The sequence below is a fragment of the Pedobacter sp. UYP30 genome (assembly GCF_040547165.1).
Lineage (GTDB): Bacteria > Bacteroidota > Bacteroidia > Sphingobacteriales > Sphingobacteriaceae > Pedobacter.
The window spans coordinates 1-57,671 of record NZ_JBEPPD010000004.1 but is presented as its reverse complement, the minus strand read 5'-3'; the positions used below and the strand labels follow the sequence as shown (position 1 = coordinate 57,671).

Here is a 57,671-nt window from a genome sequence, read left to right as displayed (position 1 = left end):
TTTGTGGCGAATTCTGCAAGCCCGTTGGCGAGCGCAGATGTTGCCAAAGTTTTAAGCAGCATACCCGGTAACTCAGGCGGCAGCGTTATTAACCTTACTGGGTCTGGGTACACAGTTAGGGTAACAGCCGATAGTGTGGTAGCTCATTTGCCCTACTATGGCCGTTCTTATCAAGCGCCTGTAAACCCATCAGAAGGTGGAATAAATTTCAACTCCAAAAAATTTACCTATAGCAAAACCCAAGGAAGAAAAGGCAGCTACGACATTAAAATAGACACAAAAGATAACAAGGGAGAAAACTACCGTTTAGTGTTAAGCATTTCTCAAAGCGGTTATGCCACTTTGGTTGCAAATAGCATTTACAAGCAGCCCATCACTTACCAAGGTTTTCTACAGGAGCCGAAAGAAAAGTAAGTTGAAGGTTGAGGGTTAAAAGTTGAGAGTTAAAGGTCATAATTCGAAATATGGAAATATAACCCACAGCTTGCAACATACAATAGCATGAAAGTTAAAATTTTAGTCGTCACATCCAGACATCTAACCTAAAACTGGCAACACATAACAAGTCTCCCAGCTAGCAAAGAATTTTTATTAAAAGTTAGTATTGACAATTCAACTTTCTTTCGTTAACTTTGTTATGCAAGCATAATAAAACAAATGAAATATCAGCAAACCCTCGATTACCACATAAAATTTGCGTGGCAAAACATTTTTAATCGATATAACCAGCTTGCTGCCAATTTTGGGATTACCCAAGCCATAGGCTACATGCTCATAAACATCGACGAGGAAGAGGGTACGGCCGTTTCAAATTTGGCGTCTTTATTAGGCATTAAAGCAACTAGTTTATCTCGCATGTTAAAAAACATGGAAGAAAGCGGCCTAATTTATCGCGAGGTTTCTAATGCTGATAAAAGATCTGTCAGTGTAAAGCTAACTCCTTTAGGAAAGGAGAAGAAACAATTGGCAAAAGGCGTGGTACGCAGATTTAATGAATACCTCGATGAGCACTTTACAAAAAAAGAGAAGCAACAATTTATCAGTTTGCTTATAAAATTAAACGAACTCACCGTTGAATACAAAGAAATTGAAAATTTAAAAAGGGCCTGATAGCATAGCCCATCTCGTAAAATCCCCATCCATGGAAAGACATATTAAGAAAGTTGCTGTTTTAGGTTCTGGGATTATGGGCTCCAGAATTGCCTGTCATTTTGCAAATATTGGCGTAGCGGTGTTGTTATTAGACATTGCGCCAAAAGAACTTAGCAGCGACGAGCAAGCAAAAGGTTTAACCCTAGAAAGTTCTGTTGTAAAAAATCGCATCGTCAATTTGGCTTTGCAAGCGGCTGCTAAAAGCAACCCCTCTCCTCTTTACTCTAAAAAAGCGCTAAATAACATTACAACCGGCAATTTTCAGGATGATATGCCACAAATTGCAAATTGCGATTGGGTAATAGAAGTGGTTGTAGAAAATCTAGAGATTAAGAAAAAAGTTTTTGATCAAGTGGAACAGTTTAGGACACCCGGCACACTCATCACTTCTAACACGTCTGGCATTCCAATCCATTTAATGGCCGAGGGAAGATCTGAAGATTTTAAGAAACACTTTTGTGGCAGCCATTTCTTTAATCCGCCGCGCTACCTTAAATTATTGGAAATTATCCCAACGAAAGACACTTCTACAGAAGTTGTGGCCTTTTTGATGCAGTATGGCGATAAATTTTTGGGTAAAACCACCGTATTGTGTAAAGACACGCCCGCATTTATTGCCAACCGAGTTGGCGTTTACTCTATTATGGCGTTGTTGCATTTGGTAGAAAAATTAGATTTAACGGTAGAAGAAATAGATAAATTTACTGGCCCGGCCATGGGGCGACCAAAATCTGCAACCTTTAGAACTTCCGATGTGGTGGGTTTAGATACCATGATTAAAGTTGCAAAAGGATTGTATGATAATTTTCCAGACGATAAAGCGCATAATCTTTTTGAGCTGCCAAGTTTTGTTAAAAAATTAGAAGAAAATAAATGGCTCGGCGACAAAACAAAACAAGGTTTTTATAAAAAAACAAAATCGGCCGAAGGCAAAACAGAAATACTTGCCCTAGATTTAAAAACCTGGGAATATAAGCCACTGCAAAAAATCAAATCGGCTACTTTAGAAATGACAAAGACGATTGAAAATCTGCGCGAGCGGATGAAGGTTTTTGTAAAGGGTAAAGATAAAGCTGGCGAATTATTTAGGTATTCATCCTTTGGTCTGTTTGAATATGTATCAGATAGAATTCCAGAAATTTCTGATGAGCTATACAGAATAGACGATGCCATGCGGGCGGGTTTTGGCTGGGAATTAGGCCCATTTGAAATGTGGGATGCCGTTGGCGTTAAAGAAGCCATAGACGGAATGAAAGAATATGGCAATAAACCAGCGCCTTGGGTACAGGAAATGCTAGATGCCGGCCACACTTCTTTTTATAAAGTAGAAAGTGGAGTAAAAAAATACTATGACATTCCATCTAAAAGTTATAAAGAAGTTCCGGGCACAGAAGCGTTTATTATTTTAAATAACCTAAGAGAAAGCAAAACGCTTTGGAAGAACTCTGGTGTTTCTATCATAGACCTTGGTGATGGAATTTTGAATGTAGAGTTTCATACCAAAATGAATACCATTGGTGGCGACGTAATTACCGGAATAAATAAAGCCATAGATATGGCTGAGAAAGATTATCGCGGAGTGGTTATTGGCAACGATGGCGCAAATTTTTCGGCGGGAGCAAATGTGGGGATGATTTTTATGATGGCTGTCGAGCAAGAATGGGATGAGTTGAATATGGCAGTTCGAGCGTTTCAAAATACCTCTATGCGAATCAGATATTCGTCGATTCCGGTTGTAGTTGCGCCATTCAATTTAACCCTAGGCGGCGGCTGCGAATTTAGTCTTCACGCAGATCATGTTCAGCTCTCTGCAGAAACTTACATGGGTTTGGTAGAATTTGGCGTGGGTGTTATCCCGGGCGGCGGTGGAACAAAAGAATTCGCTTTGCGTGCCTCTGACGAATATAGAGATGACCAAATTGTTCAAAATACGTTTAAAGACCGTTTTCTTACCATTGGAACAGCAAAGGTTTCTACTTCGGGTTATGAAGCTTACGAGTTGGGTTATTTGCAAAAAGGTAAGTTTAGCATTTCAATGAATAGAAATCGCCTTTTGGCAGATGCAAAAGCGAAAGCTATAGAATTGGCCGATGTGGGCTATACAAAACCAGTGCAACGGAAAGACATTAAAGTTTTAGGCAAGCAAGGCCTCGGAATCGTTTATGCAGGAGCAAACAGCATGTATTCGGGCCATTATATTTCTGAACACGATAAGAAAATTTCAGAAAAATTAGGTTATGTAATGTGCGGCGGCGATTTATCATCACCAACAGAAGTAACAGAACAATACCTATTAGATTTAGAAAGAGAAGCATTTTTATCGCTTTGTGGAGAAAGGAAAACTTTAGAGAGAATACAAAGTATTGTTACTAAGGGGAAACCGTTGAGGAACTGAGTAGATGAGTATTTAGATGTTAGTAATTAGTATTTAGAAATGCATAAGTTTAAAGAATTGAAAATTTGGCAGAAATCCATTGAGCTTGTTACCGAGATTTATAAAGTCACGTCAACTTTTCCGGATAAAGAAAAATTTGGATTGGTTAGTCAAATAAATCGAGCATCGGTTTCTATACCCTCTAACATTGCAGAAGGTGCCGGACGAAATTCGACGAAAGAATTTTTATATTTTCTTTCTATTGCTCACGCATCGTCTTACGAAACAGAAACGCAATTAATTATATCCAAAAACTTAAATTACTTAAAAATAAATGAGTTAGATGTATTGACAGAGAAATTAAATGAATGGCAAAAAATGAGCTACGCGTTCCAATCAAAACTTAAATCCTCTTTCCAATAGTGCTCTCGCTTTCTAAATACTATCCTCTAATTACTTAATACTATTTGCAGACCCGCTGTCTAAATACTAACATCTAACTACTAAATACTAATACATGGAAGCATACATAATAGCCGCGTACAGAACCGCAGTTGGCAAAGCCCCTCGAGGCGTTTTTCGTTTTACACGTGCCGATGATTTGGCTGCAGAAGTAATCGAAGCACTGGTAAAATCTGTACCCAATTTAGATAAAGAACAGATAGACGATGTGATTGTGGGTAACGCTACCCCCGAGGCAGAACAAGGTTTAAATATTGGTCGGATGATTTCGCTTATGGGATTAAATACCGACAAAGTGCCTGGCGTTACCATAAACAGGTATTGTTCTTCTGGCTTGGAAACCATCGCAACCGCTGTTGCCAAAATAAAAGCAGGTATGGCCGATTGTATTATTGCAGGCGGTGTGGAAGTGATGAGTGGCATGCCTTTCGGCGGATGGAAACTAGTGCCGAACCCAGAGGTTGCTAAAAACAACCCCGATTGGTATATCGGTATGGGGATTACTGCCGAAAATGTGGCACGAGACTATAAGGTTAGTAGAGAAGACCAAGACGCTTTTGCGTTTAACTCGCACCAAAAAGCACTTCATGCGATTGAAAATGGGCATTTAAAAGATGGCGTTTTACCTATTACGGTTGATGAAACTTATTTGGATGCCAACATGAAAAAAAAGACACGCTCTTATGTAGTTGATACGGACGAAGGACCCAGAGGCGATACAACTTTAGAAAAATTAGCAAAATTACGTCCCGTTTTTGATGTCATGGGAACGGTAACCGCAGGAAATTCTTCGCAAACATCAGACGGTGCGGCATTTGTGTTGGTGGTGTCTGAAAAGAAAATGAAAGAGCTAAAGGCAGAACCTATTGCCAGATTGGTAAGTTATAGCGTTGCTGGCGTTTCGCCAAGAATTATGGGCATTGGCCCAATAGAAGCCATTCCGAAAGCATTAAAACAAGCTGGCTTAAAACAAGACGACATGGATTTGATTGAGCTGAATGAAGCTTTCGCGTCTCAATCTTTAGCCGTAATAAGAACATTAAATTTAAATCAAGAAATAATAAACGTAAATGGTGGCGCCATTGCATTAGGGCATCCTTTGGGCTGCACCGGCGCAAAGTTAACCGTACAAATTTTAAACGAATTGAAGGGTCAGAAGAAAAAATATGGCATGGTAACTATGTGCGTGGGTACTGGGCAAGGGGCGGCGGGGATTTTTGAGTTGTTGTAAGAGAGTATCGAGATGTGAGTATCAAGTATCATGATGTGAGTTCAAGTATCATGATGTGAGTATCAAGTGTCAAGGTTTGAGTATCAAGAATAGCGAGTGTTTTAGTGATTTTTTTTAAAAAAAATCCAGCCCGAAAATATTTTTATTCATAATTTAAAACTGAACGCATGCACAATTTTAAGGAGTTAAAAGTTTGGCAAAAATCAATTGATTTAGCAGTAGAAGTCTATAAAGCAACGGCATTGTTGCCCGCTGATGAAAGATTTGGTTTGATATCTCAAATGAAAAGATGCTCAGTTTCTATTTCTTCAAATATAGCTGAGGGCTCAGGAAGAGGAAGTGGCCCTCAATTTAAACACTTTTTAAACATAAGTCAAGGCTCTGCTTTTGAATTAGAGACTCAACTCATCATTTCAAATCGATTAAGTTTGTTGAATGACGAATTTGCATCAAGACTTATTGATAGAGTTACAGAAATACAGAAGATGATATATTCTTTAGGGCAAAAAATTAATGTAGAGAGTGGCAAGATGTGAGAACAAGTATCAAGATATGAGAAGCAAGATATGAGTATAGAGTATCAAGATGTGAGAAGCGAGATTGTGTGGCGACATCTAAGTTCTAAACCCGGTCTTGATACTCGCTACTTGATACTCTTTCACTAAATACTATATAAAATAAACAACCGGCGATATTGCAGTTTTGAGTCCAGCCTTGATACTTGATACTCGCTACTAAATACTCCAAAAAAAATGAAAAACCAAATAAAAGGCGGCGAATTTCTAATTAAAGAAACCAAATACCAGGATGTATTTATTCCTGAAGAGTTCGACGAAGAACAAAAAATGATTGCCCAAACGGTAAACGACTTTCTGGTAGCAGAAGTAAACAACAAGTTGGACGAAATTGACTCTCAAAAAGACCCGGAGTTAATGCCAAGCTTGCTTACAAAAGCTGGAGAATTGGGTATTTTGGGTGTTTCTGTACCCGAGGAATATGGCGGTTTCGGTAAAAATTTTAACACCTCTATGTTGGTTACCGAAGTGGCGGGCAAAGGCCATTCTTTTGCCGTAGCGCTTTCTGCACATACTGGCATCGGCACGCTCCCTATTTTATATTATGGCACAGCCGAACAAAAACAGAAATACGTTCCAAAGCTTGCTTCGGGCGAGTGGAAAGCAGCTTACTGTTTAACCGAGCCAAACTCTGGCTCTGATGCGAATGCGGCAAAAACAAAGGCTATACGGAGTGAAGACGGAAAACATTACTTAATAAACGGCCAGAAAATGTGGATCACAAACGCGGGCTTCGCTGATGTTTTTATTGTATTTGCAAAAATAGACGACGATAAAAACCTAAGTGCTTTTATCGTTGAGAAAGAATTTGGAGGCATTACGATGAATGCCGAAGAACATAAAATGGGAATAAAAGGGAGTTCTACTCGGCAGGTATTTTTTAACGATTGCCCTGTGCCTGTAGAAAACCTGCTTAGCGAGAGACAAAACGGATTTAAAATAGCAGTAAACATTTTGAATATCGGTCGGATAAAATTATCGGCAGCAGCTATCGGTGCGTCTAAAGCTACGCTCGATAAAGCCATTAATTACGCAAACGAACGCATTCAATTCGAAAGACCCATCTCTAAATATGGTGCGATAAGATTTAAGTTGGCTCAAATGGCAGCCAAAATTTATGCGGTAGATTCTGCAAATTATCGCGCCGGCCAAAGTATAGATGATACGTATGACGAGTTGCTAGCAGGCGGAATGGATTCGGCGAAAGCCAGGCTAAAATCTGTGGAAGCTTTTGCTGTGGAGTGCGCCATTTTAAAAGTTTGGGGATCTGAAGCCTTAGATTATGTGGTTGATGAAGGCGTGCAAATCTACGGAGGAATGGGCTTCTCTGCAGATGCACCTATGGACCGAGCTTATCGTGATGCACGGATAAATAGAATTTTTGAGGGAACCAATGAGATAAATAGATTGCTTACCGTAGACATGATGCTAAAGCGCGCCATGAAAGGGGAACTGGATTTAATGACTCCGGCCACAGCCGTTGCAGCAGAATTGATGAGTATTCCCGATTTCGGCGAAGAAGATACCGCTCTATTTGCAGCAGAGAAAAAGATAATTGCCAATTTAAAAAAGGCAACGCTAATGGTTGCTGGGGCAGCGGTACAAAAATTAATGATGACGTTAAGCAAAGAACAAGAAATTTTAATGAACATTGCAGACATGGCAGGTTATGTATATGTAGCCGAATCGGCTTTGCTAAGAACAGAAAAACTAAGTGCCACACGCGGGGAAGAAGCCACAAAAAATCAGTTGAATTTATTAAAAATATATTTAGTTGAGGCTGTAGACGCCGTTGCAAAAGCAGGAAAAGAAGCGCTTTGGGCATTTGCCGATGGAGACGAACTGCGTATGATGTTGATTGGACTGAAACGATTTACCAAAATGGAACCTTTTAATGTTAAGGCAACTCGTCAAGAAGTAGCAATTAAAATGATAGAGGACGGTAAATATCCGTTTTAAAGTTTGATTGCTTACCTATTGTTTTATTGCTCTAATTATTAAATCTACGTTACATCTATTTTGTTAAAATTGGTTAAAAATTGTAGGGTCAGCAATAAAAACGTAATTTTGCCAATTATGGTCAAGTCGAAATATCTTATTTTTCTTTTTTTGCTGGCAGGTTCATTGGCTGCTTGTAGAAAATCTGCTACTAGCGACAATTACGACCCAAACCCGCAGTTTCGGATAGATACTTCGGCAATAAGAGCATTAATCATTGCTGATAGCATACCAGCAATAAAAGATCCCTCTGGGATTTTTTATCAGGTAATAGCTGACGGTTCTGGTAAAGCGCCTACACTTAATAATGTTGTAAGTGTAGAATATGAAGGGCGTTTGTTAGACGGAACCGTGTTCGATAAAACAGACGGAACGCCAGTAGACTTACCTTTGAATAACCTAATTGGAGGTTGGCAGATTGGATTGCCAAAAATCCAGAAGGGCGGCAAAATTAGATTGCTTATTCCCTCCTACTACGGATACGGAACCGTGCCTAAGCAAGGTATACCACCAAACTCAACCTTAGATTTTACCATAACCCTTAGAGACGTAAAGTAAATACATGAACAAATCTTTAAAAATTAACCTGTTGGCGTTATTAGCGTTAACTTTGAGCTTTAGCGCTTGCAAAAAAGAATATGAAAGTATTCAAAGCGTTGACGATCGTGCCATACAAACGTATTTGGCTGGAAATAACCAAAATTTTACCAAAGATTCTACAGGTTACTATTATAACATAATCGACCAAGGAACAGGTGCAGACCTCCAAAACTCAGATTCTGTCTTTTATTCATACACGTTCAAACTCTTAAATGGCACTGTTTTAAACCAAACGTCCGATCTGGCAATACCAGGTACGTATTTGGGTTACACTGATCGGTTTGCCATTGGCAACCGCCCTTTCGTCTTTACCCCAATTAGAGAAGTATTATCAAAACTAAAACGAGGTGGAAAAGCCACCTTAATTATACCTTCCAACTTAGCCTTTGGTAACAATGGATTTAGCGCTATTAATGTAGGCTCTAACGAAAATATCTTGGTAGATTTAGGATTATATCCCCAATCTAAAAGAAATGAAATTGATGAATTAGAGATTAATACGTTTGAAACCAATAACAGTTTAGCGTTAACCAAAGACCCGTCACGGGCGCGCTACACTATCCTATCTCCGGGTACGGGAACTGCTGCCATAAGTCTAAACTCTACCATCGTTGTAAATTATACCGCCAGAAGCTTAGATGGAACAGTTGTAGATGATAGTACAGATGGCACTTTTACCGCAGTATTAAGCACCTTATTTAAGGGCTGGCAACTCATCTTGCCTGGCAAAGTTACTGCCGGCGGTAAACTTCGGTTGGTGCTTCCATCTGATTTGGCAGGAGGACAATCGCCCTTAGATTTCGACATAGAAATAGTTAGCGTTAAGTAAAATTTATGCTGAAGAGCGCGTTAGGTGTTTAATGCGCTCTTATATTCCTTCAACGCTCTTTCTCTTGCAAATTTATGTTCTATGATGGGTGGAGGATAATTTTCTGTCTCAACTTCTGGCACCCATTTCTTTATGTATTTCAAATTTGGATCAAACTTTTTTGTTTGTAGCGCTGGATTAAATACCCTAAAATATGGCGCAGCATCATTCCCAGAACCTGCTGCCCATTGCCAGCCGCCAACATTGCTTGCCATTTCGTAATCTAGTAGTTTTTCTGCAAAATACTGCTCGCCCCAACGCCAATCTGTTAACAAGTGTTTGGTTAAAAAACTTGCCACAACCATGCGCACCCTGTTGTGCATAAAACCAGTTTCATTAAGTTGCCTCATCCCAGCATCTACTATCGGATAACCCGTTTTACCCTCACACCAAGCTTTAAAGTGCTTTTCGTCATTTATCCATTTTATGTTATCGTATCGCTTTTTAAAAGAGTGGAAAGCTGAATATGGAAAATGCCATAAAATCATCATATAGAATTCGCGCCAAGCAAGTTCTGATAACCATACGCTTGCCTTTGCATCAATGGCATCGTTTACCAGTTGCCGAATGCTTACCGTGCCAAACCTTAAATGCAAACTTATATGGGTGGTGGCATCATCGGCAGGAAAATCTCGCTTCTTGCCATAATCAGCAAGTTTGCTTTTGTAATTGAGCTTTGGAAACGCTAGCTTACTCTTTTCAAAACCCATGTCTTTTAAACCTGGCATTTCTAAAGGCTTAGTTTCTAAAAAATTTTTGAAATACTTTTTTGTGGGATAGGGCTTTTTGTAAAAATCATTCAACTTCGCCTGCCATTGCTTATAATAAGGCGTAAAAACGGTATAAGGGGTCTGGTCCGATTTTAGAATTTCGTCCTTTTCAAAAACCACCTGATCTTTAAACGATTTGAATTGAACGCCTTCAGTAGATAAATATTCCGCCAAGCCGTCATCACGCTCTTTGGCGTAAGGTTCATAATCTCCATTGGCAAAAACAGTATTTACCTGGTATTCTTTCAAAATCGAAGGCCAAACTTGCTCTGGTTTGCCATATTTTACAAGCAAATCAGACTTGTTTTTTTGGAGCGCGCTCTTTATATCCTCTATGGTTTGATAGATAAAAGTAACCCTAGGATCATCTTTCTCTAGCTTGTCTAAGATATTTTTATCAAATATAAAAAGCAGTAGCGTTTTCTTGCCAGTTTTTAGCGCGCGGTAAAGTGCTGCATTATCTTCTAATCGCAAATCTCTTCGCAGCCAACAAATGTTTATAGGGCCTTTCCCTTCTGTCTTCTTATCAGTCATATTTTATTTCCGCGTGTAGTGTTATTCATTGTATAGATTTTTTAAAGCATCAGCCAGTCTGGCAAATTTAAAATTGAACCCTGCATCTAAAATTTTCTGTGCAGAAGTATTGCTGCTCATTAGTATGGCCTCTGCCCTTTCGCCCATCAACAATTCGATGGCCTTTTTTGGAACCTTTATTGGCCAAAATGGCCTATGCAGCTGTTTTGCAATTTGCCGGGTCATTTCTTTATTGGTAACCGGAAAAGGGGCACATGCATTATAACTCCCAGTTATAGTCGGGTTGGTTAAACTTTCTACATACATGGCAACCAGATCGTCAATGTGTATCCATGGTGTCCATTGCTTGCCGGTGCCCAAAGCAGCACCGACAAACATTTTTATCGGTTTATCAAAAGAAGGCAAAGCCCCCCCCTTTGTACTCAAAACAATTCCGGTTCTAAGTTTTACAACCCTAAAGCCTAACTTCTCCCCTTCCTCAACCGCTTGTTCCCAAAGTTTACAACAGTCTGCCAAAAAACCATAACCAGGCGCGCGTTCTTCTGTTAAAATTTCATCTTCACAATCTCCATAAAAGCCAACAGCCGAGGCTGATATAAAATTTTTAACCATACTATCTTTTTGATTTCGAATAGAATTATATAGCAATTTTGTAGAGTCTACCCGACTATTTATAATTGCTTGCTTACGTGCTGTTGTCCATTTTTCTTCTACCACAGGGGCTCCGGCCAAATGAATTATTGTATGTACGTTTTCGAAGCATGTCTCGTCAATCTGCTGCTTTTCTACATCCCACAAAAACACATCCGCACTTTTAATTTTGGTTGGTTTTCTCGCCAAAACAGCAACTTGGTAATTCGTAGCCAATAGTGCATCGATTAACTTTCTTCCAATAAGTCCTGTTCCACCAGTAATTAAAACTTTGTTTTCCATATATCTTGCCCATAATATTCCATTATCATTACAACAATGAGCCGCTGTTTGTTTTGTTGGGATGATAGACGATGACAAAAAAACGATTGAATTGCTACATGTACAAAAAAATATTTGTTCAATCTGGCTTTTTTTTCGAGTTATTTTTAGGGCATTGGTGGGTCAACTGCCTTTGACGTTCTTACATAAGTTTCTCACTATCAGGTAATGGCTAAGCCGGGCGGCTATGGCAAGACAAATTTAGTTTTGGACGATAAATAACTAATTTCTGACAGCTGACTTCTGATTTTCCTCTGTATTTTTTCTTCTAAATGTATTGTTACTACTTTGTAAAGAATCCGTCTTGCTTTTGCCAACCATCAAAAAATAAGATAGATTTGCAATTAACCAATGGTGCACGCTCTTCCCTTTTCCATCATTAAATGACAAAAAAAATTTTAGTTTGGTTTAGAAACGATCTTCGCTTGCACGATAATGAAGTGCTTGTTGAGGCTATTTCAAAATCAGATTTAATATTACCCGTTTATATTTTCGATCCTAGGTCTTTTGGCGAAACGGATTTTGGCACACAAAAAACTGGCAACATTAGGGCCGAATTCCTTTTGGAGAGTGTGCTCGCACTTCGAAATGCACTTAAGCAAATTGGCGGAAACCTACTTATTAAAGAGGGCAAACCTGAGGAAATCATTCCAAACTTAGTTGCTGAATATGAAATAACCGAAGTTTACCATCACCGCGAAGTTGCAAAAGAAGAAACTGCAGTTTCGGGTTTGTTGGAGAACGAACTTTGGAAGCAGAAAATCAATCTAAAACATTTTATTGGTCATACTTTATATAATAAGGCGGACTTACCTTTTCCGATTAAGGACATACCAGATACCTTTAACCAATTTAGAAAAAGAGTAGAAAGAGATTCTATTATAAAACCTTGTTTTATCGCTCCCGACAGAATAAATGTAGCAGATGTTATAGATTGGGGCAAACCTCCAAGTTTAAAAGAGTTTAACCTTAAAAAACAGCAACACGATAAAAGGGCGCAATTTAAGTTTATAGGAGGTGAATATGCAGGACTTAATTTACTTCAGAAAACTGTTTCTAATATAAAACATGCGGCTGAATGTAAAACGTTGGTTATGGAATCTATGCTTTCTGCTTGGCTTGCAATGGGTTGCCTATCACCACGTAAGGTTTACTGGGAAATAAAAAACTCAGAAAACATACCTAATGCAAAGGCCATGTTCAACCACATTTTATTGGGGCTGCTATGGCGAGATTACTTTCGCTTTATGTTTAAAAAACATGGCTATAAATTTTACGAGCAAGATGGTTTTGGAAATCAACCACCTGTAGATACCAAAAACGAAGAAGTAAATTTTGACCATTGGAAAAACGGACAGACTGGGTTTGCAGTGGTAGATGCGGTAATGACCGAGCTAAACTCCACAGGTTATATCTCAAACTTGGCAAGACAAACAGCGGCACATTTTCTTATTGATAATTTAGAAGTCTCTTGGGTATATGGAGCTGCGTATTTCGAAGAAAAACTTATCGACTACAACCCTTCTAGTAATTGGGGCAACTGGGCAAACATGGCGGGGGTAGGTGCCGACCAAAAAAGCAAGACAAACTTTAATTTTGATAAAAACATAAAAAGTTTAGACCCAAAGGGAAATTATGCACTTACCTGGGCTTCTTAACCCAAAAAATTTCGATTAATTCTTTTTTATTTCTAAAAAAAGCTATTCTTGCATCGTTTTTGCTTACTAATTAGTAAATCAACTATTCAATTACCCACATTATTTAAATAGAGTTTTTTGCCGATATTAAACGGCAAAACCCTAATTTTGTATAGCTTATAGAAAAACGTTAAAAATGGATAGCTTATCTTATCTCAACGGTGCAAACGCCGAATACATAGATTCAATATATCAATCTTACCTTCAAAACCCAGATTCAGTTGAATTTGGTTGGCAAAAATTCTTCGAAGGGTTCGACTTTGGAAGAGCTTCTGGAAGCCCTAAAATTACAGAACAAGTTCCTGGCAAGTTTTTAAAAGAAGTTAGTGTTTTAAATTTAATTGAAGGCTACCGTAGTCGTGGCCATCTCTTTACCCATACCAACCCGGTTAGGGAGCGAAGAAAACACTTGCCAACGTTAGAATTAAGCAATTTTGGTTTGTGTGATGATGATTTAGAAACTGTTTTTGATGCAGGTGTGGAAATTGGCATTGGCACAGCAAAGTTAAAAGACATACTTCATGTACTAAAACAAACCTATGCCAATAATATTGGTGCAGAATATAAGTTTTTACGTACGCCAGAAGTGTTAAATTGGATACAAGACAAAATGGAAAGCAGCCGAAATAAAGGAAGCTTTTCTATAGCAGAAAAAAAACACATCCTTAGTAAACTTAACGAAGCGGTAAGTTTCGAGAATTTCTTAGGTACCAAATTCTTGGGTCAAAAACGGTTTTCTTTAGAAGGCGCCGAGTCTTTAATACCAGCGTTAGATGCGGTTATAGAACGTGGAGCAGAGTTAGGAATAGAAGAATTTGTAATTGGCATGGCACACCGCGGACGATTAAATGTGCTAGCCAACATTATGCAAAAAACTTATAAAGACATTTTCGCAGAGTTTGAAGGCAAAAGCTACAATCCAGAAACGCCTTATGGTGGCGATGTAAAATACCACCTTGGTTATTCTACAGATGTTACTACCGATGGCGGCAAGAACGTTCACCTAAGCTTATGCCCAAACCCATCACATTTAGAAACCGTAAATGGGGTAGTTGAGGGACTTTGTAGATCTAAAATAGATTTTAAATACGCTGGCGACAACAGTAGAATAGCGCCAATTCTTATCCATGGCGATGCTTCTATTGCGGGCCAAGGCATTGTGTATGAAGTGATTCAAATGGCAGGGTTAGAAGGTTATAAAACCGGAGGCACGATTCATTTGGTAATCAACAATCAAATAGGTTTTACCACAAATTATAAAGACGGTAGAACAAGTACCTACTGCACAGACATTGCAAAGGTAACTTTATCGCCAGTTTTTCATGTTAACGGAGATGATGTAGAGGCGTTGATTTATGCCATTAGGTTGGCGATGGAATATCGTCAAAAATATAAAAATGATGTATTTATAGATATTTTATGTTACCGACGTTTTGGACATAACGAGGCAGATGAACCAAAGTTTACTCAGCCGCTACTCTATAAATTAATAGAAGAACATCCAAATCCAAGAGATATTTATATAGATCAACTCACCAAAGAAGGCGTTTTAGAAGTTGGCTTTGCAAAAGAAATGGAGAAAGATTTTCGCAGCGTATTGCAAAAGCGGCTCGATGAAGCAAAAGATTTTGTAAGCAGCAACGGCGAGGTTAAGTTTGGTGGAGCTTGGGCAGATTTAAGAATGGCGACACCAAAAGATTTCGAGAAATCTCCAATTACAGCCGTAAAAGAATCTACTTTATTAGAGATAGGAAAAAGAATTACTTCATTACCAGAGAATAAAAAATTCTTTAAAAAAATAGAAAAGCTTTTTGCCGAGCGTAGCAAAATGGTAAACGATACGCATGTATTCGATTGGGCCATGGGCGAACAATTGGCTTATGGAACATTATTGTCTGAAGGAAAAAGGGTAAGATTAAGTGGTCAAGATGTAGAACGTGGCACTTTTTCACACCGCCATGCGGTATTGACCTTAGAAAACAGCGAGGCAGAATATGTGCCGCTTGCAAACATTTCTGACCAACAGGCTCAGTTTGACATTTATAACTCTCATCTTTCTGAGTATGGTGTGCTTGGTTTCGAATACGGCTATGCAATGGCAAACCCCAATGCTTTAACCATTTGGGAAGCACAGTTCGGAGACTTTTTTAACGGCGCACAAATTGTAGTAGACCAATATGTAGCAAGTTCAGAAACGAAATGGCAGAGAGAGAATGGTTTGGTAATGTTGTTGCCGCACGGCTACGAGGGTCAAGGCCCCGAGCATTCATCTGCACGCGTAGAGCGTTTTCTAGAACTTTGCGCAGATTACAACATGCAGGTAACCAATTGCAGTACACCTGCAAACTTTTTCCATGCATTGCGCCGTCAGTTTAAGCGCGATTTTAGAAAACCACTTATTGTCTTTACCCCAAAAAGCTTGTTAAGAAACGCAAAATGCGTTTCGCCACTTGCCGACTTTACAACCGGTGGCTTTATGGAAGTGATTGATGATGCAAATGCAACAGTATCTCAGGTGAAACGGATATTGTTTTGTACCGGAAAAATTTATTACGAGTTGTTAGAGAAAAAGAATAACGATAATTTAAAACACGTGGCAATTGTTCGCGTAGAACAACTTTATCCAACTCCCGTTACTCAAATGGAAGCCATTAAGAAAAAATATAAAAATGCCAAAGAGATTTTCTGGGTTCAAGAAGAGCCAGAAAATATGGGCGCTTGGCCATACTTTTTCCGCCATTTATATAAAACAGGATTAAATGGCATCGACGTAATATCTAGGAAAGAAAGCAGCAGTACCGCTACAGGTTTTGCAAAGCAACATGCCGCTCAACAAGCCTATATTATAGCAACAGCCTTAGCTGTTGCAGATACCAAAGACGTAAAAGAAATTGTTAAGAAGTCTACAAAAACCTTGCTTCCGGTAGATTAAACAATCAATTGGCAGTAAGGAATAGAAAAAAAATAAAAGTATACAGCATACAAAAACATTATGGGTTTAGAAATAAAAGTTCCGCCGGTTGGCGAATCGATAACAGAAGTTGTTTTATCACAATGGCTTAAAAAAGACGGTGATGCAGTAGAAATGGATGAAGTTATTGCCGAACTTGAATCGGATAAAGCTACTTTTGAGCTACCCGCCGAAGCTGCAGGAATTTTAAAAATAATTGCTGCCGAAGGCGATACGCTTCCTATTGGTGCAATAGTTTGTAGCATTGAAGAAGGAGCAGCTGGAACTAAAAAACCAGAAAGTGCTGCACCTACGGGCGATAAAAAAGCAGCAGATGCGGTAGAGGAAAAATCTAAAATCCTAAGTCCAGAATCGGAAAATTCGGAGAAAGATTCTTATGCAAAGGGTACGCCTTCTCCGGCAGCCGCTAAAATTCTTGCAGAAAAAGGAATTGCAACTGCAGATGTGCAAGGAACCGGCGTTGATGGAAGAATTACCAAAGAAGATGCGCTAAAAACAGATAGTGGCAAAACAGTTGATGCAGAAGTTAGAAAAACAGAGGTTATTTTACGCCCACCAGCTCCTGTTGAAGGCAAACCGGGAAATAGAAATGAGCGCCGCGAAAAAATGTCGCCATTGCGCAAAACTGTTGCAAAACGTTTGGTTGCCGTTAAAAGCGAAACCGCCATGTTAACCACTTTTAATGAGGTAAACATGAAACCCATTATGGATTTGCGCGCAAAATACAAAGAACAGTTTAAAGAAAAGTACAAAGTTGGTTTGGGCTTTATGAGCTTTTTTACCAAGGCGGTAACCGAAGCGCTAAAAGATTTTCCATCGGTAAATGCACGTATAGATGGCGATCAAATTGTCTATAACGATTTCGCCGACATTTCTATAGCGGTTTCTGCACCAAAAGGTTTGGTAGTTCCCGTAATTAGAAATGCAGAAAGTAAATCTCTTGCCGAGATCGAAAAATCTGTTTTGGAGCTTGCATTGAAAGCTCGCGATAACAAATTAACAATCGAAGAAATGACAGGTGGTACTTTTACCATTACCAACGGAGGCGTATTTGGCTCTATGATGTCAACTCCAATTATTAACTCGCCACAATCGGCCATTTTAGGCATGCACAATATTGTAGAACGCCCAATTGCCGAAAAAGGAGAAGTTGTGATTAGACCGATGATGTATTTAGCGCTGTCTTACGACCATAGAATTATCGACGGAAGAGAATCTGTAAGCTTCTTGGTGCGCTTAAAACAATTGTTAGAAGATCCGGCGCGGTTACTTTTGGGCATATAGAGGAGAGCAAGGATTAAGGAGCAAGGAACAAAGCTGAAAGACCAAAGACCAAAGCTCCCTTCAATCGCACTGTCACATTGAGGTTTAATATATTTCATATAAATCAATATAAATGACGTTTTTGTTTAAGCTCGCTATAGCCAGCATGGTGGGATTGGCCTAGCAGCAGTTTGGAGGAAAAAACGCCCGAAGCTGCTTGCAGAAACCGGACACTTTGCAGCTACGAAGAGGATTCGCAGCCTTGCGTGGGAACAAGCCTGGGAAAGGCCTCGAATCATCGATATTAAACAGCTTGGCGAATTTTTACCCAAAGGGGTGCCAGCCTTGACTTTTTGCTACTTTTTTGTCAAGAAAAAAGTAGGACTCCCATCCGGACAGGGCAGCGCAAGGCAGAGTGTTGGTCAATTTGCTAAGGCTGAATGGAGGAGTAATAGAAATAAGATAATAGTATAATTATCTGATTATTAATCGTCTACATAAAAACGTCAATGGTAGCCTGTCGAAATGTGCAACAAATCCCTCGACAAACTCAGCACTGGAAATGTGCAGGGTTTGATAAAAAATCCGTCGTTGCGAGGTAAAGCCTATTCCGACTTTTGGGAATGCAATCCTCCAACGGAATAGATAAAAATTGAGACCGCTTTTTTAGGCGGTCTTTTTTTTTGAAACGAATGTCAGCAATTCTTGGGTTCTGCAGCCCCGCTTTCTGTTGCAAGTCCTCACTCGTTTCTCGTTCCGGGCTTTACACGGCAATCGGGTTTAGGCACTCTAGATTGTCAGCCTTGGGAGAAGTTTGTTGCGTGAAAAAAATACGACAGAATAGTATCTGGAATTGTTAAAGTCCGTAGTTTTACTCTCCTACTATTTTCAAGGAGGGGGTGCGAAAGCCATAGTGTGGGGCGGCGTGGTTCTATCGCGAGTCCAAACTAACATCACCAAAATATAGCCCAAATCTAAGGGCGCAAATTTCCATAGCGAGTGAGATGTTTCCAGCGTCAACACGAAATAGTGTTATACCGCGCTAACGACTGAAACGACATCCTTTTGTTGCTCCCTTAGCGCAATAAAAGATAAAGTGTAAGGCGTGTTAAAGCGCCCAAATTATTTAAAAAGAAATCTCGCTCAACAATCTATAAGACTTCAGCCTATCTTCAAAACTTTCGGTAATGGTTACCGCCATAATCTCATCTACCCCATAACTTGTGGCAAGTTCTTGTAGCTTTACTTTCAAATCGGCCGGGCTTCCATAAATCATTCTTGCTTTATTGGCGTTAATTCTTTCTAGCTCCACCGCTTCATATTTAACATCTTTAATATCGCTATAGGTAAAAGAACCTATTCCCCGCCCCTTCTCTAATTGTAAAAACCGATGTCCCATTAATTTCTCCTCTTGCTTAAGTTTTTCTTCACTTTCTGAGCAAAAAATAAAAAGCGCCACATTTACAGCGGGCTTTTCTAAGTCTAAAGATGGCTTAAATTGGTCTCTGTAGTATTTCGCTGCCTCTGCTCCGCCCTGCGGATTTATAAAGTGCGCAAAAGAAAAACCCATGCCAAAATGCGCTGCAAACGAGGCGCTCTGCCCGCTGCTACTTAACAACCATTGTTGCGGAACCGTGTTTGCTATTGGAATTGCCTTTACTTTTGCTTTCAACGGATCATCATTAGGAATATCGTGCAAGTAATTTTGTAAATCAGAAAGCTGAATGACGAAATCTCGCTCATTAAACGTGTTGCTTGGATTTAACATCGACGCCGTAATTCTATCTGTGCCAGGCGCTCTACCCATTCCCAAATCTATCCTACCGGGATGCAGGCATTCTAACAGCCGAAAACTTTCTGCAACCTTTAGTGCGTTATGATTGGGCAACATAATGCCGCCAGAGCCTATTCTCATTTTCGAGGTGTGGTTTGCCAAATGCGCTATTAAAACCTCGGGCGTAGAACCTGCTAAAGCGGTAGTGTTGTGATGCTCTGAGACCCAAAAGCGATGATAACCCAACCTTTCTGTTTCGATTGCCAACTGAGTGGTTTCTGCAAGTGCTTGCCTAGCATCTACCCCATACCTAACCGGCGATTGATCTAACACGCTTAATTTTATTGAAGAATTCATATACAAAGCAACACATTAAAGCCCAAAGCTGTTTGATTTTTGATCTTTACAAAGCAACAAGTTTGACAGCCATTGGTAAAAAAGTATCTTTGCATTTAGATGTGTGTAAAAGCGACCTCGAAATATTTACCTAAAATAGAAATGAAAAACGATTGATGGATGGCTTGGTAGTAAAATCTACAGGAAGTTGGTACAATGTGCTAGCAGCAAATGGAACAACCTACGAATGCCGAATTTTGGGCAAATTTAGGATGAAAGGCCTTAAAACCACAAATCCGATAGCCGTTGGCGATAAAGTTTTATTTGAGCTAGAGCAAAGTAGCGATGTTGGTTTTATTACCGATATTTTACCGCGCAGAAATTATATTATTCGCAAATCCATCAACCTGAGCAAACAAGCGCAAATTTTGGCCGCCAATTTAGATATGGCTATTCTGCTCGTTACTTTAGCGTCGCCAAGAACCTCATTTGGTTTTATAGATCGGTTTTTGGTTTCGGCAGAAGCTTATGGGGTGCCTGCCGTGTTGGTGTTTAATAAACTAGACCTGTTTAGCGCACATGGGCTTGAGATTTTAGAAGAATTTAAAAACATCTATCAACATATAGGCTATCAGTGTTTGGAAGTTTCTGCGTTAAAAGGCACTAATGTGCAATTGGTAAAAGATCTGATTGCTAATAAAACAACGCTAATTTCTGGCCATTCTGGTGTTGGCAAATCTAGTTTGATAAACGCCTTATTGCCAAATAATACCCTTAGAACTGGCGAAGTTTCTGCTGCTAGCGATAAAGGGCAACATACCACAACTTTTGCAGAAATGTTTCCGTTACCGCAGGGCGGATTTATTGTAGATACCCCAGGCATTAGAGAGCTTGGCGTAATAGACATTGATCCAGCAGAATTGGGGCACTTTTTTAGAGAAATTTTCAAAACCTCGCATCATTGCAGGTTTAACAATTGCAAACACATTAACGAGCCAGGTTGCGCCGTACTAGTTGCCGTAGAGGATGGCACTATTGCCGCTTCGAGATATGAGAGTTACCTTAGTATTTATCACGGCAACGAAACCCGCCGTTAAGTTAAAAAACACAAAAATAAATAACCATGTTTAAATTAGGAGATTTTGTTCGGTTTGTGGACGAAAAACGCGAAGGATATGTAACCAAAGTGATAGACCCCCAAACCTTGGGTGTAACCGATACCGATGGATTTGAAATTCCGGTTTTGGCGAGCAACCTTACTTATGTACATGGCAAAAGTGCGCCAGAGAAGAGTACAAAAATTGAAGAAGATGTTGTCGACTACTCAGAAAGAACCTTTACGGGTATTTTGCTGGCTATGGTTTCAGATAAAAATGCCCAAGATGTTATTCATTTTAATCTGGTAAATGATACCGCAGATATTTTATTGGCTAGTGTAATCACCTCTCACAAAAATAGATATACACCAATTTATCATGGCATAATTGTTCCTTTTCAATCGGCATCGATACACTCGGCATCGTTGATAGATTTAAATTCGTGGCCCGAATTTGAGTTTCAGGTTTTGGTTCAGAGTAAAGCTGATGTTAAACCAACTTTGCCCCTTGTGTTTAAAAAAAGCTTTAGGGCTAAAGATTTTAGTGGCGAAAAGAAAAGCCTGGCGATCATCAACCAAAAAGGCTGGCAAATTAATTTAACCGAACCTTTTGCTAGCATAGATCCAGAAAAGCTAAAAGAAAGCTTTTTTAAAGGCAAAGACGAGAAGAAAATAGTTTCGGCGCCGTTGCAAGAAGTAGACTTGCACATAGAAAAACTTAGAAACGACTATCAATTCTTGAAACCAGAGGAGATTCTCCAAATTCAAATGGCAGAATTTGAGCGGAATTTAGAAGCTGCAATTGTTCATAAATTCGAAAAAATTATTTTCATCCACGGCAGTGGCAACGGAACTTTAAGGAATAAAATACACAGAATAGTTTCTGGCAATGCACAAGTAAAAACCTTTATGGATGGCCAAAAGGAGAAGTTTGGATATGGCGCAACTGAGGTGTTTTTGAAGTAACGACTAGAGATCAATACTAAAATTAGAGATTGCGGGATTTTTCTCCCACAGTTAGAAAAGCAGGGCACAAATATTCTCAAAAAGCGGCCGTTTTTTAAGAATGAAAATTTTTGATTAAGAATCCGAAATCACATTTTTTTAGACTACAGATGCCACAAGTCTTTTAAATCTACGAGAAATGTTTAAGCTTAAGATTTTTAGATTACTCAAAATGTGCCTGAACGTAATTTACCTATCAATGCCTTATTCATTCAGTCGACATAATTATAGCTTATTCAAAAAGAATTTTACGCCCTCTCTCCTAATAGTGATATTTAGTTTCTATTTATGTAAGATTAGCGATTTATTATATTGGTAATTCATCCGCCCAATGTGCAGAACAGAAATTTCTTGAGGACATTCTACTTCGCATGCTTCAGTATTGGAACAATGACCAAACCCCTCAGCATCCATCTGATCAACCATGGTTATAACTCGGTCTAAACCTTCGAGTTTGCCCTGAGGCAGCAACTCTAAATGAGCTATTTTTGCCGAGGTAAACAAAGCGGCGCTAGAATTTTTACATGTAGCCACACATGCTCCACAACCAATGCAGGCCGCTGCATCAAAAGCAGCCTCTGTTACATTGTGGGCAATGGGAATACTGTTTGACTCTGGAGCCTGCCCTGTTGAGGCCGAAATATAACCACCTGCTTGGATGATATGATCAAAAGCAGAACGATCTATTTTCAAATCTCTTAAAATAGGAAAAGCAGCTGCACGGAAAGGTTCTATAAAAACCGTTTCTCCATCTTTAAAACTTCTCATGTGCAATTGGCATGTAGTTGTTCCAGATAATGGACCATGAGCCCTTCCATTAATCATCATGCCACAGGCGCCGCAAATACCTTCTCTACAATCGTGGTCAAATTCTATTACTCTTTCTCCTTTTACTATTAACCTTTCGTTTAACAAGTCTAACATTTCCAGAAAAGACATGTGTTCAGAAATCCCATCAACTTCATAATCAACCATGCTTCCTTTGCTTTCTCTGCCTTCCTGACGCCAAACTTTTAGATATAATTTCATAATATGATTGTAAATATTTTATTTGTAACTCCTTACGGTAAGTTCTACAGCTTTAAAAACTAAAGGCTCTTTGTACAATTCTTCTTTTTCATCTTTACCTTTCCACTCCCAAGCCGATACATAACAAAAATCCTCGTCATTTCGTAACGCTTCTCCTTCAGGTGTTTGATACTCCTCTCTAAAATGTGCGCCACATGATTCTTCCCGCTGCAAGGCATCATAACACATGAGAACACCTAATTGTAAAAAATCATCTATTCGTCCGGCCTTTTCTAATTCAGAATTAACATGGTTATCGCCAGTAATTTTCAATTCATGATCAAAAGATACTTTAAGCTCTTTTAATTCTATTATCGCTTCCTCTAAACTTTCTTTAGTTCTAGAAAGTCCACATTTATCATAAAGAAGTTTACCTAATGTTTTGTGAAAATGATCGGCAGAAAGATGCCCGTCAATACTCAAATATCGAGTAATTTGTGCCCGAACGCCGTTTTCCGCTTCTACAAAGGCGGGATGATCAGTGGTTACTTTTTCAGTCTTTGCGTCACCCGAAAGATAATTTGGAATAGTGTATGGTGCGATAAAATAACCATCTACACAGGATTGAAGTAAAGAATTTGCACCGAGCCTGTTAGCACCATGATCAGAAAAATTTGCTTCGCCTAAAGCAAACAGTCCTGGTATTGTTGTCATCAAATCATAATCAACCCATAAACCGCCCATTGTAAAATGCGCTGCTGGAGAAATTAACATCGGCTCTTTATAAGCATTTACACCATTAATTTTATCGTACATGCGAAACAAATTCCCATATTTTTCTTCAATTTTATCCTTTCCCTGTTCTTTAATTGCTTTAGAAAAATCTAGGCAGACCGCATTTTTCATAGGGCCAACCCCACATCCTGCGTCAATTCTTTCTTTGGCCGCTCTAGAGGCAATATCTCTAGGAGAAAGATTGCCAAAAGCTGGGTAGCGTCTTTCTAAATAATAATCTCTTTCATCTTCAGGGATATCATTTGGTTTCCGCTCGTCATGTGCTTTCTTTGGAACCCAAATTCTGCCATCATTACGGAGCGATTCTGACATTAAAGTAAGTTTCGATTGAGTTTCTCCAATTTGTGGTAAGCAGGTTGGATGAAATTGAATCCAGCTTACGCCAGACATAAAAGCACCTTTTTTGTGCGCCCTCCAAATGGCGGAAGTATTACATCCCATGGCAAGTGTAGATAAGTAATAAACTTTGCCATAACCGCCAGTGGCCAATACTACTGCATTGGCCGCATAACGTTCAATTTCTCCGGTTTCAAGATTCCGAGCAATTATCCCTTTTGCTTTTCCATCAACCAATACTAAATCAAGCATTTCATGGCGGGTATAAGTTTTTACTTTACCAGCAGAGACCTGCCTCATCAATGCCTGGTAAGCACCAATCATAAGCTGTTGTCCAGTTTGCCCCCTTGCGTAAAATGTACGAGATACTTGAACTCCGCCAAAAGAACGATTATTAAGATACCCACCATATTCTCTAGCAAAAGGCACACCTTGTGCAACTGCCTGATCTATGAGTGCCAAAGAACATTCTGCTAAACGATAAACATTGGCTTCACGAGAACGGAAATCTCCTCCTTTTATGGTATCATAAAACATTCGGTAAACGCTATCCCCATCATTTTTATAATTCTTTGCAGCATTTACACCACCTTGGGCCGCAACCGAATGCGCTCTTCTGGCAGAATCTTGAAAACAGAAAGATTTAACATTATAACCTTGTTCTGCTAGTGATGCTGCGCACGAAGACCCTGCTAGACCGGTTCCCACTACTATAATATCAAGTTTTTTTCTATTAGCGGGATTGATAAGCTTTGCGTGATTTTTGTAATTTTCCCATTTATCGGCGATGTCACCATCGGGAATTTTTGAATCCATCATTAGGAATTAAGGTTAAAATAAATGTAAAACGGGATGAGCATAAAGCCTAAGCTGAGCGCCACAGAATAAATCCATCCAAAAACTCGAAGCGCCTTTGCATACTTTGGGTGGTATAATCCCACAGTTCTTGTTGCACTGAAAAAGCCGTGCAATAGGTGAAATCCGAGCGCTAAGAATGAGATCTCATAGATTATCACATACCATCCCTGCTGAAAAGAGCTCACCACGATTTGATAGAGATCTTTATTTCCTTTTAGATCCAGTGGCAAGCTGCCAAACTTAAATAGGTACCAATAATCCTTTAAGTGAATAATTAAGAATAACAATATGATAGTTCCTAATATACCCATGTTTCTACTGTTCCAAGTACTTACTTCGCCACGTTTATCATAATTGTATTTAGTTCCATTTGCTTTCCTGTTTTTCCTGGTGATGAGTAATGCATAAATGGCATGGCCAATTAAAGAAAGATAGAGCACATAAGAAATAATTGTAATGATAATATTTCCCGACAATAGATGAGAGTACCAATTAAATTGTTCTCTAGCTTCAGCTTCTGGTAAAAGTAGTTGCAGATTTCCAAGCAAATGAATGACTAAAAAAAAGCACAGGAACAGGCCTGTGGTGGCCATAATCATTTTATAAATTAATGTTGTTTGTTTCATTTTTACCGTTTAAACCATTTAGTTTTTAAATTCTATTTACCATAAGCCAATAACTTTCCACCACATTCCACCAACTAAAAACCAAACAAGCAGAAACAATACACTCATAAAAAATCCTTGCTTCCACCAATCTTTAAGATCTACATAAGTACTGCCAAAAAATATTGGCGCGGGACCATGGCCGTAATGGGTAAGAGATCCCATTAAAGTGGCACAAGCACCCAAGAAAATAGCAAGCATTGTTCCGGGAACTCCGACTGCAATACCAACAGCTAAGAAAACCGAATACATAGCAGCAACTTGGGCCGTTGCACTGGCAAACATATAATGGCAATAAGAATAAACTAAAATAATAACAGGAAAAGCCAATTGCCAACTTAGGCCTTTCATTTCTCCGCCTACCAAATGACCGAACCAGCCAATTAAGCCCAATGAGTTTAGGTAAGAACCCATCATTACGAGAGAAGAGAACCAAACAATGGTATCCCATGCGCCTTTTTCAGATTTTACATCATCCCATGTTAATACGCCACATAGAAGTAAAATACATAAACCAATCAATGCACCTGTTGTGGCATCGATCATAAATAAATTTCCAAAAATCCATAATACCAATAGAATAATAAAGGTGGCCACCATTAACCATTCCTTCATGGTTATTGGCCCCATTTCTTTTAATTGTTTAGCAGCAATGGCAGGCGCTTCTTTGGTTTCTTTTAGTTCTGGAGGGAAAACTTTATATAAAAACAGGGGTACTAAAATAAAACACACCAAACCAGGAACTAGTGCGGCAATTGCCCAGCTTCCCCAAGTAATGGTAACGCCTAAATCTTTTGCGAATTTCTGAGCCATTGGATTACTAGCAGTTGCAGTTAAGAACATAACGGAAGTAATCATGTTGGCATTATAACTACTCAAAGTAAGGAAAGCTCCAATTTTTCGATGCGTTTCTGGTTTTTCAGGAATTGAGCCCATATTCACTGCGATGGATTTCATGATCGGAAAAATCACTCCACCAGCCCTTGCTGTATTGCTAGGAATGGCTGGAGCCAAAATTAGATCGGCCGTATTTAAGCCATAGGCTAATCCCAGCGGACTTTTACCGAAAATCTTGATAAAACTATAGGCAATTCGAGTTCCTAAACCGGTTTTAATAAAACCTCTGGCAATAAAAAATGCCAAGCCAATTAACCAAATGGTAGAATTACCGAAACCGCTTAAAGCATTCAAAATTGAATTCTTTGGATCGCCTGGAGCTAAAACCTGTGTAGTGGCGCACAATGTAATACCAATAATAGCCATGGTGCCCATTGAGGCGGCTTTTAAAATTATACCCACAATGGTTGCTACAAATATGGCCAACAAATGCCATGCATTAGGCTTAACTCCATCTGGCGCCGGAATAAACCAGATAACTAAACCAACCACCAAGGTGATGATAAGCGATTTTAGATTAATTTCTTTCATATTATTTTTTTAAAAGCGTATTTGGAGTTGAACATAACCCAGACTATTATTATAGGCCGTAGTTAAGGGAATTTGATTTTTAAAGCGATCAATTGCCACTCCACATTGTATGGCGGCATAAAAATCATCGGCAAAAATTAGTGACACATTTGGAATAAATGTTTGTCTTGGATTACTTTGAACTTTATAATTCTCATCGAAATATTCGTACCTGCAAGAGAATTCAATGGCACGCAACCTTTTACTTTCGTGATTGTAGCGTAATGTTGGAAAGAAATAAAATCCTCTCATTTGATATTCGCTTAAGTCGGGACGAACAGGCTGTTTATCTGCATTGTAAGCTAAAAAGTTTGCTCCAGTTTTAAATTCAGTCATTAACAGTAAATCGAATTTTTTAGATAAAGGAATTTTTGCTGATGCATCTGCACCGTAGGCTTTACCTACTCCACTAGCAGCCATACTACCAGATCCTGCATTTACGCCAACTGTGACGTTTTTTAATAAATCTGCTTCCAGCCTACCATAATAATTCTTCGTATTGTTATCATCCGAAGGTTTATTTTTATTGTTGCCATTATAGACTCCTGCAAAATATCTAAGCTTACCATCAGGAATAATGTTTCCGAAAACTGAAAGGCCAGTTTGAAAACTTTGCCAACCATTTTTACCAAAAGCATAATATTGGTTAGAAAAATCGAGCGTACGGATAATATCTACAGAAATCGCATCTTCAATACCAAAAAAGGGTCGAAACTGACCTGCCTGAACGTGGAAGTATTTGTTTAGCGAATATCTGATGTAAGCATTTTCTAAAACTTTATTTGTAGGATCGCTACTAAAATCAGCTAGGTTAGCTAGAATATTGGCTGAAAAATGATCATTAATATCACCTTTTACCATCACTCTTGCTCGTCTTATCATAAAAGTATTAGAGATTCCTTTTGATAATGTTCCGTCGAAATTTTTGCCGCTAATGTCTACGTCCTTATTTAAAGAAAGCAAATATCTTGTTTGCAAAACACCAGCAAATGTTAGTTTACGTTTGTAGGCAGAATAGTTTGTTAGGCTATCTTTTACGCTTGTACGATCTATTTGTTGTGCTTTTGCTAAGTAACAGTTTAAAGAAAAACAGATTAGTAAAAAGAAGCAGAATTTTTTCATGAATAAAGGATTGGATTTAATAGTATTAAAGTCAAAAGAGCTATTTATTAGTTCCAATCATCTTTTCCGGTCTTACCCATTGGTCAAACTGCTCATCGGTAACCAGACCTAAAGAAATGGCTGCCTCTCGTAATGAGTTATTCTCTTTTAGCGCTAATTTTGCAATTTTAGCAGCATTGTCGTAACCGATATGTGGATTAAGCGCCGTTACAAGCATTAGTGAAGTTTCGAGGTGTTTTTTGATGCCGTCATAATTGGGTTCAATTCCCATTGCGCAGTGTTCATTAAACGAGCAACAAGCATCTCCAATTAACTGAGCAGATTGGAGGAAGTTGGCGGCCATAACTGGTTTAAACACGTTAAGTTGAAATTGCCCGTTTGAACCTGCAACTGTTATTGTTACATCATTACCCATTACCTGAGCAGCAACCATAGTTACTGCCTCATTTTGAGTTGGATTAACTTTACCTGGCATTATTGATGAACCAGGTTCGTTTTCGGGCAAATGCAGTTCTCCAATACTGCACCTTGGTCCTGATGCCAGCATTCTAATGTTATTTGCAATGTGCATAAGAGAAACTGCAATTTGTTTTAGTGCGCCATGGCTCTCTACTATAGCATCATGTGCAGATAATGCCTCAAATTTATTATCTGCCGTGCGAAAAGGTAAACCAGTAAATTCAGCTATGTATTTGGCAACTTTTATGTCATATCCCTTAGGTGTATTCATTCCCGTTCCCACCGCTGTACCTCCTAATGCAAGTTCAGCAAGATGGTCTAAGGTATTTTTCAATGCTTTTAAACCATGATTCAGTTGAGAAACATAGCCAGAAATTTCCTGCCCAAGTGTTAGCGGAGTGGCATCCATTAAATGGGTACGACCAATTTTTACCACTTTCATAAAAGCCTCAGATTTTTTCTTTAAAGTATCCCGTAATTTCTCAATTCCTGGAATAGTTACTTCAATTAAAATCTTATATGCCGCAATGTGCATCGCCGTAGGAAAAGTATCATTAGAAGATTGAGATTTATTAACGTCATCGTTTGGATGCACGTAAAGTTTACCGTTTCCCATTGTGTTTCCCTGCAGAACATGTATTCGGTTAGAGATAACCTCATTTGCATTCATATTCGATTGGGTACCAGAACCAGTTTGCCAAATAACCAGTGGAAATGCGGAATATAATTTACCAGCTATAATTTCATCGCAAACTTCCGAAATCAAATCCCTTTTATCGGCAGGTAAAACATTCAAATCTTTATTTGCAAATGCAGCGGCTTTTTTAAGAAAACCAAAAGCTTCGATAATTTCTTTTGGCATTGAAGCATGAGGTCCAATCTTAAAGTTATTTCTTGAACGTTCCGTCTGAGCACCCCAGTAGCTAGCGATCGGCACTTGAACGTTTCCCATGCTGTCGTGCTCTGTCCTAAATTCAGAATTGGTAATTTCTTGTTTGTCTGTTAGTTCTGACATGCTATCACGTTTGGATTTTCGTAAAGGTAATACCATATAAGGCGGCATTAGTGTCGATGGTCATAATACCCCATGACTCATGTCATCAAGACAGTTGAAAATAGAAATATATTTTAAGGAATTAAGACGAATTTCTGCTAATGAAAATCTAGCTATCCGTATCTCTGTCCTCTTTGCCTTTCTTTTAACCGAATCAGTGTTTTTAACGTCGGTAATAATAAAATTTATTCGAAAATGTTGAGAGCACTGAAGTAAATTAATTGATCCAGATAATTCAGTCCTTGAATCGATGATTGGAATTGCAGCTAAAACAAAACGATGAACAGACCCTAAAAAGTTAGAAATGGAGTAGAGACACGAAAAACCACCGTTTTTTGATTATAACAGTATTTTTAACAATCGTTTTATTATAATAAGCTGCAAATTTAGCAGTTGATGACACTTAGAAAGCTAGTATCTTAAAGTGCATGTTTTAAACTTTTCTGAATGATTAGAACGTGTAGTTTTATGAAAGAGGTACGGACATAGAGACTGTAAAAGTTAAAGGCATTTTATTAATTAAACCTTAAATTTTATATAATCCTATCAGAATAGCAGCCACCTATCTGTTATCTTCCAATTCTTTCAAATTAGCAAATAACCTTTCCACATCTTTAGCGAAAGCATACTTATTCATCATGTTACCCAAGTAGCAAATAGGAAATACCAGTAACGCTAACCCCAACAGAATATATGCCAAGTTCGGTTGAACTACTAGTATTTGATCGAGCGTCTTATATTTAAAAGCCGAACTTGCCATGTAGCCTAAGGGACCGAAGAAAGGTCCAAAGATGTAAGCCCAAATTTTTTCCATTTTAAGAATCCTGTTTATAATTTTAAGTTGGAAGGCAATCATATCCTTTGTTACCATCAAATAATCGATGTAATTTGGTAATTTATTAACTTGTTGAATCATGAACATTCTACCTAATTCATAGCTAACAAACGTACCTAAGAGTAAATACTGTAATAGGCCAGTTGTAAAAAAAGCGCCTAAAAGCATAGGTATAGATAAAATCCTAATCCAAGTCATTTTGGCATTAAGATTCTTGAGCAAACTTAAGTACACGGTTTTTGAAGATTTCTGAACGCTTTTAACATCTGTCGAAAAAAGCTGATTCTTTTCTACCAATTCTATGTTCATCTCATTCCATTCTTGAAGTAAATCCATTTTATTTCTTATTTAAAATATTCGTTAACTGTTGTTTAATCCGGTGAAGTTTCACGCCAGTATTGTTTTTGGTAATCCCAGTAATCTCGCTGATAGATACATTATCATAACCATCTAAATGAAGCATGATCAAAGCTCTGTCTACTTCATTTAATTGTCTGATTGCACGGTAGAGCCGGTCAGATCGGTCAGAAAGTTCATTTGGAAACTCATATTCAGGGATGCTTATGTTTTCGGTTGACTTTAAATGCTTTTTCAATTTGCTGAAATATGTGAGAGACACGTTTAGGCTAATTTTGTACAACCAAGTAGAAAACTTGGATTCACCTCTAAACCTCACAACCGCCTTCCAAGCTTGATAGATTATTTCTTGATATAAATCTTTTCTATCCTCCAAATCATCGGCATAAAGGTTTACGATTTTTAATATAATCCCTTTATTCGCATTAATATTTCTCAAGAATAATTGTTCTTCCATTCCTAACTAAAATACTGGCAAAAATTTCTATGTCCCATAAGATGTGCAGTTATTCTTGATGTTCATTTTAAAGATTAATAATCAGCTCAATTACCAAACTACATTCAATGAGTAAAGAAACTGTCTTAGAAATTACAAAAGAACAAAGTTTAATTTTTAGATGCTATATTAAGGTATTTACATTCCCATTAAACTCCGATTTTACGATAATATAAACCGACACAAACTCCCAAATTTTAAACTCTTAACATAACGCTCTACAGAATTAGCTAAAATATAATATCAAATTCTCATAAACTCATTTCATTAACCAAACCGTTTTTTAGTTTTTGGTACTAAAAAATGGTATGTACAACTGTCTCTTTGTCGGAATAATAAATAAAACTCGGTGTCTTTTTTAATGTTTAAATTAAAATTTCCCAGTTAGGGAACTTTTAATTTTTTTTGGAAAAAAAATAAGTATCGAGGATATTTTCAAAAAATACTTTGCGAGATTTTTGGCAGATTCAAGCAAATGCCCTACAGCAACTCAAAGCTTGGCATCAGCATACTTTAGCTGCAACATGGAAAAACCAAATCAAATTAAAAAGGAATATCCGAGCGCAAATTTGTTGATAGATAACAAAGTAGTGTTTAAAATTAAAGGAAATCACTACCGGCTTATTGTAAAATTAATTACGAATATCAACTGGTTTTTATCAAATTTATTGGAACTCATGCCGAGTATGATAAAATTGATGCCAAAACAATTTAAAAATGGACATTAAACCGATTAAAACACCAGAGGATTATGAGCAGGCTTTAGAAAGGCTGGAGCTCATATTCGATGCAAAAAGAGGTACCGAAGAAGGCGATGAACTGGAAATTTTGGCAATCTTGGTAGATAATTACGAAAATTTAAACTTTCCTATCGGCTTGCCAGATCCTGTAGAAGCCATTGAATTTAGGATGGAGCAGATGGCATACAGCCAAAAAGACTTAGCAAAAGTAGTAGGCCTAAAATTAGAGCAAGTGAACTTCTAAGCAGGAAAAAAGAAAACTCTCTTTACAAATGATCCGGAAAATTCACGAACATTTGAATATTCCCACCAAAGTTCTGATTCAAGCCTATTAAAACTAATCTATTTACAAGTATTCATATCGCAATTTACAAGCCAGACTTATTTGCATTATTAATCTCCTCGAAATAACCATTCCGCCTTTCATGCACTACTCCAAAGGAGTGGAATTGCAGGCTTGTTAAAAATATGAGGGGGTAATTCCCCCCTTTCAGAGGGTGGTCGAAGATTGGATCGTCTAGCAGACTGGGTGGTCGCAGAACGGGGTGTTTACTTGAATAAGTTTTATAGCTTTACGGCCTAACCTTACACAAAATGCGTTCAAATTCTGTTTCGCTCCTATTGTGATGTTTTACCGCAAACAACTCCAGCATCTCTCATTTGCAACTTTTTGTAGGCGAATCAAATTAATCGACTTTTAAATAACCGATAATTTAGATTATATCCTTAATTTTAGCGCCTTGCAACTGTCAAACTGACCGCCGAAATGCGGTGGCGTAATTGTTGCCTAAATTAATTTATTAAATAAAGAATTAAAAAAACATAATGTTAGGATTTTTAGCCAAAGTTTTCGGAAGCAAATCAGAAAGAGATATAAAACTAATACAGCCAGCGGTTTTACGAATAAATGAGGAATATGCTAAGCTATCCTCCATCAGCAACGATGAATTAAGGGGTAAAACGATTATTTTTAAAGACAGGATAAAGACTTTTTTAACAGACATTGACGAGAAAATTGCCGGGCTTAAAACCGAAGCAGAAAGTGATGATCTTGGGCTCCACGAAAAAACAGCCATTTACGATCAGGTAGATGCCTTAATAAAAGATCGTGACAAGGAACTTGAAAAGGTGCTGGAAGAAATATTGCCCGAAGCATTTGCGGTGATGAAAGAAACTTCTCGCCGTTTTAGCGAGAACGAATTTTTGGAAGTTTCTGCAAGTCAGTTTGATAAAGATTATGCTGCAAAACGCAAAAACGTAACGATTGAAGGAGACAAAGCTAAATGGGCAAATAAATGGGATGCAGCCGGCACCGAGGTATTTTGGAATATGGTGCATTACGATGTACAACTTATTGGCGGTATGGTTCTGCATAGCGGCAAAGTTGCCGAAATGGCAACAGGCGAAGGTAAAACACTTGTGAGTACGTTGCCTGCCTACCTTAATGCCCTTGCCGGAAACGGGGTACATATTGTTACCGTAAACGATTATTTGGCGCGAAGAGATAGCGAGTGGAACGGGCCTTTGTTCGAATTTCATGGCATGAGGGTAGATTGTATAGATAAGCACGAGCCAAACTCCGAAGAACGCAGACAAGCTTATGCGGCAGATATTACCTACGGAACAAACAACGAATTTGGTTTCGACTATTTACGTGACAATATGGCGCAAACGCCAGACCAGCTGGTACAACGTAAATTACACTTTGCAATGGTTGATGAGGTTGATTCGGTTTTAATTGATGATGCACGTACACCATTAATTATTTCTGGCCCAATTCCAAAAGGCGATGAACACGAATTCTACGAACTTAAACCTAGAATTGAACGTTTGGTTAATGCGCAAAAAAGCTATGTAACGCAAGCGCTCAACGAAGCTAAAAAACAAATTGGCGCCGGAAAAAACGGAACAGAAGAAGGCGAAGGTGGGTTGGCATTGCTTAGGGCTTTTAGGGGTTTACCTAAAAACAAAGCACTTATAAAATTCTTAAGTGAAACTGGCATGCGCTCGCTGTTGCTAAAGATAGAAAACCACTACATGGCAGATCAATCTAAAAATATGCCTAAGGTAGATTCCGAGCTTTTCTTTTATATAGACGAAAAAAACAATCAAGTAGAATTAACAGAAAAAGGCATCGAACTCATTACACAGTCAGGAGAAGATAATCACTTTTTTATCCTACCAGATGTAGGCACAGAAATCGCAGATTTAGAGAAATCTGACCTTCCTGGGGATGAAAAAGTTACTAAAAAAGATGCGTTAATGAGAGATTATTCTGTAAAAGCAGAGCGTATCCACTCGGTAAATCAACTTTTAAAGGCTTACACTTTATTTGAAAAAGATACAGAATACATCATCGACGAAGACAAGATTAAAATTGTAGATGAGCAAACTGGTCGTATTATGGAAGGCCGTCGGTATTCTGACGGACTACACCAAGCGATTGAAGCAAAAGAGAATGTAAAGGTTGAGGATGCAACGCAAACTTACGCTACGGTAACGCTTCAAAATTATTTCCGTATGTACCACAAATTATGTGGAATGACGGGTACGGCTACTACAGAAGCAGGCGAGCTTTGGAGCATCTATAAATTAGATGTGGTAGAAATCCCAACCAATAGAATAATTACCAGGTTAGACGAGCAGGATTACGTGTATCGTACAGTGCGAGAAAAATACAATGCCGTAGCGGGAGAGATTCAGTTATTGGTATTTCCTTTTACCAATTATGAAACAGAATACGAGACAGACAAGTCTGGTAATATTAAGCAGAAAGACGGAAAACCTGTCGTTTTACTTGATAGTATTGGTAGGCCTGTTCCAAAATTAGATGAAAAAGGATTGTTAATTCCTGCTCCCGATTTAGCGACTGGAGAAATTACGCCACGTGCGGGTCGCCCGGTATTGGTGGGTACCACCTCTGTAGAAATTTCGGAGCTGTTAAGCAGAATGCTAAAGATTAGGGGCATAAGGCATAATGTGCTTAATGCAAAAATGCACCAAAAAGAGGCAGATATTGTGGCTGAAGCTGGCCAACCTGGTACCGTAACCATTGCTACAAATATGGCAGGTAGGGGAACAGATATTAAATTGGGGGAAGGTGTTAAAGGTTCGGGCGGTTTGGCCATAGTTGGTACAGAACGTCACGAATCTAGGCGGGTAGACAGACAGCTAAGAGGTAGATCTGGTCGCCAAGGAGACCCGGGATCTTCTCAATTCTTTGTTTCACTGGAAGACAATTTAATGCGTTTGTTTGGCTCAGAGCGTATCTCTGGTATCATGGTAAAAATGGGTATCGAGGAAGGTGAAGTAATTCAGCATTCTATGATTACCAAATCTATAGAACGTGCGCAACGAAAAGTAGAAGAAAACAACTTTGGTGTTCGTAAACGTTTGCTAGAGTATGATGATGTAATGAACTCGCAACGTACCGTTATTTATGCAAAACGGAAAAACGCCCTGTTTGGCGATCGGTTGGAGGTAGACATGAATAACATGGTTTTTGATGTTGCAGAAGATATAGTTAGTGAATATAAACTAGAGAACAATTACGAAGGCTTTAAAGTAGAGGTAATTAAAAACTACTCTTTTGATACGGACATTTCTGAGAAAGAATTTTCTGCGACCAACGTAGTTCAGCTTACAGAAAAACTTTTTGGCGAAGCTGAAACATTTTATGGACGTAAATCTGCAGGTATTATAAAACAAGCCTTACCTGTGCTAACCGAAGTGTTTGAAGAGCGCGGAAAAAATATTGAGCAGATTGTGGTGCCTTTTACAGATGGCATGAGAGCAATACAGGTTGCTGTGGAGCTTAAAAAAGCGGTAGAAAGTAAAGGTAAAGAAGTAATTAGGGCTTTTGAAAAAACGATTATTTTAGCGTTGATAGATGATACATGGAAAGAGCATTTACGCGAAATGGATGAATTGAAACAGTCTGTACAAAACGCTGCCTATGAGCAAAAAGATCCATTGGTTATTTTTAAAATGGAAGCGTTTAACTTGTTTAAAACCATGTTAAATACTGTAAACAAAGAAGTTGTTAGCTTTTTATACAAAGGCGGAATACCTGTACAACAAGAGCCTGAGCAAGTTAGAGAGGCACCTGTACAACGCAGACAGCAAAAACTTCAGACTACCAAACAAGAATATGGTAGCCCAGAACAGGGAAGCGAATTTGCTGACACAAGAGAAGCGGTTGTTCAGCAGCCGGTTAAAGCTGATCCAAAAATTGGCAGAAATGACCCTTGCCCATGCGGAAGTGGGAAGAAGTATAAAAATTGCCACGGTACAAATGCTTAGATAAAATATATAACCACCAATTCCCGAATTGTAAAACTTTCGGGAATTTTTTTTGGATTTGTAGTGGCCCAGCAGTATAGAAAGAATTTCATTTTTTCCGAAAAAAACTCGTTGCGAACCACTGCCTGTCCCGCAATGTCATTAACTCAAGGAAAAACCAATAAAATGGTGTCATCCAGAGCTTGTCGAAGGACAGCCATTTTATTGGTTTTTGGATTTTTTTATGGTCTTCGACAACTTGTCCCGACACTTCGGGAAACCAATCTTAGGGCACTCGTAAAATGAGATTGCTTCGCGCCTTGCAATGATGTAAAAAATTTTTAGAATCGTCATGCCGAACTCGTTTCGGCATCTACCCCTTTAAAAAATTGATCGTAATTGAAAGACTCTGAAACAAGTTCAGGGCAACTTGTCGGTTAACCCATGGGATAGTGCGCTAACGACAGTAGCGGCATCCTTTCTTTGGCTTTTTGAGCCAAAGAAAGATACAGCGGATGGCGTTTAAAAGCGCCCAAATAGTTACATGAATTGCACAATTATAAGCCCACAAATAGTGCTAACCAACTTTATTACCAATAGTAAACTCCAAAAAAAATTCCACTTCCTTTTAAAAAGAAGTGGAATGAATAAAGTTTTTAGCTGTTGTTTAATGTTAATCTTCTACCATCTCACTGTTAACGGTTATCTCGTCTTTTACATCTTCTTTAAAATAATTTTTCTGAAACACGAGGATTAAAATAACCCCTACCGATATTGCCGCGTCTGCCAAGTTAAAAACAGGTCTAAAGAACACAAACTCATCGCCGCCCCATATTGGTAACCAAGCTGGAAAATATCCTTGAGCTATTGGAAAGTACAACATGTCTACTACCCTTCCGTGAAACCAGGTTTCGTAACCATATATTTTCCCGTAAAAAACAGAATCTATAATGTTTCCGGTTGCGCCAGCAAATATCAATGCAACGTTTAAAATTAAGCCACGATGGTATTTGTGTTTTACCAAGTAATGTAAGCCATACCCTATTCCTGCCACGGCAACAATGCGGAATAACGTAAGCGCCAATTTGCCAAATTCGCCGCCAAACTCCATCCCAAAGGCCATGCCATTATTTTCGGTAAAATGAACAATGAACCATTTGCCCAATATGTTAAACTCTTGCCCCAAATACATGTGGGTTTTAACCCAGGTTTTTAAGACTTGATCGGCAATTAGAACCAAAAATATTAAAAGTAAAGGTTTTGTATAGCCTTTCATTAACCTTGCTTTAATTTTGCTTCCATACTTAAGGTTGCATGCGGCACAGCGCGTAAGCGTTCTTTTTGGATCAATTTACCAGTCTCACGGCAAATGCCATACGTTTTGTTTTCTATGCGTCCTAAGGCAGCTTCTAGATTATCAATAAACTTTTTCTGGCGCGCAGCCAGCTGATTAATTTGTTCTTTCTCCATGGTTGCAGAACCGTCTTCTAAAGTCTTATATGCACCAGAAGTATCTTCGGTGCCATTTGCATTCGGACTACTTAAAGATGATGTCAAAGAGGTAAATTCTGCTTTGGCAACCTTTAGCTTATTTAAAATAAGCTCTTTAAATTCTTGTAATTCGCTGTCTGAATAGCGAGTTTTCGTGCTATTTTCCATATCTCTTAATTTTTTATCTCTTAACGTTAAATTTATTTTTAAACTTTTTTTATGGTTATGGCAATCTCAACATCATCAATTGTGATTTTGTTTTCGCCCGCATCATTATCTTCCAAAACAACATCATCAGCCAATATTTCGGCGCAAATGTAAGCTTTGTTTTTGGCAACTGCACTTTTAACTAAGTTAACATTTTGTAACCATACTTTTATGCGATCTGTTACTTCGAAGCCCATTTCCTTGCGTATATTCTGAATTCGATTAACCAGCTCGCGCGATATGCCTTCTTCTTTTAGCAGCGGAGTAATGGTTACATCTAAGGCAACGGTTAAATTACCAGAATTGGTTACCTGCCAACCCGGAATATCTTCTGCAAACACCTCCACATCGGTATTTAACTCTACGGCATACTGCTTATCTTCTGCGCCTACAACAGTTAAAAATCCCTCGGTTTCCAATCTAAAAATATCTTCTTGGTTGGCATTTTCTATGGCTTCTTTAACAAGCCCCATGTCTTTACCTACTTTTTTACCAAGCGATTTAAAATTAGGTTTCAACTTCTTCTTAACAATGCCGTGGGTATCGGTAATAAATTCTATCTGTTTAACATTTGTTTCTGATAAAATGTAATCTGTAACCCTTGCAATTTTTGCTTCGAACTCGCTGTTTAAAGATGGTATAAGGATTTTCTCTAAAGGTTGGCGTACATTTATTCCAGATTTCTTGCGTAGCGAAAGTACCATAGATGAAATCTCTTGAGCGTATTCCATCCGCTCGTTCAGCGTTTCATCTAACCATGCAGTGTTGGCTTCTTTCCAATAAGTTAAGTGCACAGAGGTCGCCGCATCTTTATTACCAATCGATAGATTTTTATACAACCAGTCTGAAAAGAAAGGCGCTATTGGACTCATTAACTGCGCAACAGTTTCTAAACATGCATACAAGGTTTCGTAAGCTGCTTTCTTATCGTCGGTCATTTCGCCTTTCCAAAAACGACGTCTGCTTAATCGGATATACCAATTGCTCAAATGCTCATCTACAAAATTTTGGATGGCACGAGCAGCTTTTGTAGGCTCGTAGGTGTTGTAGCTTCCATCTACCTCTAACACCAAATGCTGTAAGAGAGATAGGATCCATCGGTCTAACTCACTGCAATCTTCTACCTTAGTTAAAGTATTTTTATCAATTTGAAATTTATCTATATTGGCATACAGGGCGAAGAAAGCATAGGCGTTATACAGTGTACCGAAGAATTTTCTTCTTACCTCGTCCAATCCTTCTAAACTAAATTTTAGATTGTCCCATGGCGATGCATTGCTGATCATGTACCAACGTGTAGCGTCGGCGCTGTACGTAGAAATGGTGCTAAACGGATCGACAGCATTGCCAAGGCGTTTAGACATTTTATTGCCGTTCTTATCTAACACCAAACCGTTAGAAACCACATTTTTGAAGGCCACGCCAGGATTTCCGATTTTTCTATTGACCGCTTTAATCTCTTCGCTTGCCTCGCTGAGCATTACTGCGATGGCGTGCAGCGTAAAAAACCAACCTCGGGTTTGATCTACACCTTCGGCTATAAAATCTGCAGGATAAGCATGTTCAAATGCATCTTGATTTTCGAATGGATAATGCCATTGTGCGTAAGGCATGGCACCACTATCAAACCAAACGTCTATCAAATCGGCTTCGCGCATCATTTTTTGGCCTTTGGCCGATGTTAAAATCACATCGTCTACATAAGGGCGATGCATGTCTTTCAATTCGAAACCTTGAGGCATAAATCCTGCCTGTACAGATTTATCTATTTCGGTATTCAATTCTGTAATAGAGCCAATACACTTTTCCTCTAACCCATCGGCGGTACGCCAAATAGGCAAAGGAGTTCCCCAATACCTAGAGCGCGATAAATTCCAATCGACTAGGTTTTCTAACCAGTTGCCAAATCTACCAGTTCCGGTACTTTCTGGTTTCCAATTGATGGTTTTATTTAGTGCAACCAACTTCTCTTTTACAGCAGTGGTTTTAATGAACCAACTATCTAAAGGATAGTACAGAACGGGTTTATCTGTTCGCCAGCAGTGCGGATAACTGTGTTCGTATTTCTTTACATCAAATGCCTTATTGTCTTCCTTTAGCTTAATGGCAAGAAGTACATCGGTAGATTTGAAGTTTGGTACAGCCCTTTCTTCGTCGCTATAATATTCTTCTTTTACATATTTACCTGCAAAATCTAAAACCTCTGCAACAAATTTCCCTTGCTTATCTACCAAAGGCAATTGGTTACCTTTATCATCGGTTATCATAACGGCCGGAATACCGCTCTCGTTGGCAACGCGAAAGTCATCTGCACCGAACACAGAAGCAATATGAACAACGCCAGTACCATCTTCTGTGGTTACATAATCGGCGGGAATAACGCGAAATGCATTTTTCTTTAAATCTTCATTTGTGACATAATCCAACAATTGATGATAGCGCAGACCAATTAAATCTTTACCTATAAATTCATCGACTACTGTAAAAGGAGCGCTTCCTTTGCCATCCCAAGTGCTAAGGTTTTTAAAATCTGCAAGAGAAAGTTCCTTATCTTTCTTAAAAAGCTTCGCAACCAAGTCTTTCCCTAAAATAACACTTACGGGCTTAAACGTATATTGGTTAAAGGTTTTAACCTTTACATACATTATTTTTTCGCCAACGGCCAAAGCTCCGTTGCTAGGTAAAGTCCAAGGTGTGGTTGTCCAGGCAATAAACGCGGTATCTTCCGTCTCGTTTTCTATCAATTTAGAAAGCAACTTATGCTCTTGATCTTTCCTCAGCCAAAACTGGGCGGTGATGGAAGTATCTTTTAACATTTTATAGGTACCAGGCTGATTAAGCTCGTGAGAACTTAAACCCGTACCTGCAGCAGGAGAATATGGCTGAACAGTGTATCCTTTATACAAAAAGTCCTTATCGTACAATTGCTTTAAAATCCACCAAAGGGTTTCTATATAGTTGTTTTGATAGGTAACATAAGGATTTTCTAAATCTACCCAATACCCCATTTTTTCAGTAAGATCGTTCCAAACGTCGGTGTATTTCATCACCTCTTCTCGGCAGGCCTTATTATAGGCATCTACGCTAATTTTCTTACCTATATCTTCTTTGGTAATTCCTAATTTCTTTTCGACCGCAAGCTCAATAGGTAGGCCATGCGTATCCCAACCGCCTTTTCTATTTACCTGAAAGCCCTTTAGGGTTTTATATCTACAGAAAATATCCTTTATTGCGCGGCCCATTACGTGATGAATACCGGGCATGCCATTGGCAGATGGAGGACCCTCATAAAACGTAAAAGGATTGGACTTTGGACGAGTGGAAATACTCTTCTCAAAAATCTTTTCTTCTTTCCAAAAACTAAGTACTTCTTGGCTAAGCGCAGCCAGATCTAATTGTTTAAATTCCCTATACATCAATCCAATAACATCAAAAAATTAAGGTTGCAAATTTACGAATTTTTGCGGCAAATAACATGCTAAAGGGCAAATCTTTATGGCATCATCGTGTCATGGTTTTAAAATTTTGGTATTGGCTAAGCGCTGAACATGAAATAAAATTTTTTATGCCAATAGCATTACAAATTTATTGTTAGAAGCAGTTATAATTTTTTTTACTTTTGTTAAAAAAATTTAAATGGTAAAGCTTTTAAGACTACAGCGCCCTCTTATACTTATTGTGTTCGGAGTTTTGGCATATATCGCAGGTAAAATTTTAAAAGCCAGCGGAATCCAGCATGACTACTACTTGACAGAATTATCTGGATTTCTACTTATAGTTGGCGCCTGCTGGACCATGTATCCTATTTTATTTGCAAAAAAAGACAATGATGGAAATGTAGAAATAATTACCGATCCCACTGTTGAAGTTCCCAATGATACAAAACCAACCGAAGAATAAAATTAAATTGGATTTAGCGCCGAAGCAATAGCTGGTTTTCGGCACCTCTTCTTTTGCCTAAAATAGCTGCAACAATCTAGTGATTAAATTCTACCGCATTTTTTGCACATTCTTCTGGGCTAATTACTTTTCTAACTTTCTTTTTATCTAACCAGAGTACAAGAACAGGCAACAGCGTTAAATTAAACACAAGCGCCACTATCAATGTAATAGAAAGCAGCAAGCCCAATATTACTGTTCCGCCAAACGTAGACGCTGTAAATATTCCAAAACCAAAAAACAAAATCAATGCTATGTGGGTCATGCTAACACCCGTTTCGGTAATGGTATCGGTTATTACTTGTGGCACGCTAAAATTAGTTAAGCTAAATTCTTGCTGGTAACGGGTTAAAAAATAGATGGTTTGATCTGAGGCGAGACCAAAGGCTATGGTGAAAATTAAAATGGTCGATGGTTTTAGCGAAATACCAAAATAGCCCATAATACCAGCGGTAATAACTAGAGGCACCACATTTGGCAATAGCGAGATGAACATGATTCCCAAACTTTTAAATTGAGCCAACCTTAACAACGATATGAGCACAACGGCCAAGCTTATGCTTTCGATCAAATGCTTTAGCATATAGTCTGTGCCTTTGCTAAAGATAATACTCGATCCTGTTAGGGTAACATTAAACTTTTTTGGAGGCAAAATGCTATCAATTCTAGGCCTAAGTTCTGCAAGCAGTGCATCTAGCTTTTTAGAACCTACATCTGCCATTTGAAAACTTATCCGTGTACTTTCTTTGTTTTTATCTACAAAATTATTTAACAAATTGGCATTCCCTTTACCTCCATTTGCAATATAAGATAACACGAAATTTTTCTCAAAATTATCTGGCAAACGGTAGTAGGAGGAATCATTATTGTAGAATGCTTGAGTTGCATATTTTAAGCCCGCATTAACCGAAATAGACCTAGAAAATTCTGGATAGGCAGAAATCATTCTTTCCATTTTATCTATGCGCTTTAAATTGGTCAAGTTAAACACGCCATTCTTTTTCTTAGTGTCTACACTAACCTCAAGCGGCAAAATCCCTTCAAAATTCTTCTCGAAAAACTTTAAATCGGTTAATATGGTAGAGCTTTTGGGCAAGTCGTCTACCACGTATCCATTTACATTAATTTTAAGCACACCAACAGCCGCAACAATGGTAATCAAAATCGTAAAACCATAAACCCAACTGGCCTTATGTTGCACCACATAGTCGGTTTTTACCAAAAGTTTGTGTAAAAAACCTGACTCCACATGTTGCTGTGCGTTCATTTTCGGCGCTGGGAGGTAACTAAAAATAATTGGAATAAGGCACAAACACATCAACCATGTTACCATCACATTAATCGCGGCAACGCTGCCAAACTGCATTAAAAGCTCGCTGCCAGTAAAATAGAGCACGCCAAATCCAATGGCCGCAGTAACGTTTGCAATGAGCGTGGTAATGGCAATACGCTCTATAGTTATGCGCAATGCGCGCTCCTTATTGCCGTCTTTTCTTAATTCTTTCTGATATTTATTTAACAGCAAAATACTGTTCGGAATGCCGATAATTACTATTAACGGGGGAATCAGGCCTGTCAAAATAGTCAATTCAAAGCCGAAAAGCACCAGCGTGCCAACGCTCCAAACTACCCCCATTATAACCACCAGAATAGGGAAAAATACGGCGTAAAATTTCTTAAAGAAGATGAGTAAAATAACTGCGGAAACTAAAATAGAGAGGCCCAAAAAGAGCACAAACTCTTTACTTACCAACTGCCCAACTGCCGTGCGTATATACGGAAGACCAGAAATGTGCACATCGATATTATTTTCTTTTTGAAACGCAACAGCTTCTTTTTCAATCTGCTTTAGAATTGGATTACGCTTTGCCGTATTGATAATCTTGTTATCGAAAGTTATGGCCATAAGCGTTGCATTGTCTCTGTTGTAGACCAAACCCTCAAAAAATGGAGTTGCGTAAAGCAAATTCTTTATAGAATCCATTTCTGTATCTGTGTTAACCAAACCAGATGGAATTGGAACCAATACAAATTTTTTGTCTACCGTATCTTTTTGCAGCCTAAAAATATGTCCAGAAGAGAGTACTTGTTTAATCCCTTCTAAACTTTGAATACTTCTAGAAAGCTTAACCCAGTTATTGTAGACGTCTTTTTTAAAAATTTTTGGAGATTTAATACCGAGTACCATTACACTTCCATCCTCCCCAAATTGCTTTTTAAAATGGGTATATTTTACAAAGGTACTGTCTGTTGTCGGTAGAATTTTTGCGCCCGCGTAAGATAGCTTCACATTTTTGGCCTGCCATGCCATAAATATGGTTCCAAACACAAAAAAGATAACGATAATGATTCGGTTTTGAAGTATAAATTTGGATAGCTTACCCCACATGCTTTTCTTGTTTAATTTCTAAAGATGGCGCAAAAATAAAATATTTATAATGTAAGGAAATCTTTTAAGCTATTTTATTTTGCTCAAATAACATATTTTTGGAAAAATTGTTTGTTAGACCATGTTGCACAAGGTACGCGGAGTTGTATTAAAGACCACAGACTATAGCGATACAAGCGTGGTTGCACAAATTCTGACAGATAAATTCGGCACCCAATCTTACCTAATAAACGGAGTAAAACGTCCGAAAGCTAAAATTAAGCTGAACATGCTGCAACCACTACATCTATTAGACATGGTGGTGTATCACAAATCAAACGATAACCTACAAAGAGTGTCGGAGTTGAGACCCTCGCCGGTTTTTAAAAGCATACCGTACGATTTACTAAAAACAACCATTGTCATTTTTTTAAACGAAGTACTGTACAAAAGCATTAGAGAACAAGTTCCAGACGAAAACCTATTCGCCTTTATCTTTAATGGAATATCTTGGTTTGATGAAACAGAAAACGCAGGAACTAATTTCCACTTATCATTTTTGTTGAAACTTACGCGCTTTCTCGGCTTCTCACCAAACGACCAGCAAAGAAAAGATCAAATTTATTTCGATTTACAAGAGGGAGAATATGTCTCGAGGATACCTATACATGCCAATTATTTAACCGAATTAAACGCTAAACCTTTTATTTTGCTGTACAAAACGCCAATTGAAAAATCTTCTGATATTATTTTATCTAGCACGCAACGGCGAGTAATTTTAGATAAAATATTGGTTTACTACCAGTTACACACCGCATCATTTGGCGAAATCAAATCACACAAAATACTCGAAGTATTGTTCAGCTAAAAAAGTTGAAATAATATTTGGAAGATAGTTTTATAGCACTATATTTGCATTCCCAAAACAAAGAAGGGAAATTAGCTCAGCTGGTTCAGAGCACCTCGTTTACACCGAGGGGGTCGGGGGTTCGAACCCCTCATTTCCCACACTATCGAAAACAACTGAAAGGAAACGTACATAAAACGTTTCCTTTTTGCATTTAAAGCCCTTTTTGCGTACGTTTACTTTCGTTATCAGCCTTATGTTCGAATAAATAGTCCGAGCTAAGTTTTATTTTTTGCGAGAAAGATAACTTTTTATATCTTTGAAAAAGGAAATGGTGTCCTTCCTCACAACTGCGATAGCTGATGGCGCCTACAATAGTAACCCCCATAAAGAGAGTTCTTTATGGTAAAAACAATTATTGTAGATGGCAGCTTATCCAAAGATTCTTAAATACACGGGGTTTCATAATCCTATTCCTCTTGTAGATTTCTCATTTTTTCTGTTTTCAATAATGTCTTCTATATCAACAGCAAAGCTTATCAACAATGTTGCTAAATTTATGCCGAATCTGTTGGGCTATAGCGCTTTAACTGATTTTAACTTTAACGAGAAATACATTGTTACGCCTAATTGTCAATATCAATCTTAAACAAACCAAATTAAACAAATGATTAACACTCCCAACAAAAAAGACGATAATAAAATATCTCTAAAAGAGCATTTTGCTATCGTCAAACATTTGACTCGATGGACCATTTTCGTACTTCCGGTAGCGGTTGTAATTGGTAGCGTCGTCGCTTTTTTCTTATGGTTGTTAAGCGCCGCCATACATTTACGTTTCGACCACAAGTGGCTACTTTATCTACTACCAGTTGCAGGTGTACTTATTCATTTTATTTACCAATCGGTAGGAAAATCTTCTGAAAAGGGAAACAACCTGATTATGGAACAAATTCATACCGCAGGCGGAGGCGTTCCAAAAAGAATGGCACCTATCATTTTGATAACCACAGTAATAACACATTTATTTGGCGGATCGGCTGGCCGAGAAGGAACTGCAGTGCAGATAGGTGGTAGTATTGCAGCCATGTTTGGCGGATGGTTTAAACTAAAAGGGCCGGATATGCGCATGATCCTTACTGCTGGAGTTGCTGCTGGTTTTGGTGCCGTATTTGGTACCCCTTTAACAGGGGCTATTTTCGCTATGGAAGTATTAACAATCGGTAGGATTCAATATGAGGCCATGATCCCTGCACTAATCGCAGCAGTGTTTGCAGATATGACCGTATCTGCTTGGCAAATTTCTCATACCCAATACCATATCGCAGCACTATCTAAAACACCTTATATTTTTAATGATTTCCTACACATGGACGTTCTTCTACTGGGGAAAGTAGTTCTTGCTTCGGCAGTTTTTGGTCTGGCCAGCTACCTATTTTCAGGAATGGTGCATGAAATAAAAAGTATTTGCCTCAAAGTATTTAAGTCTAAATGGATGATTCCTGTTTTCGGGGGACTTTTCATAATAGCACTAACTTTTATAAACGGTAAACCAGATTATTTAAGTCTTGGAGTTGATGCGGAATATGCAGGGGCTGTTACACTCCCTTCTGCTTTTCATGCAGGTGGAGCAGATACTTGGAGCTGGCTGTGGAAAACAATATATACTTCTGTTACGCTTGCAACTGGCTTTAAAGGTGGTGAAGTAACGCCCCTATTTTACATAGGTGCAACGCTTGGTAATACATTGGCTTCTTTTCTTAACGCACCTGTGGGCCTTTTTGCTGCGCTTGGTTTTATTGCGGTTTTTTCGGGTGCTACAAATACGCCGCTTGCCTGTACTTTTATGGGTGTAGAGTTATTTGGGGGAACGCATGTACTATTGTTTGCAGTAGCCTGTTTTACAGCCTATTTTTTTAGCGGGCATTCGGGCATTTATAGTTCTCAACTCATTGGAGTACCAAAAATTGTCGATGAGAATTTTGCAGATGAAACTTCCTTAACGGAAGCTAATAAACGACGTGGATATATTCATCAAAAATTAGGAAGATATCAACTATTATTTAAGAAAAGAAATGATAAAGGAACCGACAATAATTGAAAAAAACTTAGGCAAGCTACAGATTTACTTAAAGCCAAAAGACAAGATAAAGCAACTTGGGTTTATGGGCAGACTCACATCAAAACAGTTATATAAGGAGATTGTTCAATATGCAAAGGATGATCAGTTGATGAATGCCTCAGTTTATCAAACACATAGCGGATATTCTATGCATGGAAAAATTACCACAGAACATGTAGAACTGGATAATGCCGATTTGTTGTTATGTGTAGAGTTAATAGATGAAAAATATAAGTTGGAAAATTTCTGTAAAAAGCATGCGGAATTGCTGACGGGAAAAATGATTGTTTTTAAGGCCGTAGAATTTTGGGAAATTAAATCATAGGTTATGAAGATAATACTCATCATCTTTTTTGGCGGCGGCTTAGGAAGCGTCTTAAGATTTATCGTAAATCGTTGGGTAGTAGGATTTGTTAATTCCGCCTTTCCGTATGGTACTTTTATAGTAAACATTACAGGCTGCTTCCTAATTGGGTTTTTTGTGTTTTACACAGAAAGATTTGGCGCAAATGCATTAAACTGGCGACTATTTCTAATTACAGGTTTTTGCGGAGGTTATACAACATTTTCCTCTTTTTCCTTTGAAAATGTTCAGCTTATGAGCGACCACCAAATTTTTACCATGCTTCTATATACATTTGCTAGCATTGCCTTAGGTTTTTTAGCTGCCTATGGGGGTATTCTTGCCGCAAGAAATTTGTAAATTAAATTGATAGTTATGAAAAATGAAAGAATTTTAATTGTAGCTGATGACAGTCCTTCTTCATTAAAAGCCATTAAATATGGGTTTTATTTGGCAGGAAGATTTGCTGCAAAAATAGCACTTATTGGCGTTGTAGATGAAGCACTTGCTATTGGGGATGTAGATGCTGGTATTTTTCCTGAAACTGCTGAGTTGAAAATGAAAAAATTTCGTGAGGATTTCCTTAACCATGTGGTAAAAGATTATGCAAATGGCATAGATGCAGAACTGTTTACTCCCGAAGGTAATGTGAAAGATACCGTTCTAGATCTTGCGCGTGAGTGGGAAGCCACAATGATTGTTGCGGGTTCGCACGGACGAAAGGGGTTGAATCGATTGTTGATGGGTAGTGTTGCTGAAGGAATATTAAGAGATTCTAAAGTACCTGTTGTTGTAGTGCCAATGGATAAATGACGCTAGGCATTAAACTAATTTTCCTTGTTCTAAATCCGGATCTTACATTAATGGAATGCGACCTTTCTACTTTGTAATCTTCTATTAAACTCTTTAAATACACTATATGAGGAAAAAACACACCTCTAAAATCCTTGTGATTACTGCACTTGGCTTGTTATTGCTGTCTACACTTATTATAATCTTTCCTTTGTCGTCCATAGATATCAGAATCTCAGAAGAAGTGCAGGCAACACACAGCCCGCTGCTTGATCTTTTAATGGTAGCCATTAGCTGGTTCGGTCATATATGGGTATCCGTAATTATGGTAAGCATTTCAACAGGCTTACTGTTATTATTTAAGCATAAAATGGAAGCGATTTACTGTTTTTTAACTTTGGGCATTGGTTTGCTAACTTACGTTGTTAAAATCTCTGTGAATAGACCACGTCCTGGTTTTAAATTGGTAAGGATTATTGAGCATGCGAAATTTCAAGGTTTCCCGAGCGGACACGTAGCATTTTACATCGCTTTTTTTGGCCTAATGGCCTTCTATTTTTATCGTAATAAATGGCTGAAAAAATCATTCAGAATAACAATTACTACTTTTTGCCTCGGTATCATATTCTTGATACCGTTTTCAAGGGTTTATCTAGGGGCTCATTGGTTTACCGACGTTTTTGGCGGCTTTTTAGAGGGTTGCTTTTATTTGACCTTGCTAATTTATTTTTACTTGGACGGTAAGGAATCAGCGTTTCGCAAACTTTAGGAAAATGAGCCTGCGGTAGCTATTAATTTAAAAAATTAAAATACATGCATTTAGAGGCAATTGGCGATGAATTTATTTTTCCGTGACATCAAACAATTTTCAGTTTTAGCAAAAGCTTCTGAACATTTTTCAATACTTTGAATTTATTATTAAAAATTTTAAAGCTTGCAGATGCAATAATGTCTGAACATTTTTGTTAAAGACTGCCAAGAAAAGTAACCGTAGAAGCCCCTCATTATTTTAAAAAAAATTACTGCTTTTTCAGTTCCTTAAACCATTCTTTAAATCGGTCAAACTGTTCTGAAAGAAAAGATTCGTGTTCCCCATCGGAATGGACATTATCTGCCAAAATATGTTCAAAATACGTCCCTTTTAAGAATTTTCTCAAAATCCACTCCCCAGTTATGGGCTGATAATCGTTTAAGGATTGTGCAGCTTTTAGCAATTGCCTGATGTCGTATTGTAGCGGATTAATATCTGGAACTTGTTTATTTAAGTTTAACAATTCATAAACCGCAATTCTTGCAGTTCTCACCGAGCTTTCCATGGTAAATACGATGTCGTTATTGGTTTCTACAAACTGGCCAACTAACCCTAAATTCTTACACCCGTCAGGAACTACCCTTGGGCGATCGCCTTTCGCCCTTGGCATAAACATCGATGTGATATAGGGCATGAAAGAAGTATGCACAATTGTATTTTCGACTACGTTATCCAGTTGCTCAATAATTCCTAAATGATGGCATAACTCAGCAAGGATTTCATTTCCTGTACATTTTGGCATCGTTTTCTTGATAAAGTTTCCTTCTTTGTCCATCAGCAAAGAATATACCCAGATTACTAAAACATCATCAGGTTGATTGGGAAAATGTGGCTGCCTATTGCAGGTAAAACTCATTAGCCAGTTGGAATCTGTAATAGTTACGATGCCACCTGTTGCTGTTCTGCCTGAATACGGATCGTTTACACAAAATGCCTTAACTTTATCTACAAAGGCAGAGGGTTTACAGGTAAGGGTTGCAGATTCCCAAGAAGACTTTTCTATCGAGCCGCAGAATTTCTCAGGCTTCCCAAAAACTGCAGACTTCGTAGCCAGGTTTTTCCAAAGCTGCCATCCTGCACTTTGTCCACTCTTACTATCGTCATAAGCGAATGCAGGTGCTTCTTTATTGGTACCGTAAGAAGTATCTTCGGTCATAGATCCAGTTGTAACGATTACAAAGTCGTCTTTGCCGATAAGAATTTTAAGCTCTTTTCCTTCTTTCTCAGTAATAATACCATTCACCACTTTTTCTTCAGTATCGATATGAATATCCAAATCTTTCACAATAGTATTAAGTTCGATCTTTACCCCTTTGCTTTGAAGGAATCTACGCAACGGAGTTATATAGGTATCGTACTGGTTATATTTAGGAAAAACAAGGCAGGAGAAATCCTTCATACCATCTATCGCATGGAGGAAACGATGCATGTATAACTTGCATTCTAGCAGGCTATGCCAATTTTCAAAAGCAAACATTGTTCGCCAAAAAAACCAGAAGTTACTTTTTAAAAAAGATTCACCAAAGTAGTCCATAATTCTTAAGTCATCCAGTTCTTCTTTTTTCTTCAGCAACAGTTTCACAATTGCCAATTGGTCCTTCTTTTCCAAACCGAACTTACTGAAATCCTGAACTTGACCCTGATTATGGATCAGTCGAGCTTTTGAATAATTGGGATCATTGTCGTTTATCAAGCGATATTCATCCAAAACACTATAAGGCTCTGGCAGTTCTAAAGCAGGGATATCCTGAAACATGTCCCAAAGATTTTCATACGTCATATCCATTTCCCGCCCACCACGAATGATATAACCTTCTTTAGCATTTCCTGAACCGTCCAACGACCCGCCATCTACACTCAATTGATCAAGAAAAAGAATGTTTTCTCCCGGAACACGTCCGTCTCGGATCAGATAATATGCAGCAGACATCCCTGCTATACCAGTTCCTATAATGTAGAATTTACTATCGATATATGATTTGGATGGGATGCCTTTGTTGCGCTGGTAATTCCCAATCTGATCTGAAAAGGGCATTGTTTTCTTATCGAAATTGACTTGAACTTCTTTGCTGGAATCTGGTTCGTGCTGAACATGTCCATATTGGTTAGAATGTTCGAGCACTTTGTTAAATTTTGAAGTGTTTATTTTCATTTTGTAGATTAGTTTTTGTGCAGCGACAGCCGTCCGTGCCGATGCGGATAAAATAATACTAATGGTGTTTTTTTTATAATACTTCTGATTTTCAAGATCAAAATAATAAACTCCACCCCCATTGCATAGATGAACAGCCGTATGTGCACTGCTAATCATTGTATACTTGGAGTCTGAAGCCGTTGTGTTGGTCAAGAACTTTATTGCCATCCCGCCATCTAAAATTGAGCTAGCTAGAATTCTTACATGTCATATATTTATTAATTCATTATCAAAAGTACCCAGGTACAAATGAAAGGTAAATGATGGTAAACAGCAGATCTGCTGACTTTCATCACTAAGCTGAAATAGCTACTTGACCGAAGTATTTTTAAACTTAGCAATTAGAAAGAGGCAAGACAATAGCAACACGTATTTTCAATAACTTGACGATATATTGAATTTAACATAAATCAACAATAATTCATTTATCTTTATAGCTGATCTGAAGTTTTTTACATCGTACTTTTTTATTAAAATTTTAAAAAATCATGGCTAAAATTGTCGCTAAACAGTACATTATAGCCATCGGGGCTTCGGCCGGCGGTCTTAAAGCAATCTCCTCTTTTTTTGATTACACTCCACTTGACGCGGTTTCTTATATCCTGATACAGCACCTCTCTTCAGATTTCAAAAGCCAGATGGCTGAGATTCTTGCACGACATAGCAAACTGGAAGTTATTGAGGCGAAGGAAAACATAGATATCATGCCGAATACCGTGTATCTGATTCCAAACTCTAAGTTTATGACTATTGAGAAGGGCAGACTTCTACTTTCTGATAAAAAAGAGCAGTCTCGCCCTTACATGACCATTGATTATTTTTTTACTTCGCTGGCAAAAGAGCGTGGTGATAAAGCAATTGGCGTAATCCTCTCTGGCACCGGGAGTGATGGTTCAAAAGGCATTCAGGCCATTAAAAAAGCAGGAGGTCTTATCCTTGTCCAAGATATTGACAGCGCCAATTATAAGGGAATGCCAATGGCTGCGATTGCTACCGAATGCGCCGACATGGTCCTCTCTCCGCAAGATATGCCAGAAGTAATTGAAAATTATGTGAAAGAAGGATCATTAAAATTAAATAAAGGTCAAAAATCTGAAGATATAACCGAGGATGAATTGGGGCAGATCTTTGACCTGATCAAAGGTAACCTTCCACTTGATTTTTCAGAATATAAAAGACCTACCATCATCAGGAGAATAATGAAGCGAATGGTAGAGCAGAATTTTACCCATATCGACAAATACTACACTTATTTAAAAAACAATCCAGCTGAGATTGCTTTGTTGGCAAATAATTTTTTGATCAGTGTGACCTCGTTCTTCCGAGACCCAGATGCCTTTAAAATTATTGAGGAACAGGTGCTACCTCATATCATTAAAAATAACCGCGAAGTATTAAAAATATGGGTTGCAGGATGTGCCACGGGCGAGGAAGCTTACTCGATGGCCATATTGGTTAGAGAACACCTGACGAAACAGCCAAAAGATATTGAAGTCAAAATATTCGCCACCGATATTGCCAGAGGCGCCTTAGATATCGCATCAAAAGGCATCTATCCCGATGAGAAAATAGAAAAATCAGTATCTAGAGAAAGGTTAAAAAAATACTTTACCAAAGAAGGCAGCAACTACAAAGTAAAGCATGAGATTAGGAAAATGCTGATTTTTGCCCAACATGATGTAGTTAAAAATCCGCCCTACTGCAACATCGACCTAATAAGCTGCCGTAATCTGCTGATCTATTTAAATCCGGTTTCACAGAAAAAAGTTTTTTCTATGATGCATTTTGGTTTAAAAAAGGAAGGCTACCTATTTTTGGGACCAAGCGAAAATCCTACCGACTTAAAAGAAGATTTTGATGAGATTAGTAAAAAATGGAACATACTTAAATGTAACAAAACAGGGCGTACGGTAAGGTTTGATTCTTTTTCGTCTCACGTAGTAGAAGAAACAAAAATCGTAAACAAAGAATTAATCAAAAAAAACTTTCTACTGGATTCCAAATCTACCTTGGGAGACCAGGTAAATTCCTTTTTGTACAAAGAATCTGGTCTTACTGGAATCTGTACGGATGAAAATATGAGGGTGATTAAATCCTTCGGAGATATAAGTCCCTATTTGAGAAAAGAGAACTTCAATTTCAATTTGAATGAATTGTTGCCGGATAACATTGCCGCGCTTTTTAAGGCCGCTGTTCACAAAGCTTTGAAGCTAGATGAAAGAGTATTATTAAAGGGGCTTGTTTTTGACAGTTTAAATAAGTCTAAAAACCTGACAGCGGACATCTTGATCAGTCCATTTTCCTTAAATAATTCTGCAGACAAATTGCTGATGATCGTGTTCACGAAATCTAAAGCAAAACATCTCGAAAAAAATGTGATCAATTACTCGGATATAAGTGAGATAACCAAAGAGCATTTGATTAACCTAGAGATGGAAAATGCAGAATTAAAGCAAAGCCTCGCAATGGCAAATGAGAGCATCGAATCTTCTAATGAAAATATGCAATCTTACAATGAAGAACTACAATCTGCTAATGAAGAAATGCAATCTGCCAATGAAGAGATGCAGAGTACCAACGAAGAACTGCAATCTGTAAACGAAGAGCTCCAGACCATCAACAAGGAACATCAAATGACGATTGATGAGTTGACAGACCTGAATGATGACCTGAACAATTATTTTAGAAGTAATACCAATGGCCAGCTTTTTGTAGATCGAGACTTACTGCTCAAAAGGTATTCTCCGGCAGCGGTAAAGCACATTAATATTAGGGAAAGCGACATCGGCCGTCCGCTAAGCAACATTACCACCAATATTAAATTTGAAACTTTGATCGATGATATCAAAAAAGTGATATCAGAAGAAATAACCATCACCAAGGAAGCTGAATCTATTGATGGAAAAATATACCAGGTAATGACGATGCCTTACCTGAAAAAAAACAGCAAAACTCCAGATGGTGCGATTATCAGTTTTTATGACATAACCACGCTTAAAAAATTGCTTACGGAACTGGATGTCAGCAATATAAATTTAGTGAAATCCATAAAAATTTCAAACGATGCAAAAGCAAAGGTAAGCCAAGCGTTGGAGAAAGAAAAGGAACTGGGTATACTGAAAAGCAGATTTGTTTCGATGGCATCACATGAATTCCGAACACCATTAAGCACAATGCAGCTGTCCGCATCAATTATCCTTAAATATGCCGAGCCATATAAAAACGCCAATATTGATAACCATATAAATAAAATACAAAATTCAATTGGAAGCCTGACAGCTATCCTGACTGACTTTTTATCCTTGGATAAGCTGGAAAGCGGTAAAATGAAACCATTACAGGTCTTGTTTGACATTGTTGAATTTGGGCAAAATATCACTGAGGAAATGCAGTTGATCGCGAAGCAGAACCAAAAGATTATCTATCAGCATATAGGGACTACAACTAAAGTGAAGCTAGATCGGGGTTTACTAAAGAACTGTGTGATAAACCTCATCAGTAACGCTATCAAATATTCTGGTCCAGATACCCTTATAGATTTCAGCTCAGCCATAGATGAGAAAGTCTTGACATTAATAATCAAAGATAATGGAATAGGAATTCCGGCGGGTGATCAAAAACATTTGTTCGAGGCATTCTTTAGGGCACACAACACTGAGAATATTCAAGGAACTGGTCTGGGATTAAATATCGTTAACAGATATACTAATCTAATGGATGGAAAGATCAAATTTGAAAGCAAAATAAATGAAGGAACAACTTTTACGCTGTCTTTTCCGATTTAATTAAACGCTAATCTTTAACTAAAGTGCTTTTTTTGTGATTAAATAGGCAGATAACCAAAATAATAAGATATAAAATAACTTATTGCAAGGGAAAAAAATTGACTGTTTCCATCTTCGCCATCTTCATTCAGCGCTTAAAGTTTTAGTTCCAGACCGCAATTAGACTTCTAGTTTAAAAAAAATTTCCCTACTTTTACTTTGTGTGAATCGTTAACTTTATCATCCTGTATATCAAATTCTTGCAGTACGCATCTCAAACCCCTCATTTCCACTTAAATAATAGTACAGAACCCCCGACGCCAGAAATCAGCGGTATTTTCTCAAAAAAATATTTTTAACTCATCCGCCATTCCTCAGCCTCTTCTAGTGTCTATTGTTTGTTTCAACGGAACTAGCTTATGACTTATTATGTCGTCTCAAAAGCTAGTATAGGCCAACCAAATGCTATGAATTCATCACGACGATGTGTTCAATCGAAATCAAGATTCTATGCTCCTTTTCAAATAAAAACCATAAAAAAAGCCCTCAGAATTAACCGAGGACCTTTACGTTAGTTTTCGTTTTGGGACGTTGACTTGTAATAATATGGGTTATGCAATTTGTTTATTTAGGTTGAAAAAATCTTGATGCTCTTCTAAGAGAAGAGCAATGGCTGCCGCTTTCGTATCGGTAAGTTTAAACTCTAACAAAGGTGTTTGCGCTTTTTTACTTTTAACCATTTTCTCCGTGTAAAATTGATATACCAAGCCATTTGTTAGCAAACCGTACTTAGCTTTGGTTTTACGGAAATAATTCAATAAACGAGATTCATCTAAGCCTAAATAATCTAAATGGTGTTTGCACTCAACCAAAATGGTAGGCTTACCGTCTTTCATGATTGTGTAATCTACTCTTTTGCCCTTTTTAAAACCGAAATCCACAACTGCATCTGTTTTCACATCATTTATATCATACCCCATCAGTCGAATAAATGGCATCACTAGTGCGTTTCTAGTTAAATCTTCTGAATTTACTTGGGGTAACATTTTTTTTATTCGAAGCTCAAACTGCCCAATTTCTTCTCTTAGTTCCATACGCTATTTCTGTTTTCAGTTTTTGACCACTACCTTTTATAGTGTAAACATTCTTAAAAAAGAATATACCCCAGCATTTTTTACACGAAACCCGCAGTTTTTTACACGAAACCTTCTTTTTCCCATACAAAACCTTTAGGTGAACTAGTCTGTTTTTCAAACCCTTTTATAAATTCCTTTAAAATCAATTTAATTTTTATTTATATTGGCAGAAAATAACAGCAAAACGATGGATTTAAATTGCGTAGTGGTAGATGATGAAGAACATGCAATAGAAGTATTGGCAGACCACATAGCAGAAATGCCGGGATTAACACTTTTAAAAACATTTAACAGCCCAATACAAGCGCTCGCAGGCATTAGTGAAGATGATGGTATAGATTTATTGTTCTTAGATATAGATATGCCGGGAATAAGCGGCTTGGAGCTTGCCAAAGCTGTTAGAGAGAAAGTAAAATATTTGGTTTTTACAACTGCTCATCCAGACTACGCCTTGCAAGCCTTCGAAGTACAAACCGATCAATACTTACTAAAACCAATTTCTTTTGCAAAATTTGCTTTAGCGCTAGATCGAATTTTAAAGAAAGAAGCTGCTCAAGAAAAAAAGTCTGAATCAAAAGAATTAAAGATTTCAGAGATTTTTATAAAAGGCGACCATAAACATGCATTTTCTAATATTTCTTTAGATAGCATACTGTATATAAAGTCTTTAACCAATTACATACAGATTTTTACACAGACAGAGGCACACACTACCTATCTTACATTAAAGGAAATAGAGAAAGCATTAGAACACCATCCATTTATCCGGGTTAATAAATCGAATATAGTGGCGAAATCTGCCATAAAAAAAGTAGATGGCAATATGGTAAGGCTGGTTAATAACGAAATGCTACAAATTGGCGAACCTTATAAAGATTCTTTTTTTGAATATGTGCAAAAGAGTTTGCTGAAATCCAACCGCAGCACCTAAGTTTTGTTGGAAATTAGTTTGGCTTTAACGCATCGCTTCTTGATTTTATTAACTATTTAATTAGGAAGGTATTCCCTAGTTTTCTCGTGTCAAAAGGTAACTGGTATTTCCCAACCTTTAATCTTAGACTCGGCGTGTTTTTCAAAGCAACTGTAAATCTTTACTTTGCTGCCTAAAGAAAAAATTCATCTTATTTCTGGAACATAATCTCCATAGAGGTAAGAACGGTGCGAACGGTAACTGTAGCAGGATCTTGATCTATTGGAACGGTCCTAAAGCTGTTCGCAGCCTTGATGTTCTTATAAACAAATACTGTCTTTTTGGTCAGGGAACTATTGTTGATTTTCATGACTTGGGTTGTTGGAAGTTAAAAATATTGGGGTTATTTCTGGAACATGATCTCCATAGAGGTAAGAACGGTGCGAACGGTAACTGTAGCAGGATCTTGATCTATTGGAACGGTCCTGAAGCTGTTCGCCACCTTGATGTTCTTATAAACAAATACTGTCTTTTTGGTCAGGGAACTATTGTTGATTTTCATGACTTGGGTTGTTGGAAGTTAAAAATATTGGGGT

General features: G+C 38.1%; 44 protein-coding genes, 1 tRNA gene and 1 riboswitch (1 of these 46 running past the window's edge). Of the genes, 28 read left to right on the top strand and 17 right to left on the bottom strand.

Going from position 1 to position 57,671, the window contains the following annotated elements:
• The 9 genes from ABIB40_RS06295 to ABIB40_RS06255 form a co-directional block, all read left to right on the top strand.
• Positions 1-414 carry the 3' portion of a DUF4251 domain-containing protein gene (locus ABIB40_RS06295; protein WP_354357126.1) on the top strand. Its footprint begins 114 nt before the window's first position, so 414 of the gene's 528 nt are visible here — the last part of the coding sequence; its start codon lies beyond the left edge, outside the window; the stop codon is at positions 412-414.
• 243 nt (positions 415-657) lie between these two features.
• Positions 658-1,110 carry a MarR family winged helix-turn-helix transcriptional regulator gene (locus ABIB40_RS06290; protein ID WP_354357124.1) on the top strand — a complete coding sequence of 151 codons (453 nt, stop codon included), beginning with the start codon at positions 658-660 and terminating at the stop codon, positions 1,108-1,110.
• Positions 1,111-1,141: 31 nt separating this feature from the next.
• On the top strand, positions 1,142-3,547 hold the full coding sequence (locus ABIB40_RS06285) for a 3-hydroxyacyl-CoA dehydrogenase/enoyl-CoA hydratase family protein (protein WP_354357122.1): 2,406 nt from the start codon (positions 1,142-1,144) through the stop codon (positions 3,545-3,547).
• A gap of 39 nt (positions 3,548-3,586) precedes the next feature.
• Positions 3,587-3,949: a four helix bundle protein gene (locus tag ABIB40_RS06280; protein WP_354357120.1), complete on the top strand. Its 363-nt coding sequence runs from the start codon at positions 3,587-3,589 to the stop codon at positions 3,947-3,949.
• 94 nt (positions 3,950-4,043) lie between these two features.
• A complete protein-coding gene (locus tag ABIB40_RS06275) occupies positions 4,044-5,219 on the top strand; it encodes an acetyl-CoA C-acyltransferase (RefSeq protein WP_354357118.1) in 1,176 nt (391 codons plus the stop codon).
• Between the two features lie 167 nt (positions 5,220-5,386).
• Positions 5,387-5,755, top strand: a complete 369-nt coding sequence (locus ABIB40_RS06270) for a four helix bundle protein (protein ID WP_354357116.1) — start codon at positions 5,387-5,389, stop codon at positions 5,753-5,755.
• A 216-nt stretch (positions 5,756-5,971) separates the two neighbouring features.
• Positions 5,972-7,753, top strand: a complete 1,782-nt coding sequence (locus ABIB40_RS06265; protein ID WP_354357114.1) for an acyl-CoA dehydrogenase FadE — start codon at positions 5,972-5,974, stop codon at positions 7,751-7,753.
• A 117-nt stretch (positions 7,754-7,870) separates the two neighbouring features.
• Positions 7,871-8,350: an FKBP-type peptidyl-prolyl cis-trans isomerase gene (locus ABIB40_RS06260; RefSeq protein WP_354357112.1), complete on the top strand. Its 480-nt coding sequence runs from the start codon at positions 7,871-7,873 to the stop codon at positions 8,348-8,350.
• Positions 8,351-8,354: 4 nt separating this feature from the next.
• Positions 8,355-9,221, top strand: a complete 867-nt coding sequence (locus tag ABIB40_RS06255; protein ID WP_354357110.1) for an FKBP-type peptidyl-prolyl cis-trans isomerase — start codon at positions 8,355-8,357, stop codon at positions 9,219-9,221.
• Between the two features lie 20 nt (positions 9,222-9,241).
• On the opposite strand, the gene ABIB40_RS06250 is transcribed toward ABIB40_RS06255, so the two are convergent.
• Positions 9,242-10,564 (bottom strand): cryptochrome/photolyase family protein, encoded by a 1,323-nt coding sequence (locus ABIB40_RS06250; protein ID WP_354357108.1) that lies wholly within the window; start codon positions 10,562-10,564, stop codon positions 9,242-9,244.
• Positions 10,565-10,585: 21 nt separating this feature from the next.
• Entirely contained in the window at positions 10,586-11,497 is a 912-nt protein-coding gene (locus ABIB40_RS06245) for a TIGR01777 family oxidoreductase (RefSeq protein WP_354357106.1), read from the bottom strand.
• 422 nt (positions 11,498-11,919) lie between these two features.
• On the opposite strand from ABIB40_RS06245, the gene ABIB40_RS06240 reads away from it, so the two are divergent.
• The 3 genes from ABIB40_RS06240 (at position 11,920) to odhB (ending at position 17,488) form a co-directional block, all read left to right on the top strand.
• Entirely contained in the window at positions 11,920-13,194 is a 1,275-nt protein-coding gene (locus ABIB40_RS06240; protein ID WP_354357104.1) for a DASH family cryptochrome, read from the top strand.
• A gap of 175 nt (positions 13,195-13,369) precedes the next feature.
• Positions 13,370-16,165, top strand: a complete 2,796-nt coding sequence (locus ABIB40_RS06235) for a 2-oxoglutarate dehydrogenase E1 component (RefSeq protein ID WP_354357102.1) — start codon at positions 13,370-13,372, stop codon at positions 16,163-16,165.
• Positions 16,166-16,225: 60 nt separating this feature from the next.
• Positions 16,226-17,488 carry a 2-oxoglutarate dehydrogenase complex dihydrolipoyllysine-residue succinyltransferase gene (gene odhB / locus ABIB40_RS06230; RefSeq protein WP_354357100.1) on the top strand — a complete coding sequence of 421 codons (1,263 nt, stop codon included), beginning with the start codon at positions 16,226-16,228 and terminating at the stop codon, positions 17,486-17,488.
• 1,105 nt (positions 17,489-18,593) lie between these two features.
• Here the strand turns inward: odhB and ABIB40_RS06225 are convergent.
• The gene (locus tag ABIB40_RS06225) at positions 18,594-19,598 is read right to left on the bottom strand and encodes an LLM class flavin-dependent oxidoreductase (protein WP_354357098.1); all 1,005 of its coding nucleotides are present in this window, start codon (positions 19,596-19,598) and stop codon (positions 18,594-18,596) included.
• Between the two features lie 155 nt (positions 19,599-19,753).
• Here ABIB40_RS06225 and rsgA point away from each other — a divergent pair, with 155 nt between their 5' ends.
• Positions 19,754-20,674, top strand: coding sequence for a ribosome small subunit-dependent GTPase A (gene rsgA, locus ABIB40_RS06220; protein ID WP_354357096.1), 921 nt, complete (start codon positions 19,754-19,756; stop codon positions 20,672-20,674).
• 26 nt (positions 20,675-20,700) lie between these two features.
• The gene (locus ABIB40_RS06215) at positions 20,701-21,639 is read left to right on the top strand and encodes a Smr/MutS family protein (protein ID WP_354357094.1); all 939 of its coding nucleotides are present in this window, start codon (positions 20,701-20,703) and stop codon (positions 21,637-21,639) included.
• Positions 21,640-21,960: 321 nt separating this feature from the next.
• Here ABIB40_RS06215 and ABIB40_RS06210 read toward each other — a convergent pair whose 3' ends face one another.
• The 8 genes from ABIB40_RS06210 to ABIB40_RS06175 all read right to left on the bottom strand — a co-directional run bounded on the left by ABIB40_RS06210 (position 21,961) and on the right by ABIB40_RS06175 (position 31,091).
• On the bottom strand, positions 21,961-22,707 hold the full coding sequence (locus ABIB40_RS06210; RefSeq protein WP_354357092.1) for a succinate dehydrogenase/fumarate reductase iron-sulfur subunit: 747 nt from the start codon (positions 22,705-22,707) through the stop codon (positions 21,961-21,963).
• Positions 22,708-22,725: 18 nt separating this feature from the next.
• Positions 22,726-24,636, bottom strand: coding sequence for a fumarate reductase/succinate dehydrogenase flavoprotein subunit (locus tag ABIB40_RS06205; protein WP_354357090.1), 1,911 nt, complete (start codon positions 24,634-24,636; stop codon positions 22,726-22,728).
• Positions 24,636-25,301 (bottom strand): succinate dehydrogenase cytochrome b subunit, encoded by a 666-nt coding sequence (locus ABIB40_RS06200; protein ID WP_354357088.1) that lies wholly within the window; start codon positions 25,299-25,301, stop codon positions 24,636-24,638. The genes ABIB40_RS06205 and ABIB40_RS06200 overlap by 1 nt, the downstream gene beginning before the upstream one ends.
• A 36-nt stretch (positions 25,302-25,337) precedes the next feature.
• Complete coding sequence (locus ABIB40_RS06195; protein WP_354357086.1) at positions 25,338-26,768, bottom strand: anion permease; 1,431 nt, start codon at positions 26,766-26,768, stop codon at positions 25,338-25,340.
• A gap of 9 nt (positions 26,769-26,777) precedes the next feature.
• The gene (locus ABIB40_RS06190) at positions 26,778-27,929 is read right to left on the bottom strand and encodes a porin (RefSeq protein WP_354357084.1); all 1,152 of its coding nucleotides are present in this window, start codon (positions 27,927-27,929) and stop codon (positions 26,778-26,780) included.
• 40 nt (positions 27,930-27,969) lie between these two features.
• Positions 27,970-29,403 (bottom strand): class II fumarate hydratase, encoded by a 1,434-nt coding sequence (gene fumC, locus ABIB40_RS06185; RefSeq protein ID WP_354357082.1) that lies wholly within the window; start codon positions 29,401-29,403, stop codon positions 27,970-27,972.
• A 601-nt stretch (positions 29,404-30,004) separates the two neighbouring features.
• Positions 30,005-30,613, bottom strand: coding sequence for a hypothetical protein (locus ABIB40_RS06180; RefSeq protein ID WP_354357081.1), 609 nt, complete (start codon positions 30,611-30,613; stop codon positions 30,005-30,007).
• A gap of 1 nt (position 30,614) precedes the next feature.
• A complete protein-coding gene (locus tag ABIB40_RS06175) occupies positions 30,615-31,091 on the bottom strand; it encodes an RNA polymerase sigma factor (protein WP_354357080.1) in 477 nt (158 codons plus the stop codon).
• Between the two features lie 563 nt (positions 31,092-31,654).
• Between ABIB40_RS06175 and ABIB40_RS06170 the strand changes: the two genes are divergently transcribed.
• The 3 genes from ABIB40_RS06170 (at position 31,655) to ABIB40_RS06160 (ending at position 36,172) form a co-directional block, all read left to right on the top strand.
• Entirely contained in the window at positions 31,655-31,858 is a 204-nt protein-coding gene (locus ABIB40_RS06170) for a type II toxin-antitoxin system HigB family toxin (protein ID WP_502931053.1), read from the top strand.
• Entirely contained in the window at positions 31,848-32,114 is a 267-nt protein-coding gene (locus ABIB40_RS06165) for a helix-turn-helix domain-containing protein (RefSeq protein ID WP_354357079.1), read from the top strand. Before ABIB40_RS06170 ends, ABIB40_RS06165 begins: the two co-directional genes overlap by 11 nt.
• A gap of 581 nt (positions 32,115-32,695) precedes the next feature.
• Positions 32,696-36,172 (top strand): preprotein translocase subunit SecA, encoded by a 3,477-nt coding sequence (locus tag ABIB40_RS06160; RefSeq protein WP_354357077.1) that lies wholly within the window; start codon positions 32,696-32,698, stop codon positions 36,170-36,172.
• A 652-nt stretch (positions 36,173-36,824) separates the two neighbouring features.
• Here the strand turns inward: ABIB40_RS06160 and ABIB40_RS06155 are convergent.
• From ABIB40_RS06155 to ileS, 3 genes are read right to left on the bottom strand one after another with little or no spacing between them, the layout of a single operon-like run.
• On the bottom strand, positions 36,825-37,427 hold the full coding sequence (locus ABIB40_RS06155) for a lipoprotein signal peptidase (RefSeq protein ID WP_354357075.1): 603 nt from the start codon (positions 37,425-37,427) through the stop codon (positions 36,825-36,827).
• Entirely contained in the window at positions 37,427-37,810 is a 384-nt protein-coding gene (locus tag ABIB40_RS06150; RefSeq protein WP_354357073.1) for a TraR/DksA family transcriptional regulator, read from the bottom strand. Before ABIB40_RS06150 ends, ABIB40_RS06155 begins: the two co-directional genes overlap by 1 nt.
• 38 nt (positions 37,811-37,848) lie before the next feature.
• Positions 37,849-41,265, bottom strand: coding sequence for an isoleucine--tRNA ligase (gene ileS, locus ABIB40_RS06145; protein WP_354357071.1), 3,417 nt, complete (start codon positions 41,263-41,265; stop codon positions 37,849-37,851).
• A 220-nt stretch (positions 41,266-41,485) separates the two neighbouring features.
• Here ileS and ABIB40_RS06140 point away from each other — a divergent pair, with 220 nt between their 5' ends.
• Positions 41,486-41,749 carry an isoleucyl-tRNA synthetase gene (locus ABIB40_RS06140; protein ID WP_354357069.1) on the top strand — a complete coding sequence of 88 codons (264 nt, stop codon included), beginning with the start codon at positions 41,486-41,488 and terminating at the stop codon, positions 41,747-41,749.
• A gap of 76 nt (positions 41,750-41,825) precedes the next feature.
• On the opposite strand, the gene ABIB40_RS06135 is transcribed toward ABIB40_RS06140, so the two are convergent.
• Positions 41,826-44,177 (bottom strand): efflux RND transporter permease subunit, encoded by a 2,352-nt coding sequence (locus tag ABIB40_RS06135; protein WP_354357067.1) that lies wholly within the window; start codon positions 44,175-44,177, stop codon positions 41,826-41,828.
• A 121-nt stretch (positions 44,178-44,298) separates the two neighbouring features.
• On the opposite strand from ABIB40_RS06135, the gene recO reads away from it, so the two are divergent.
• The 7 genes from recO to ABIB40_RS06100 all read left to right on the top strand — a co-directional run bounded on the left by recO (position 44,299) and on the right by ABIB40_RS06100 (position 49,029).
• Positions 44,299-45,024 (top strand): DNA repair protein RecO, encoded by a 726-nt coding sequence (recO, locus tag ABIB40_RS06130; RefSeq protein WP_354357065.1) that lies wholly within the window; start codon positions 44,299-44,301, stop codon positions 45,022-45,024.
• A gap of 65 nt (positions 45,025-45,089) precedes the next feature.
• Positions 45,090-45,164: transfer RNA gene (locus ABIB40_RS06125), tRNA-Val, on the top strand.
• 157 nt (positions 45,165-45,321) lie between these two features.
• Positions 45,322-45,382: riboswitch (Fluoride riboswitch) on the top strand.
• A gap of 288 nt (positions 45,383-45,670) precedes the next feature.
• Positions 45,671-47,104, top strand: a complete 1,434-nt coding sequence (locus tag ABIB40_RS06120; protein WP_354357063.1) for a voltage-gated chloride channel family protein — start codon at positions 45,671-45,673, stop codon at positions 47,102-47,104.
• Positions 47,079-47,450: a DUF190 domain-containing protein gene (locus ABIB40_RS06115; RefSeq protein ID WP_354357061.1), complete on the top strand. Its 372-nt coding sequence runs from the start codon at positions 47,079-47,081 to the stop codon at positions 47,448-47,450. The genes ABIB40_RS06120 and ABIB40_RS06115 overlap by 26 nt, the downstream gene beginning before the upstream one ends.
• A gap of 3 nt (positions 47,451-47,453) precedes the next feature.
• Positions 47,454-47,828 carry a fluoride efflux transporter CrcB gene (gene crcB / locus ABIB40_RS06110; protein ID WP_354357059.1) on the top strand — a complete coding sequence of 125 codons (375 nt, stop codon included), beginning with the start codon at positions 47,454-47,456 and terminating at the stop codon, positions 47,826-47,828.
• A 15-nt stretch (positions 47,829-47,843) separates the two neighbouring features.
• Positions 47,844-48,281 carry a universal stress protein gene (locus ABIB40_RS06105; RefSeq protein WP_354357057.1) on the top strand — a complete coding sequence of 146 codons (438 nt, stop codon included), beginning with the start codon at positions 47,844-47,846 and terminating at the stop codon, positions 48,279-48,281.
• Between the two features lie 106 nt (positions 48,282-48,387).
• Positions 48,388-49,029 carry a phosphatase PAP2 family protein gene (locus tag ABIB40_RS06100; protein ID WP_354357055.1) on the top strand — a complete coding sequence of 214 codons (642 nt, stop codon included), beginning with the start codon at positions 48,388-48,390 and terminating at the stop codon, positions 49,027-49,029.
• A gap of 250 nt (positions 49,030-49,279) precedes the next feature.
• Here ABIB40_RS06100 and ABIB40_RS06095 read toward each other — a convergent pair whose 3' ends face one another.
• Positions 49,280-51,433 carry an oleate hydratase gene (locus ABIB40_RS06095; RefSeq protein WP_354357053.1) on the bottom strand — a complete coding sequence of 718 codons (2,154 nt, stop codon included), beginning with the start codon at positions 51,431-51,433 and terminating at the stop codon, positions 49,280-49,282.
• 320 nt (positions 51,434-51,753) lie between these two features.
• On the opposite strand from ABIB40_RS06095, the gene ABIB40_RS06090 reads away from it, so the two are divergent.
• The gene (locus ABIB40_RS06090; RefSeq protein WP_354357051.1) at positions 51,754-55,050 is read left to right on the top strand and encodes a chemotaxis protein CheB; all 3,297 of its coding nucleotides are present in this window, start codon (positions 51,754-51,756) and stop codon (positions 55,048-55,050) included.
• A gap of 590 nt (positions 55,051-55,640) precedes the next feature.
• Here the strand turns inward: ABIB40_RS06090 and ABIB40_RS06085 are convergent.
• Positions 55,641-56,123 carry a type I restriction enzyme HsdR N-terminal domain-containing protein gene (locus ABIB40_RS06085; protein ID WP_354357049.1) on the bottom strand — a complete coding sequence of 161 codons (483 nt, stop codon included), beginning with the start codon at positions 56,121-56,123 and terminating at the stop codon, positions 55,641-55,643.
• 229 nt (positions 56,124-56,352) lie between these two features.
• On the opposite strand from ABIB40_RS06085, the gene ABIB40_RS06080 reads away from it, so the two are divergent.
• Complete coding sequence (locus tag ABIB40_RS06080; RefSeq protein ID WP_354357047.1) at positions 56,353-57,096, top strand: LytR/AlgR family response regulator transcription factor; 744 nt, start codon at positions 56,353-56,355, stop codon at positions 57,094-57,096.
• 253 nt (positions 57,097-57,349) lie between these two features.
• Positions 57,350-57,671, top strand: a 322-nt coding sequence (locus ABIB40_RS06075) for a hypothetical protein (RefSeq protein ID WP_354357045.1), incomplete at its 3' end; no start/stop codon positions are given.

What these genes read in the sequence shown, in the direction of transcription:
- fumC (WP_354357082.1), bottom strand. Translation starts at nt 29,403, where the DNA reads ATGTCAGAACTAACAGACAAACAAGAAATTACCAATTCTGAATTTAGG.
- ABIB40_RS06175 (WP_354357080.1), bottom strand. Translation starts at nt 31,091, where the DNA reads ATGGAAGAACAATTATTCTTGAGAAATATTAATGCGAATAAAGGGATT.
- ABIB40_RS06250 (WP_354357108.1), bottom strand. Translation starts at nt 10,564, where the DNA reads ATGACTGATAAGAAGACAGAAGGGAAAGGCCCTATAAACATTTGTTGG.
- crcB (WP_354357059.1), top strand. Translation starts at nt 47,454, where the DNA reads ATGAAGATAATACTCATCATCTTTTTTGGCGGCGGCTTAGGAAGCGTC.
- ileS (WP_354357071.1), bottom strand. Translation starts at nt 41,265, where the DNA reads ATGTATAGGGAATTTAAACAATTAGATCTGGCTGCGCTTAGCCAAGAA.
- ABIB40_RS06210 (WP_354357092.1), bottom strand. Translation starts at nt 22,707, where the DNA reads ATGAAATTATATCTAAAAGTTTGGCGTCAGGAAGGCAGAGAAAGCAAA.
- ABIB40_RS06190 (WP_354357084.1), bottom strand. Translation starts at nt 27,929, where the DNA reads ATGAAAAAATTCTGCTTCTTTTTACTAATCTGTTTTTCTTTAAACTGT.
- ABIB40_RS06245 (WP_354357106.1), bottom strand. Translation starts at nt 11,497, where the DNA reads ATGGAAAACAAAGTTTTAATTACTGGTGGAACAGGACTTATTGGAAGA.
- ABIB40_RS06140 (WP_354357069.1), top strand. Translation starts at nt 41,486, where the DNA reads ATGGTAAAGCTTTTAAGACTACAGCGCCCTCTTATACTTATTGTGTTC.
- ABIB40_RS06205 (WP_354357090.1), bottom strand. Translation starts at nt 24,636, where the DNA reads ATGATGGATTCAAAAATTCCCGATGGTGACATCGCCGATAAATGGGAA.
- ABIB40_RS06090 (WP_354357051.1), top strand. Translation starts at nt 51,754, where the DNA reads ATGGCTAAAATTGTCGCTAAACAGTACATTATAGCCATCGGGGCTTCG.
- ABIB40_RS06275 (WP_354357118.1), top strand. Translation starts at nt 4,044, where the DNA reads ATGGAAGCATACATAATAGCCGCGTACAGAACCGCAGTTGGCAAAGCC.
- ABIB40_RS06270 (WP_354357116.1), top strand. Translation starts at nt 5,387, where the DNA reads ATGCACAATTTTAAGGAGTTAAAAGTTTGGCAAAAATCAATTGATTTA.
- ABIB40_RS06240 (WP_354357104.1), top strand. Translation starts at nt 11,920, where the DNA reads ATGACAAAAAAAATTTTAGTTTGGTTTAGAAACGATCTTCGCTTGCAC.
- ABIB40_RS06155 (WP_354357075.1), bottom strand. Translation starts at nt 37,427, where the DNA reads ATGAAAGGCTATACAAAACCTTTACTTTTAATATTTTTGGTTCTAATT.
- rsgA (WP_354357096.1), top strand. Translation starts at nt 19,754, where the DNA reads ATGGATGGCTTGGTAGTAAAATCTACAGGAAGTTGGTACAATGTGCTA.
- ABIB40_RS06100 (WP_354357055.1), top strand. Translation starts at nt 48,388, where the DNA reads ATGAGGAAAAAACACACCTCTAAAATCCTTGTGATTACTGCACTTGGC.
- ABIB40_RS06170 (WP_502931053.1), top strand. Translation starts at nt 31,655, where the DNA reads ATGGAAAAACCAAATCAAATTAAAAAGGAATATCCGAGCGCAAATTTG.
- odhB (WP_354357100.1), top strand. Translation starts at nt 16,226, where the DNA reads ATGGGTTTAGAAATAAAAGTTCCGCCGGTTGGCGAATCGATAACAGAA.
- ABIB40_RS06200 (WP_354357088.1), bottom strand. Translation starts at nt 25,301, where the DNA reads ATGAAACAAACAACATTAATTTATAAAATGATTATGGCCACCACAGGC.
- ABIB40_RS06095 (WP_354357053.1), bottom strand. Translation starts at nt 51,433, where the DNA reads ATGGCAATAAAGTTCTTGACCAACACAACGGCTTCAGACTCCAAGTAT.
- ABIB40_RS06280 (WP_354357120.1), top strand. Translation starts at nt 3,587, where the DNA reads ATGCATAAGTTTAAAGAATTGAAAATTTGGCAGAAATCCATTGAGCTT.
- ABIB40_RS06235 (WP_354357102.1), top strand. Translation starts at nt 13,370, where the DNA reads ATGGATAGCTTATCTTATCTCAACGGTGCAAACGCCGAATACATAGAT.
- recO (WP_354357065.1), top strand. Translation starts at nt 44,299, where the DNA reads ATGTTGCACAAGGTACGCGGAGTTGTATTAAAGACCACAGACTATAGC.
- ABIB40_RS06260 (WP_354357112.1), top strand. Translation starts at nt 7,871, where the DNA reads ATGGTCAAGTCGAAATATCTTATTTTTCTTTTTTTGCTGGCAGGTTCA.
- ABIB40_RS06165 (WP_354357079.1), top strand. Translation starts at nt 31,848, where the DNA reads ATGGACATTAAACCGATTAAAACACCAGAGGATTATGAGCAGGCTTTA.
- ABIB40_RS06180 (WP_354357081.1), bottom strand. Translation starts at nt 30,613, where the DNA reads ATGGATTTACTTCAAGAATGGAATGAGATGAACATAGAATTGGTAGAA.
- ABIB40_RS06290 (WP_354357124.1), top strand. Translation starts at nt 658, where the DNA reads ATGAAATATCAGCAAACCCTCGATTACCACATAAAATTTGCGTGGCAA.
- ABIB40_RS06215 (WP_354357094.1), top strand. Translation starts at nt 20,701, where the DNA reads ATGTTTAAATTAGGAGATTTTGTTCGGTTTGTGGACGAAAAACGCGAA.
- ABIB40_RS06105 (WP_354357057.1), top strand. Translation starts at nt 47,844, where the DNA reads ATGAAAAATGAAAGAATTTTAATTGTAGCTGATGACAGTCCTTCTTCA.
- ABIB40_RS06080 (WP_354357047.1), top strand. Translation starts at nt 56,353, where the DNA reads ATGGATTTAAATTGCGTAGTGGTAGATGATGAAGAACATGCAATAGAA.
- ABIB40_RS06085 (WP_354357049.1), bottom strand. Translation starts at nt 56,123, where the DNA reads ATGGAACTAAGAGAAGAAATTGGGCAGTTTGAGCTTCGAATAAAAAAA.
- ABIB40_RS06265 (WP_354357114.1), top strand. Translation starts at nt 5,972, where the DNA reads ATGAAAAACCAAATAAAAGGCGGCGAATTTCTAATTAAAGAAACCAAA.
- ABIB40_RS06285 (WP_354357122.1), top strand. Translation starts at nt 1,142, where the DNA reads ATGGAAAGACATATTAAGAAAGTTGCTGTTTTAGGTTCTGGGATTATG.
- ABIB40_RS06195 (WP_354357086.1), bottom strand. Translation starts at nt 26,768, where the DNA reads ATGAAAGAAATTAATCTAAAATCGCTTATCATCACCTTGGTGGTTGGT.
- ABIB40_RS06135 (WP_354357067.1), bottom strand. Translation starts at nt 44,177, where the DNA reads ATGTGGGGTAAGCTATCCAAATTTATACTTCAAAACCGAATCATTATC.
- ABIB40_RS06225 (WP_354357098.1), bottom strand. Translation starts at nt 19,598, where the DNA reads ATGAATTCTTCAATAAAATTAAGCGTGTTAGATCAATCGCCGGTTAGG.
- ABIB40_RS06120 (WP_354357063.1), top strand. Translation starts at nt 45,671, where the DNA reads ATGATTAACACTCCCAACAAAAAAGACGATAATAAAATATCTCTAAAA.
- ABIB40_RS06160 (WP_354357077.1), top strand. Translation starts at nt 32,696, where the DNA reads ATGTTAGGATTTTTAGCCAAAGTTTTCGGAAGCAAATCAGAAAGAGAT.
- ABIB40_RS06150 (WP_354357073.1), bottom strand. Translation starts at nt 37,810, where the DNA reads ATGGAAAATAGCACGAAAACTCGCTATTCAGACAGCGAATTACAAGAA.
- ABIB40_RS06115 (WP_354357061.1), top strand. Translation starts at nt 47,079, where the DNA reads ATGATAAAGGAACCGACAATAATTGAAAAAAACTTAGGCAAGCTACAG.
- ABIB40_RS06255 (WP_354357110.1), top strand. Translation starts at nt 8,355, where the DNA reads ATGAACAAATCTTTAAAAATTAACCTGTTGGCGTTATTAGCGTTAACT.